Here is a 55,673-nt window from a genome sequence, read left to right on the forward strand (position 1 = left end):
TGGTGACCGTCACCTTGGCGGTGTTTGTTAGTGAATGTGAAGACGTTCAAATCAATAGCAACCAAATCCGTGATGATGGTGCCGCGATTTTCTGTGAGCGCTGTGTGCGTGTTGATGTCACCAACAACCAAATCGCGAATTGTACCCATGGCGGTATTCTCGTGTTCCTTTGTATTGCCCGAGCGGGAATTATTGGAAACCGGCTGAATTATGTCGGCGTATCTGGTGCCAGTATTTTTGCTTCATCGATCATGAGCCTGTTCCACCTCGGAGAGTGTCATATTGAATCCAACGAAGTGCTGAACACGGGTGTGGGTCGAGACGAGGTGGTGAATCAGCAAAGAACCGTCGGCATCGGAGCACTGTATGTGCTTGAAGCCCGCGTGGAAAGCAATCTGGTTTCCTATTCTGATTTGCTGACAAGGGAACGTGTTTTGGAAGACCGCGCCTTGTTAATGCAAGGATTAATGGAAATTTCATTCCCTTTTGGCGACAGACGCGTGGTGTTTCTTGGCTATGCCTGTCAGGTAGCCAACAATAAATTCCTTGGCCGTGGTGCTGACACACTGGTGGAAATCCTCACCCGCAGCCTCAGCGACAATATCAGAATGCGTTTCGAACGTGTTCTTTTCAATAACAACTTCATCGAACACGTCGGTACCAACGACGACAACATAGCCAATGGCGCGACAGTCATCCTTAATGGCAGCCAAGCATCAGTGATGGGTAACCACGTCAAATCCGGTACTTTCTTCCTTCCCTCGTTCAACTTCAACGGCATGGAAGGGCCTTTTATTGGCAATGTCGTCCGCGGCTCAATCATCAATCACCCTGAATTCCCTGCGCCTGAGTCTGGCTTCAACACTCAGGCATAACCAAGGAGCGAAATCATGGCAAAGGCAAGCACAGTATTGAAAAAACACCTTTCGCTCATCAGCGAAATGGAAAAGGCGGGTCAACCGAATAACGTGAAGAATCCGGTAGTGAAAACCCGCAATGCCGCTGCGGCCAAAAAGGCAAAGGTTGAAAGTCGTATCAAAGAACTGGAAGAGCAACGTGCAGCGTTCAATAAAAAAATGGATGAAGCGATAACACAAGAGAAAAAACAGCTCGTTGACATAGAGCGGTTCGAAAAGATGGTCGCGGAGCCAGAACAACCCAAAACCGAAGAAAAGCCGAAACCAAAACCCAAGCCTCGCGCACCAAGAACACCCAAGGTGAATACCGATGCGGTGTTAAAAGCGACGACGAAAAGAAAGGTTTCACCGACTACGCCGAAAAGAAGGCCGACGAAAAAGTAGTTTGAGTTAAGACCTTGTCTTTCGCCCCTCAGAAAAAAGTGACGCCGAGTAGTACGCCCAAAAAAGATGCGAAAAGCGCAAATATTCTTTCACGTCGTGGAAGTGAGTTGTTGTCGTCAAACAAAAAGACAACAGCCGAGAACGCGCTTGCCGTTTCTGAATGTACTGGAAGTTCGTTAAGAGTATTGCCAGGGGGTAATGCAACAAAACCAATGAATATGGCTCGGGTGGTTAGGCAATTCAGCAATGCTAAAACACCTAAGCACACTGCTAAGGTTCCGACATCTGTTGCTTCCAGCGTGAGAGGGTTTGGTCAAGCGCTTCTTGAAGCCGCCCAAGAGACCAAAACTGAAGCTGCAATGGAACCGTCATTTCCCGCTGGCTTTAATACTGCGCCCTTATCTTCAGGTAACCCAATTCCTGAAGCAACCCGTGTGCATTTTGAAAGTGCGTATGGGTACGACTTATCTCCCGTTAGGTTGCATCAGGGAGTAAGAGAGCAAAGCGCGTTGCAGGCACTAAACACCGTCGCATTTACGTTGAACGACCATATTGTAATGGATAGCCGGATCAGTCTGGATAGCCATGCGGGAAGGCATGTTCTCGGGCATGAGCTGGCTCACGCCGTGCAAGGAAGGTTGGGAGGTCAATCAACTCATCATCAACCTCGATTGAGTCAGCCAAATTGGCACTCAGAAAGAGAGGCGGAAAGCGCAACGAAAGCCGCTTTAGCAGGTCGTCGATATGATATTCGTCAGGTTGTTGACGAAGACGTCCATCAGATTGCTCCGTGGTTAATTCTTGCTGGAATTGGCTTGGCAGCAGGGCTGGTGACGTGTGCTGTGTCAGACAGTCCAGAAGAAAACCGTCGGCGTCACGCAGCTGGGGAAGAAGATGATTCCCAAAGCCTTTGGGCCTTGGCGCCGATTTACGGATCTATTCAGCAAATTCGCGAAGCAGAGTCCTACTTTCAACGTGTGCTTGGGGTGGGATTTTTAATGCTTGATATGGCGACATTGGGATCAGCAAGTGTGGCTGCAAGAGCATTAATCCGTGCACCGGCTGCGTTAGTTCGCACAGCCTTGACCCGACAAGGGAGTCGGTTAGTGGTTCGGGAAGGCGGAGAAATTGCGACTGAGGCTATGGCACGGGAAGTCGCAGAAGGGTTTGTCCGTGAGGGAGGCGCTGTATTTGCCTCGCGATCTGCTGCATCGGCAGAAATGATGCAAGCTTTACAACGTGGGGCGATGCTATTGGTGACTGAGGGGGGCCTGAATCATGCTGTCATGTACGCGAAAAACGCCGCAGGCCAACTCATTCGTGTTCATGGTGGCCCATTGCGTGTTCTGTTCCATGAAGCACCGCGTGCTCTAGGGCAAGAAGCTGTTGAGAGTCTGGGTCGAAGAGTGAATGCCTATGTCGTGATTGAGGCGGGTGAAGCGGCCGTCGATATTGAACGTGCGACAGGCATAGTGCAAAACAGTGCGCCTGCGATTGTTCGTTGGTTGAGCGGGAATCCTACCAGTTGCGGCATTTTGCAAGGGGCATTGCTGGAAGCTTCAGAACTGTCAGCGACCGCTTTAAGCCGACTAATGCCAGCAGGTGCAACAAGCAGATTGGTGCCAGTCACTATCATGGATCATATGATTCAAAGTGGTGCCGGACTCCGTTTGGTAGAAGGGGGAATGGCGAATGTCATCCGAGGTACCGCAATTCAGGAGTCAATGTTGGTTGCTGGTGGTGCATTGCCCGCTGTTGTGTCGGGTATGGTGGGCTTTTTCGTACACATGGGAACGTACTCACCTGAGGAACAAGAAGCACTGGGAAGACCAGGGGACCCAAGTGGAATGGAACCTCCGGCACCAGCAGCCCAACCTGTTCCTCAGCAGCAAATCGATACGACTGTTGATGTGTATGTCGATGTACTTTCAAGCGCCGATCGCACCGGTCATCGTCGCGTTGTGTTTACGATTCGTCGCACGCAAAGCGAAATTAGCCCAGGATTTGAAAAACTCTCCGAGCAATCGCCGCTGAGTGAACAAGGCGAATCAATGCGGCCCATCATGGCTATTATGGTCGCCAATATTGCGAATGAACCTATCGGTGAGTACCGGATTATCGCAACACGTAACATGATTGGTTGGGGGCTGGAAAGAGGCGAGTAACAATCGATTTGGCGTATGTTTCAGTATCCAGTCTTCCCGCGACAAAAAAATTTCTCCCAAGAGGCAATAATTTCAGTCAGTGATTCGTTATTGGAGTGAAAACAGGACTTTTTACCTTCAACTAGAGAATCAAAATGAATTCAGAAAATACCTTCTTCAACAAGGCGGCATTGATATTACGCCTTGGTCTAGGCACCGTATTTGTCATCGGTGGGTTATCCAAGCTCAGTCTATTACTCTCAAGCACTCACCAAGCGGCAATGGTTGCCAATTACATGGGAACCACTGGCTATATCAACGAGCTGTTTCAGGACTATTTGTTCAGCAACGGTATTCTTACCCCCTGGTTTTTTCTCACTTCGCTCTCCGCGTTCGAGCTCTTTTCCGGTATTGCTTTGGTTGTGGGGCTGATGGTGAGGCCACTGGCGCTTTTCTATGGCCTGCTGCTGTGGACTTTCGTGTTCTCGTTACCTGTGGATACGGTACCGGGGGCTTCAGTGGGTGTGAAAACTTACACTTCACCCGCTATATTCGTCCAAATCCGTGACATTACTCTGTCAGGCTTAATGTTCGTGCTGTTTAACCTGGGTGCAGGCGCGCGCAGTTTAGATAATAAACGTGGCTATATCGTTGAGCAGTCAGATTGGAATTCGTTGGGGCTACTGCTTCGGTTCTCTCTTGGCTTAACCTTTATCGTCGGTGGTTTCTTTGGCGCTTATGCAAAATTCCGACCTTTGCGACCAGTCAGTTGTTGCTTGCATTGGTAGGAGTCGTACTTGTGTTTGGTCGTCCTAAATTTGTCAAAATCGCTGGCGGTGTTGTCTTGGCTATCATGATTTGGTTTATGTTCACCAAACTCAATGTCGATAAAGGTGTTATCGCAAACTTAAATGGTGTTAAGCGGGAATTTGCATTGGCTGCGGCAGGTCTAGTGTTGATGAAGTTAGGGGGTGGTGAACGCTTCACTTTGATTGACCTAATCAACCGTTCCAAACATGTATTTGGCGTATATAAGCCAGTTTCTTGAAAGAATGATTGAGGAGTGAGCCCACCTGTAGTCAACGGATGTTGAAGTAGGTGGGCCGTTTATCTATGTGGAATTTTTTCAGGAAAAGGGAAAGTGAGACGTTTGATGAGGAGCTTCTCAATCAGCTTTATCGGTACGCGTATTCACTTTGCCAAGATGAGAGTCTGGCGTTTGACTTAGTTCAATCCAGTTGTGAAAAAGCTTTGCGATTGAATAATCTCCGCAAGCGCAAAAAGGCCTATTTGATGACCACGATCCGCAATGCCTTCATCGATCAATATCGGAGAAGGCATCTGGAGTTAGTGGTTGAGGCTAACGAGTTAGATAGCGTAATTCAAAACGATTCGCTGACCATGCGTTCGTTGGAAGAGCTGCAAATTGAAAAAGAGAACGTGAAATTGGTGCTTGAAGAACTGTCGCCACAGGAAAGGGAATTACTGTTTCTGTGGGCGGTAGAAGGAAAGACGTTGCAAGAAATTGCCTCATTGACCGATACGCCAATTGGAACCTTGTTATCGCGAATTAGACGGATGAGAAAGCGGCTAGTCGCGCAGTTTGGTCACTTAAATGAGCAGGTGTTGTGATGAACAAAAACAAGGAAACGTTTAAAGATGCGCTTATAGAAGAGTTCGAACAAAAAAAGCTTTCTGAGGCGCAACTGTCTAAGCTCCAGTCATTGGGTAAACCCAACAAGTCACCAGTTCGCTTACTGTCTTCTTTAGCAGCGGTACTACTACTTTGCACCTCGTTGATCATCTTTACTGGGTGGAGTCAGGGTTATCAGCGGATCGCAGCTGAAATTGCCTATAACCATAACAGCCAGATGCAGATGGAAGTGAAAAGTGATGTCTTTGATGATATTCAACATTATTTGAACAGACTCGATTTTTCGCTGATAGCCTCAGAACAATTGCCGGCAAATGTATGGCGAATTATTGGTGGTAGATATTGCAGCATTGATGGGAAGATCGCGGCGCAACTGAAAGTCGAAAACAAAGAAAACGGTGATGTGTATACGCTATATCAAGCGAAACTACCCGACATGCTCGACTCAGAGAAAGAGTTGGACTCCATTGTGGTTGATGGTGTGGAAGTGAAGCTCTGGAGAGAAAACGGGCTACTCTTGGGACTGGCAAAATAAGGTGGTAAGAAGGCGGCAGTTTCCCCGCCTATTTAATGCTAGTCATCTCCGTCATTCCTTCAGAAATGTTATGAATCGCGTGAGATAACGAATCATCGGGCTCTCTATAAAACAGCCTGACTTCAAAGGGGATATTCCATTTCTCATCGCCTGCCAGTGCAAGCTCTCCACGCACCAATTCATCCTTCACAAATGAATAGGGGAGCCAAGCTAAGCCATAGCCGCCGAGCACCATGGATTTTAGCGTGTGGGCGAAGGGGTTTTCATAGCGTCTGTTCAGGTAACACGCTTCTTTGTCGAGCATTTGGTCGATTGATTTACCAAACAAAGACTGATGGGTGTAAGCCACCAAAGGAATCGGGTTATTGGCTTCACCGGGAAGATGAAACATGGCTTGCATGTTGGTTGCCAGGGAGACTGGAACCAAGGTTTCTTGGCCTATCACTGTGCTTTGAAAACGGTTGTCATCAATAGCGTTTCCAAGCTCGTTGTGGGTATAACAAAGCAGGTAATCAACAGACCCATTTCTAAACATTTCTATGCAATCAGCAAGACGATCAGAGGAAAGCTTTACATAAACAGGGCCGACTTCTTTTTCGATTTCATGCATCCATGACATAAAGACGGTTTGAACGATTGAGTTCTGCGCAGCCACAGAAATTTCATTGGTTCGGGTTTTCTTCAATGCCCGGGCAGACTCTCTGGCGAGATGCAGTCGATTGAGGATCTCTTCCGCTTCAATCACAAAAGCTTTGCCTTGTTCCGTGAGTTCCAGTTGCGGAGAGTCGCGGTTCACGAGATCTGTGCCTACCCATTGCTCTAGGGCTTTGATGCGTCGACTGAACGCGGGTTGGGTGACAAAGCGTTCTCTGGCGGCAGAGGTAAAGCTGCTTGAATGTGCCAGACAAACAAAATCTTCCAATAACTTAAAATCCAATATCCCCTCCAAGCCCTGACTGCATGCCTGATTGCGTGTGTGATCTTCGTTCCTTCGAAAGTACGCTTTTCTAAACCTATCAGAAAGTGACGGGTTGGACGGCTTAAAGATAAGAAAATGGCCTATTCACCACTAAATCTATGGATAAGTGTGAAAAGTTTTTCTTTTCTAGACTAAGCGAAGTCTCGTTGTTTAATGCTATGAATTTATGAGAGTTATTTGGGGGCATAACTTTTCGGTATGTAGGGCAACCGAATTGGCATGATGCAAAATTGGCTCTTCTGACCATGCTTAATTGAGTGTTTTTAGCCGCACGCTACCTCGGCGGCCGAAAACCAATATGGATGAATCGCAGCGAATGTCCAGCGCTGCAAATCATGGAAAATCAGACTAGGGAGAAGTCTCATGAAGTACCGCAACAACGTCAGTTCTTTTCTGAAAAGCGCATTAAGTGTCGCCATTGTCGGTGCCTTACCTTTCACCGCTCAAGCGGCAGAAACCATTCGCCTGTCCACTTATGTCAACGAGTCCGACATTCGCTATCAAGGCTTCCAGAAATTTGCAGAACTTGCGGCAGAGAAAAGTAATGGTGACTTGAAAGTTCAGGTTTTCCCATCCGGCACTTTGCATGGTTGGAGCGAAGGTGTCGATGCTGTTCAAGGTGGCGTATCGGATATCAGCTGGATTCCTGCCGATAAGCGTTTGCCATGTTATCGCGTCACTTCGCTGTATCCCGTAGCGATCAACCTTGAAAAACAAATTGAGCTTGATGCTGATTACGCTGCATTGATTGAAGCGGAAGCGGCGAAAGCTGACCTTATCCCTTTGATCAACTCTAACTATTCCTATGATCAAGAGTGGTGGTTTGAAGAGCCTGTATCAGATATCGGTAAGCTGAACGGGAAGTTGGTTCGCTCAATCGGTCCTCTGGTAAGCCTGATGATCGAAACCTGGGGCGGCAAGCCAGTGTTCGTTGCACCCAAAGAGGTGTTCCAGTCCGCAGAGCGTGGCGTGGTTGATGGCATCAACATGGGCGTCGCGACCTACAGTTCATGGAAACTGTGGTCGGTCATGCCCTATATGGTTAACGCCAACATGTTCTACGGCAACATCATCTACATGATGAACAAAGACAAGTTTGATGGCCTGAGTGCAGACAACCAGAAAGCGCTGAAGGAAGCGGCGAAGGAAGCCGAGGCTTGGTTGAAACCACGCTATGAAACTTGGGTTGATGAGCGTGTCGGCAATGCCGTGATGGCGAACGGCGGTTCTGCGGTTTCCATGTCTGAAGAACGTACCGGTGAGCTACTTGCAGGTATTCAGGAGAAATGGACACCGGAAGTAAATGGTGCCTGTGGCGTGCCACTGGCTGACAAAGTCCGGAGTTTGTTTGCTGCGCACAGCGAATAACTAAAGAGGTGCGCAGTATGAAATCAAACCTGTTAAAGGCTTTGAACTGGCTATCTCTAGCGTTGCTCTACTGCGGTGCCGTAATCGTGCTGATCCAGGCTGTCTGGATCAGCTACGGTGTTGGAGTTCGCTATATCCTCGACTCGCCAGATGGCATGGTGACAGAAGCTACCGCGCTCTTGTTGGTGCCCGTAGCATTTCTCGGTATCTCGTATGCGCTGCTGAATGATGCTTATCCCAAAGTAGGGATCGTGCGCGACAAGCTACCCGCGACCCTGCAATTTTGGGTCGACAAGCTGAACATGTTGGTGATGTTGCTGATTGGCGCTTTCTTCTTTACTGCATCAGCGAAAGCCATGTTCAAGTCGATTGATTCCGGTGCGGCATCCGAAATTCTTCTCTGGCCGCGATTCTATTTCTGGATTCCCGTCGTGTTATCCCTGTTGGTTTTCTGCCTGACAGCAACGTATTTGCTGCTCGCTGGCAGACCACCTCGTAAGCCGCAAGGAAGAGCGGCGACGGATGACGCTGAACTCAGCCAAAACAAACAATAACAAGGAAGTGTTATGGAATGGTACGTAGTTGGGCTAGGTATGCTGGGCTTGTTGATGGGGTTCATCATCATTGGCCTGCCGATCCCCTTTGCGCTTGCCGCTGCATCAATCCCGTTTTTGCTCGATATATTAAGCCTGAAATCCTCTTTGGTCACGGTAGAACTGAAACTGTGGGGCGTGTGGTTTGACTACATTCTTCTGGCGGTTCCGCTGTTCGTTTTCCTTGGTGAATTGATAGGCCGCTCCTCGATTGGTCCCAACCTTTACTGGTTTATGCACAGTAAGCTGCCGCTACGCGGTGCTGCGGCTTACGGAAGCATCGGTGCGTGTGCAGGTTTCGGTGCAGTGTGTGGTTCGAGCATGGTCGGCTCGCTCACTATCGGTGGTGTTGCCCTGCCGCAAATGCTGAAGCTGGGTTATGGGAAACGCCTGTCGAGCGGTGTGTTGGCTGCAGGGGGGACGCTAAGTGTTCTGTTGCCGCCGAGCTTGATCTTGCTTTTCTATGGCATCGTGACAGATCAGTCCATTGGCTCGCTGTTTATTGCGGGTGTGGTACCCGGATTGGTATTGGTGACCATGTTTTTCATCATTGTCGCGGTGTGGGGGAAGGTTGCACCTCAAGATATTCCGGGACAAGAAAGCATTCAGCCGATCCCTTGGCTGGTGGCGCTGTCCGCACTGACGCCCGTGATGATCATCGGCTTAGTCATCACCATCTCAATCTATGCCGCATCGCGACGCCAACAGAAGCGGCGGCGGTTTCTTCGGTTATCACCCTCCTCATGGCATTTTGCTTTGGTGGCCTTCGTTGGGATGGCCTGCTCGAATCCCTCAAGTCTACGATGCAGACCATGGGTTACTTGGGCTTGCTGCTGTCATCAGGAGTGTTATTTGGCTTCGTGATGACCTACCACCAAATCCCACAACAGTTTACCCAGCTGTTCGTTGAAATGGATTTATCACCTTACGCCGTGCTGGCAATGATTGTGGTCTTCTACATCATTCTCGGCATGTTCTTAGAACCTGTCTCCATGACTTTTATCACTCTGCCAACCCTGTTCCCATTGGTGCATGCGGCCGGCTTTGACCTGATTTGGTTTGGGGTGGTTTACACCATCACCATGGAGATAGCAGTACTGACACCGCCTGTCGGGCTCAACCTCTTTGTTATTCAGAGTCTCGCGAGAGATGACGTGACCATTGGGGATGTGATCGTTGGCTGTGTTCCATTTATTTTCGCGCTTGTGATTTTGCTGCTGTTGTTGGTCGGACTGCCTGACACAGCGCTTTGGCTCCCTGAGTTAATGGAATAATAACGATGAATTGTATACGTGTAGGAACCGGACCCACTTTGGTACTGGTTCATGGGTTTCTCAGCAGTTTGACCTATTGGGAAAAACAGATTGAATTGTTTTCAACGCGCTTCGACGTTGTCGCGTTCGATTTGCCAGGCTATGGGGGAAAGGCGAAAGAAACGGGTCTGGACAGCGTTGAAGGCTTTGCAGATTTCGTATTGGGAAAACTGGATGAGCTCGGTATTGACTGTTTTCATCTGATGGGACATTCAATGGGAGGAATGATTGCCCAGGAAGTGGCAATAAAAGCGAAAGACAGGGTGATGGGTTTAGTGCTCTACGCAACCGGTCCGAATGGCCGCTTGCCCGGGCGCTTTGAATCGCTTGAAGACAGCATGGCACGCGCTGAAAAAGAGGGCACAGAGCAAGTAGCTCGGGATACTGTCCGAACCTGGTTTTCTGAAGGGGAAGAAGATCCTGATTTTGTTGGGGGAATGGCTCTTGCTGAACGTGTGTCCACACAAACCTATATTAACGGGCTGCGTGCGATGGCGGGGTGGAAGTCTTTGGGACGCCTCGATCAGATTGAAGCGAAAACGCTGGTGTTGTGGCCAGACAGCGATCGCTCCTACATGTGGGAGCAAACCGAAACACTGTGGCGAGGCATAAAAGATACTAACCTCGCCGTGGTGCCGCTGGCGGCGCACAACACTCACCTTGAAAAAGCGCGGATTTTCAATCTATTGGTGATTGAATTTCTGCAAAGCGAAAAAGTGAAACAACGTCAGTTGGCAGTAACGAGCTAGTCGTGAACCTTCCGGAGTGCATCCAGATAGGCGATGTGCTCCGGAAAAATTGCACAGCATCCTCCCACAATATTTGAACCCGCATCTAACCAGGCACGAACGAATGCTGCGTATTCATCAGCCGATAAGTCACGAACTTTCGTCAGCGAGTCGTTCGCTTCGTGGTCTGAGTGAATAGCGGTGAAACCATTGGCGTAAGCACCGAGAGAAATGTCTTTTCCGGACTCTTCGATAATGTTCTTTGCTACAGCAATAGCATCGAGCATCACTTCGGGCTGTGAACAGTTAAACAACACGCCATCGACGCCTTTTTCACACGCAACGCGAATTGCATCCGCCACAGATTCACCAGAACGTAATCGAGGTTGATCGATTTCAGTGTCCATTAAGCTGAAAGCAAAGTAGGCAGGTTGATTGGTAGTTTTGAGTACGTCGAAAATCGTTTCGAATTCTTCAATCAAGCTAATGGTTTCAGCTATCCAAATATCTGAGTAACCCGCTTGTGCATCAACCAGTGTTTGAATAATGGTACGTGCTTTTTCTGCCGAGAAAAGGTCAGGGCGATAGGAACCCAAAACCGGAGGAATGCAGCCCGCAACGTTGACTTTCTTTTCGCTGTCATCAGCGGCACGACGGGCAATTTGCGCGGCAGACTCTGCCAATTCAAAGCCTTGTTCCTGATATCGCTGCTCGCCCAAGTGGAAAGGGACGCAGGCATAGCTGTTGACTGTGATGACATCGCATCCCGCATCAATAAAATTCTGGTGCGCCTGATAAACACAATCTGGCGCTTCAATCAGCGCTTGAGCGCTCCATAAAGGCTGGGAAAATGGGGCACCGATACGTTGAAGCTCTCGCCCCATGCCGCCATCTAATAAAACAAACATCCGTGATCGCTCTTTCTTGTTGTACCCCAAATAGATTTGGGTATTTCAAAACTTTTGCGAAAGGTCTCACAAAATATTTGCGATGTCTAGACGGGTTAGACGGCTGCTTTGGTGGTGTCTTTTTTCCCCTGAAACATCAAAAGACCAAATACGCCCAGTGCATATAGCATCGACCAGCCAAGACAGACGAAAACAATCACACAAAGTGCCAGCGCGATACCTGCCAGCCATCTCGCCGCACCTTCCAGAAGTTTCAATGCTGCGAGCATCGCCAACAGATAAACCAACACGAACACACTGTTTGCGAGCTTAAGGAAAAACTCCAAATCCAAGCCTGACCAATATCCGATGATGCAGGAAGCTGCCAGCACGCCACCGACACTTAAGGTCGCATTCTGGGGGACGCCACGGCTCGAAACCTGCGCCATTTTTCCTTCTGGCTTGTTCTCTCGAGCTTGCGCCCAAACCATGCGTGAAAAGCTTTGCGTATATAGATTGACACTGGCGAAACAGGCGGAGAAGCCAATCACACTGATCAGCATTTTAAAGTTCGGACCAAACAAGTTTTCACTCAGCCAGGGGATTGAAGCGCTATCAAACTGTGGGGTGCCGTAAGCGCCGAATTTCAGGATGACCACAGACATGGCCCAGTAGGTTGCGCCAGCAATAAAGCAGCCTGCGATAATCGCGATAGGAAAATCCCGTTCCGGGCTTTTAAACTCTTCACCCATGTGGGCGAAAGCCTCAACGCCAACAAAACACCAGAACATCACACCAAGCGCAGCACCAATGGGCCATAAGGATTCCTCACTGATGGAGGGCATGGTCAAATCGGTTATACCAACGCCGCCTTTCCACAGAAAGGCGCCAACCAAGAGAAAGATGCTGATGGCGATAAGCGTTTGCAGCTGCCCTGAAGATTTAGCACCCATCAAATTGACACCCACCAAGAGCGCGACTGTAACAAGTTGAGCCGTCAGAGAGCCATTGACTGGCTCAGGCAAAAGTTGTTGGAGAAAGCCAGCAGCAAGCGCAACGGCCGCTGGAACACCAACGGGAATCACGCTGACAAAGAGCCAAGCGACGCTCCGCTCTAACCTTTTATCGAAAGCTTTGCGGACGAAATAAGCGGTACCGCCTGCATTCGGGTAGCGCTTACCTAACTGGGCGAATGTCAGGGCTATCGGGCAAATAGCGACGAACAGGAAAAGCCATGCCCAGAGGGAAAACTCACCGGCGATACCTGCTGCAATAGCAGGGATCATGAATAGTCCGGTACCCAAAAGGGTGGTAGAAAGTTGGCCGATACCGGACAGTAATGTGATTTCTTTTTTGAGTTGATTCATGGGGCGTCCTAGCCAGTATCCGTGTGTTGATGACTGCTGCCAGATTAAAGCTGATTGATTGAAAAAGCATCGCGCAAAGTGTCTTTGTTCAGCGTCAGATTGACGGTTTTTATTGCTGAGGCTGACAAAGTGACAGTTTTCGCGCAATATTCTGCGAGAGAAGTGATTTACGAAAAGAGAATCGAAAGAAGAACATGGATAAGTTCGACCAACAAATATTGGATATTCTGCGTGTGGATGCACGTCGTTCCGTCAGCGAAATCGCGCGGGACGTCAATTTGTCGCGTTCCGCAGTGACAGCACGAATCAAAAAGCTTGAACAAGACAAAGTTATTCTTGGCTACCACGCCGATGTGGTGGAGAACAAAAGCGCCGAAATGGTCTGCGCGTACCTTGCATTGAAATATGACACTTCATCGAGCCAATACCACTGTGAGGCTTATGCAGAAACCATTCGCCGGATTGAAGGGGTGAAATGGTGTCATGCGATCAGCGGCGAAACTGACATGATGCTGTATGTGGAAGTACCCAGCATGAACCGTATCAATCAAATCCGCGAAGTGATTCAGGCGATTCCAGACATCAAACAGGTAGTGACCCATATCGTGCTGACTGAGTTTTTCAACACGACCAAATGAGCCATTAATCTCGCTTACTCCTGCCCATACAGCTCCATCAAATAATGCCAGAACTGCTCCGCCTCGGGTTTAGAGCCGTGGCGGTTTCGGTAAAGCAAAATCCGAAGATCCAAGGTTGGAAAGGGTGCGTTTAGTATCACCAACTGTTGGTTGGCAAGCTCCTCTTTAATCAGGCTAGATGGCAGCCAGGTGGCGCCAAAACCCTGCTTCGCCATCGCTTTCAAACCCTCTGCCATTTCATTTTCACAAACGATATCGAAACGGTATTGGCTCGGAATATTGGCAATGGCAGATTGCTTAATCAGGTTTCCCAGATAGGTTTCTTCAGGAAAGGCCAACAAACGGCAGGGCTTCCCTTCTTCAAAGCTGTGTATGGGGTAACCCTGGTCGTTGGGTGCAGAAACAGGCACTAAGGTATCCGTTCCCACTTGAATGCACTGGCTGTTACGTTTGATTTGCGGGCTATCTAAGGCCTGTGAACCAAAAGTCAGCATAAAATCGCCAGAGCCCGCGAGAAACGATTCATTCAACGCATGGATATTGCCCGGTACCAGCTTTACCAACATATCGCCAATCAAAGGGCTAAGTGTATGGATCCATGCTGGGAAGAAAGAAACTGCGGTGGAGTGCTGCGCCAGAAAGACCAATGAGCGACCGCTTTTTTGGGTTTGCAATCGGGTACGAATGTCTTCCATTTCATGGCACAAACGCTGCGCCTCCTCAACAAAGCTCCTTCCTTCATCCGTCAGTGTGGTGGGCAAACTGTCTCGATTTACCAAGGCAACACCAAGCCAATTTTCTAGTGACCGGATACGTCTGCTGAATGCTGGCTGAGTCACAAAACGAGCCTCTGCAGCCTTCGAGAAACTCCCATAATCGTTGAGCGCAATAAAGTCCTTTAACCACTTTAATTCCATAGATACAGCCTCTTAGCTTCCTGCTAAATCGGTTATGCCGAAAAGTAACCGGTCACGCTTCAATATAGGTATTGGCGCAAGTCAAAAACGTCTCACAGTCTGAAATGGCAACACATTTTTTATTTTTTCCGATTTATTAGGGACAACGACATGCACCTTTCACGCTTTCCACGTTTGCGCTTTGCGCATCTACCTACACCGCTTGAGCCAATGAAGCGCCTTTCTGAAGCTTTGGGTGGGCCAACAATCTGGATTAAACGCGACGATTGTACTGGTCTGGCTGGCGGTGGTAATAAAACCCGCAAACTTGAATTCCTGATGGCAGATGCGCTTGAACAAGGCGCTGACACCATCATCACCCAAGGCGCGACCCAAACTAACCATGGTCGTCAGACAGCAGCAATTGCAGCGAAATGCGGTTTGGAGTGCCACATCTTGTTGGAAGATCGCACCGCGTCTGAAAACCCGGATTACGTACTCAACGGCAACGTGATGCTTGACCAACTGTTTGGGGCGTCACTCAGCAAATATCCAGGCGGCACAGACATGAATGCTGCGATGGAAGATGTTGCTGCGACACTGCGTGCCGAAGGCAAAAAACCTTACATCATCCCTGGCGGTGGCTCGAATGCGATTGGCGCATTGGGTTACGCCAATTGTGCGTTGGAGCTGGTCAACCAAGCCAATGAGATGGGCCTAAGAATCGACCACCTTGTTCATGCGACGGGCTCTGCCGGCACTCAGGCAGGCTTAGTCACTGGTCTTATCGCCACCAACAGCCAAATCCCTTTGCTTGGTGTTGGCGTTCGTGTTCCTCAACCACAGCAAGAAGGGAATGTTTTCAAGCTGGCAGAAAAGACCTGCGATTTATTAGGTATCTCCGGTGCGGTTAAACGTGAAGACGTGCGCGCGAACTGTGATTACGTCGGAGATGGTTACGGCATTCCTGCTGAAAGCACCATGGAAGCGATAGAAATGTTTGCCCGTTACGAAGGCATTTTGCTGGACCCTGTTTATTCCGGCAAAGGCGCGGCGGGACTTATCGACCTTATTCGCAAAGGCGAATTCAAAGACTGCGACAACATTGTGTTCCTGCATACAGGCGGCGCTCAGGCACTGCCGGGCTATCGCGATGCCTTTGACTTTGAAAGCTATTGCTAAACCCGCCTAAGGAAGGGAGATAACGACATGGAATACCTCAAACGCGCCGAGCGGGAATCAGAAGTGCAAACGGAAGATGAACGTATTCAGCAAGTGGTGAAGGAAATCCTTGCCCACATACGCAGAGATGGCACTGCAGCCGTGGAGGAATATGCCAAGCAATTCGACAACTGGCAGGGTGATTTCATCCTGTCTGACAAAAAGAAAGCAGCGCTGATCGCGTCAGTTCCGCAACAGGTGAAAGATGATATTGATTTCGCTCATCGTCAGGTGCGTCGTTTTGCTGAAGCGCAACGTGCCAGTTTGACGGAATTCGAAATCGAAACCGAGTCAGGCGTGAAACTGAGCCAGCGCATTATTCCTGTCGATTGCGCAGGTTGTTACGTCCCCGGTGGACGTTATGCCCATGCCGCCTCCGCACTGATGAGTATTGCTACCGCGAAAGCGGCAGGTGTTCCAACCGTTATCGCTTGCTCTCCGCCGCGCGGGGACAGCATCAATCCGGCTGTGGTGTATGCCATGGATCTTGCTGGTGCAGACATCATCCTCGAAATGGGCGGTGTTCATGCTATCGCGACCATGGCATTTGGCCTATTCACCGGAAAACAGGCCGATATCCTCGTTGGTCCGGGAAATGCTTATGTCGCAGAGGCGAAGCGCTTGTTGTTCGGTGAAGTCGGGATTGATGTCTTTGCTGGCCCAACCGAATCGGCGGTGATTGCAGATGAATCGGCAGACCCAATGACGATTGCGGTGGATTTGGTTTCACAAGCTGAACATGGGCCTAATTCGCCAGTTTGGTTGTTTACCACCAGTAAAACGCTGGGCGAAAAGGTCATTGAACTCATGCCCAGTGTGATTGCAGATATGCCGAATGCCGATGTCTGTGAATCCGCTTGGCGTGATTACGGTGTGGTGATTACCTGTGACGATCGAGAAGAAGCCGCGCAAGTGAGTGATGAATGGGCATGTGAACACGTTCAGGTTCAGGCGGAGGATCTTGCCTGGTGGAAAGGGCGGCTTTGCAACTATGGTTCGCTGTTTCTTGGCGAAGGCAGCACAGTCACGCACGGCGACAAGTGCTCTGGCACCAACCATATCCTGCCAACCAAGAAAGCAGCGAGATACAGCGGCGGCCTGAATGTGCAGAAATTCCTCAAAATCCTGACAACACAGGAATTGGATCGCGATGCCAGTCTGACGTTCAGCACGGCAGGTTCGCGCATTTCCAGAACAGAAGGGATGGAAGGACACGCCCGCGCCTGTGACTGGCGGCTGACCAAGTATTTCCCTGATACGGACTGGGATTTCGAAGTCTACGACCAGAAGCGTTACGACTGATTGTCAGACACTCACACGGATTGTGAAGGAACGTACAATGAAGCGTTTTACCAAGCCCTTTACCCAGCAGTTACCCATTCCCGAATCTGCTATTTCAAGCGCAGTGGAAGTGATGCAAACAGGCCGTCTACATCGCTACAACACGCTGGATGGAGAGCGGAGTGAAGCAGATTTACTGGATATGCAGTTTGCCCAATACCTCGACATGAAGTATTGCCTGAGCTGCGCATCCGGTGGTTATGCCCTCTATGTTGCGCTGTTGTGTGCGGGAGTGAAATCCGGTGATGCGGTGCTTTGCAATGCCTTCACTTTGGCTCCTGTGCCTGGGGCAATTAATAACGCTGGCGGTAAACCAGTGTTGGTGGAAACGACTGATGACTTAACGATTGATATGGCAGACCTCGCTGATAAAGCTGCCATATCAGGCGCTCGTTTTCTCTTGCTATCACACATGCGGGGGCATTTGGTCGACATGGATGCCTTAATGGCATTGTGTGATGAAAAAGGCATTGTGGTTATCGAAGACTGCGCCCACACCATGGGGGCAAGTTGGAATGGCAAGAAGAGCGGAACATTTGGATTGGTTTCCTGCTTCAGCACTCAAACCTACAAACACATTAATTCCGGTGAGGGTGGCTTTCTGGTCACCAATGATGACGAGGTGATGGCAAAAGCGATTATCTATTCCGGCTCTTACATGCTCTTCGATCGTCATCCCACCTTACCGCCCATTGAAACCTTCAAAACGATTGCGACTGCTACACCCAATTACAGCGGAAGAATGGATAATCTCCGCGCTGCCATTCTTCGCCCACAACTTTCGTCTCTGGACAAACAGTGCGAACGATGGAATGCACTTTATGGCGCTTTCGAGTCCGCGCTGGCTGTGCTTCCCGGTATTCGCTTACCTGTTCGTCCTGAGGCGGAACACTTCGTCGGCAGCTCCATTCAGTTTGCGTTCCCGCAGCTGACAAATGCCGATTTCCCAACGCTGATTCAGGAATGTGAGAAACGCGGCGTGACCATGAAATGGCTCGGCGATACATCACCTTCCGGATACAGCAGCAAGTATGACCATTGGGCTTATCTCGATTCGCCTGGTCAACTTTCCCAAACCGAACGAGTGTTGGGTGCGCTTTTGGACATGCGCATTCCACTCACGTTTGAAGAGTCTGATAGCACCTTAATCGCTGCAGTTATTTCAGAGGTGCTGGAAGAGCTCGGCTATCCCCAAAAAAGCGCGTAGGCGCCAACTATTCACGGATGTAATCCAACAAAGAGGTAGAAGGATATGAAGTTCAACCAATTGGCAAAATATCTGGCGATTTCCTGTTTAGCACTGCCAGTGCTGGCGAGTGCAAAAACCATGAAAGTCGGGATTGGTGACCCGATTGAGTCTGACCAGGGGGCTTACGCGACACGTTTTAAAGAGCTGGTTGAGTACTACTCAAATGGCGATATTAAAGTCAAACTCTATCCGGGCGGTGCACTGGGCAGTGAAACCGAGATGGTGCAAAACGCGCGTCTCGGTTCGCTGGATATGGCGCTTGTCGGAATTGGTAACGTCACACCATTTTCGAAAAAGCTGGGTGCGTTAACTATGCCTTACCTCATCACCAACTCTTCCGATGCGGTGAAAATCACCACCGGAGAGCTGGGGGATTACTGGAACTCTTTGGCGAAAGATGAAGCGGGGATGAACATTCTGGGATGGACCTATTCCAACTTCCGCCACCTGACCAATTCCAAGCGCCCTGTGAAAAACATGGAGGACGTGAAAGGGCTGAAAATCCGTGTGCCGCAAAACTCCATCATGCTCAAGTCTTGGGAAACCTTTGGTGCAAACCCTATCGCGATGGCTTGGACAGAGACCTTCACCGCGCTGCAACAGAAAGTGGTGGATGGTCAGGACAACCCTTACATCGTGAACAACACCATGAAGTTTTACGAAGTTCAGCCTTATCTGACGGAAGTGCACCACCAATACTCCTTGCAGCCATTACTGATTGGTAACCGCACCATGGGCAAACTGAATGAGGAGCAACAGGAAATTCTGCGCCGAGCAGGGTTGGAAGCGCAGCAATACGCACTTGTGTTCCAAATGACGGAAGCGGAAAACGCCAAGCAGAACATGATTGCTAACGGCGTAGAAGTCTTCACGCTGGAAGATGAAGACCAATGGATCAAACTGGCGAAAGAGAAAGTCTGGCCAGAGTTCTATGAAGATATCGGTGGCAAAGCAAGCTTCGATAACGTACTGAGCAAAATGCAGTAACGCTGAGTGTTGACGCCTCGGTGCACAGCGCGCCGAGTCGTCAACCCTTCTCACGCGCCTTTGGCGTGTACCGCTCAACAGAAGGATCTCAGTATGCGAAGTTTCCTGTTAAAGCTCGATAAGTTCGAAAGCTATGCCTGTCAGGCGTTGCTTTGTCTGTTTGTCACCTTGCTGTTTATTCAGGTGATCCTGCGCGTGGTATTCAACTACGGCATTCCATGGAGCGAAGAGTTATCGCGTTTTGCGTTCGTTTGGTTTGTGTTTCTTGGCGCGTCTTACGCAGCCAGGCTTTCTGCGCACAACCGTGTGACCTTTCATCTCAAACTGCTGCCGGAAAAGGTAAGAAATGGCATTGAACTCATTGCCGATGTGCTCTGGATAGCGTTCAACACTTTGATGACGGTAAAAAGCATCGAAGTAATAGAAAGCTTAATGGAATTCCCTTTCCTTTCTCCTGCGCTGGATTGGTCGATGGCCTTTCTGTACCTCATCTTTCCTATCTCATTCACGCTTACCTCTATCCGAATTGTGCAGGTGAATTACCTCAAATTGGTAAAAGGCGTGAAGTTCAAAGATGTTGATGACATTGAGATGGAAGAAACCAAGATATAAGCGACACGGAGTGTTGCTTCAAACGAAAAGGAGCGTGCCATGGCGGCATCCCTCGTATTGTTCAGCTCGTTCTTTGGTCTTCTGCTGATTGGTGCGCCGATTGTTATCGCACTCGGCGGCTCAGCCATGCTGGTTTATCTGCTCTCCGGCGATGATTATGTTTCTCTGGTGCAGACTGCATGGAACGCAGTGGACTCCTTTCCAATTATGGCGCTGCCGGCATTCATTCTTTCTGGCGCGCTCATGCAGGCTTCCGGTATTTCACGCCGATTGGTTCACATCGCGGAGCTGTTGGCTGGGCCAATGGCGGGTGGTTTAGGGTTTTCAGCCATTCTTGCCAGTATGTTTTTTGGCGCGATCTCTGGCTCGGGTCCTGCAACGACGGCGGCTGTGGGTATGTTGATGATCCCGGCGCTTGCAGATAAAGGCTACAACAAAGGCTACGCAGCTGCGTTGACGGCTTCGTCCGGCGGATTAGGCGTGGTGATCCCTCCCAGTATTCCCATGGTGATTTATGGTGTGACAGCCAGTGAGTCGATAGGCGCACTGTTCATTGCAGGGGTGATCCCCGGCATGATGCTCGCAGGCGGTTTGATGATCGCCAACTACGTCATCAGTAAGAAAAACGGCTACGTAGGTGGCGACGACCATGAGCCAGGAGAGTTGCGGAAAGCCTGCATTGACGGCATCTGGTCAATCATGGCGCCACTGGTGATTCTGGGGGGGATTTACTCCGGCCTGTTTACGCCAACCGAAGCGGCAGTAGTTTCCGTGTTTTATACCTTATTCGTGGGTAAGTTCATCCACAAAGAGCTGACGCTGGATGGTCTGAAAGAATCACTGAGTTCGACCACCTGGCTGACAGGTCGCGTACTGATCATCATGTTTGCCGCTACCGCCTTTGGCCGCATTTTGGTGGAAAACGACACGCCAACCATGATTGCCAATGCACTGCTGTCAATGACTGACAGCCTCGCCTTAATTTGGCTAATCGTGATCCTGTTTCTCATTTTGATTGGCATGTTCATGGAAACGTTGGCGACCATAATGATCGTCACGCCAGTGCTGTTGCCCGTCATGGTGCAGCTCGGTGTTGACCCGATTCATTTCGGTGTAGTGTTGGTTTGTTGCTGCGAGATTGGATTCTCCACACCACCACTTGGTGAGAACATGTTTATCAGCTCAAGTATCGCCAAGGTGACGATAGAGGAAATATCCGTTAAAGCATTGCCCTTTGTGTTCATCGAAATTCTGGTGGTCTTTCTGATGAGTTACTTCCCTGAAACTGTGCTTTGGTTACCGCGTTTAATGGGGTATTAACGGATGAATCAAAACGAGTTAACAGTAGGTATTCTCGGTGGTATGGGACCTGAAGCCACAGTGGATTTGATGTACCGTGTGATAGCAGTAACGCCCGCCAATGATGATGCTGACCATATTAGAATGCTGGTGGATAACGACCCGAAAGTTCCTTCCCGCATTAAAGCACTTATAGAAGGAACAGGGGAAAGTCCGGGCCCGTATATGGCGAAAATGGCGCAAGGGTTGGAAAGGGGAGGAGCCGACTTTTTGGTGATCCCTTGTAACACGGCCCACAGGTTTTACTCGGATGTGGAAAGTGCGGTGTCAGTTCCCGTGTTGAATCTGCTGGAGCTCGCCGCAGCCAAAATTCACCAGAGTTATCCTGAGATCGAGAGAGTGGGGCTGTTGGCGTCTACTGCTGTTCAGTTGACGAACCTGTATGCTACAGCCATGGGCAAGCAGGGGATTAAGCCCATTTTTCCTGATGATGATTTCCAACAGAATGTGATGACACTGATTAAAGCGGTAAAAGCAAAAAATCAGACTGAACATATGATTGCTCAATTCAACGAAGCTGCTGAAAACCTCGAAGACCAAGGAGCAGGGTGTTTGCTGATCGCCTGCACCGAGCTCTCGGTTATTGCAGACTCCCTGAAATCCCACTTACCAATTTTTGATGCCGCCCAGATATTGGCCGACGAAATCGTTCTTCGGGTGAAAGGCTAAGAGCAGAAGTTAGAACCTGTAACAATCACCATTTCTTCACGCAGCACTTCGCTGCGTTTTTTATTCAAACTCTAAATTCGCAAATGTTGCAAAACATGATTAAATGTTATGTTATAACATTTCAAAATGACGCATCACTGAAACATCGCAGATTTGGAAAGAGGTAAATTCTGATGGCTAAACTCCCTGTGACTGTGCTCTCGGGCTTTCTAGGTGCCGGAAAAACAACGGTGCTTAGCCATATTCTCAATAACCGTGAAGGGAAGAAGGTTGCGGTGATTGTGAATGACATGAGTGAAATCAACATTGATGCTTCCATGGTGAAGAATGAAGTTTCACTAAGTCATCAGGAAGAGAAGTTGGTGGAAATGAGCAATGGCTGCATTTGCTGCACCCTCCGCGAAGACCTACTGCTGGAAGTGAACAAGCTGTCCCAGGATGGAAAGTTTGATTATCTGGTGATTGAATCGACAGGGATTTCAGAACCCTTGCCCGTCGCAGAAACCTTTACCTTTGCCGATGAAGACGGCGTGTCTCTTTCCGATGTTGCGACCTTAGATACCATGGTCACTGTCGTCGATGCAGTGAACTTCCTTAAAGATTATGACGAAGCAAAATACCTGATTGAAACTGGCGAGTCGCTCGGAGAAGAGGATGAGCGCAGCGTGGCTGATTTGCTGATTGATCAGGTGGAATTCTCTGATGTCATCTTGATAAGCAAAACGGACCTCGCTGAGCCCGCCGATATTGAAAGGCTGACGGCCATCCTCAAAACCCTTAATACCCGCGCCCGAATCATTCCTATCTCACATGGACAAGTGAATGTTGATGATGTGTTGAATACCGGACTGTTCGACTTTGAACATGCACAGCAAGCACCTGGTTGGCTTCAGGAAATGCGCGGTGAGCATGTACCTGAAACTGAGGAATACGGTATCGGCAGTTTTAGCTATGTTGCGCGCCGACCGTTCAACCCAGAGAAGTTTTTTGAGTTTCTACACAACACACGAGACTTTGGAAAACTTATCCGTTCGAAAGGATATTTCTGGTTGGCTTCCCGTCCTGAATTTGCTGGGCAGTGGAGTCAGGCTGGTGGCATTGCGCACTATGGTTTTGCCGGTTTGTTTTGGAAAGCTGTTCCTGAGGCTCATTGGCCGATTGAAGAAGAATATCTTGCGGCAATCCGCCAAAACTGGGTGGAGCCATTTGGCGATATGCGTCAAGAGCTGGTGTTTATTGGACAAGGACTCAATCAGGATGCGATGACACAGGCGCTGGATGACTGCCTGTTATCTGAAGAAGAAATGCTGAGAGGTAAAGATTATTGGAAGAGCTTGAATGACCCATTCCCACAATGGGAAGCAACAGGTTGATACCTGTGTGGGTTGAAGCCTTCTTGGACAGGGGATAAAACGCTATGAATACAAAAACAAAAATACTCACAGAAGAAGAGATTCTGAAACAACCGGAATCGAAGTACATGGACGACGCTCAGTTGGCTTTCTTTAAGCAAAGATTGATCGACCTGCATGACAGCACACTTGAAAGGATCAAATCGGCGAAAGAACAAATGGTCAGCCCGATGGATTTCAGCGACCCCAGTGACCGTGCTACTTGTGAGGAGCAGTCTGCATTGGCATTGCGAATTGTTGATAGAGAACAAAAGCTGCTTCCTAAAATCAAATTGTCGCTGGAACGTATTCGCTTGGAAACTTATGGATATTGTTTACAGACTGGAGAGCCGATTGGCATTCCTCGCTTACTTATTCGACCGACGGCGGAATACTGTGCAGATGTCAAAGCGATTCTTGAAATGAAAGAAACGCAATTTAAGGACTGATTATTACATAGAGGAAATAATCTGTTTCGGATTTGGTGGATTATCAAAGCTCAGCTTGAAATCTATACTCACTTCATCACTGAAAGAGGAGGTGAGTTATGGATGAGCAACGTGCCATCAATCTTTATTATTTCCTCAGATCCCAGAATGCACCGCAGTCTCAGATCAATGAGGTCGTGGAACGAATCAACCAGTCTTACGGTATCAACCTAAGAAGCTTAGACACCCAGTACCGTAAGCAAAGAGGTTATTCACCCAATCGATATGATATCAACACCTATGGAACGGCAGGTTCGAGAACCATGAATCAAACCCGCCAAATGCAAAAGCCAGCACATTAATGCTGGCTTTATTATTTATTCAGCTACTTTATATAAAGTGCTGCTATCAGTGTGCGAAAAGTCGCTACCGTAAATATTTAGTGCGGTATTCTGAGAATATGTCAACTTATCGTCTTCGATATTAATCGTCATCGTAAAGTCAGTCGTGGTAGCGTTTTGCGTCATATAGTTTGATTCTGCGATACCGCGGTTTGATGCTTTCAATGTCATTGTTTTACCCGCTACGCCTTCTGCAGTTACGCAAGTCGTGCGTGGAACACAAAAAGAGTTATAAACGATTTGGTTTTCCTGATCGTAAATAAAGTAGCCACGTTGGTCGTGGAACTTAGAGTCATCTGATTTACGGAAAACTTCCTGCTTATAGTAAAGAGCAACTAGACTTTGATCGCTCGCGTTAACGGCGTCGGCTGCCACCTCAAAAGTGATGGTTTCATAGAATGGCGTAACAGCAGGAGCGCCTTTACCTTGTTCGGTGCCTTCCTGAGCGGGTGCCACATCAACACCACCTGTTTCGACACTTTTCCAAGTACCGACAAGAGAGGCTAGAGGACCAAAGTCCATACCGTCGATAACATTGTGGTCGGCAAATGCTGGCATTGCGACAGCAGAGGCAAGGATAAGCGTGCTCAATTTTTTCATTCTTACTTCCTTTTCTAAGTTGGCTTTGGAAAAGGAATATAGGTATGTATCGCAAACTATTTTTGAGCTGGATCATTTTTAATCAGAAACTGAGAGCTTGAATGTATGAAAAGGTAAATTAGGTGAGAAATATTATTTTAGTGTAATGATATATTAATATTCCGGGAGTGATTGTCTTATCACTAATTTCTCTGGTGATATTACCATGTATAGTGATTGAAATTATATATATTTATCTTCGATAATCGCTATTTGTATATTTTAAGTGGTCAATAAAAAAGCGCTGCCTAGCAGCGCCTTTTTTTAAAACTGATAGCGAGTCTATTTCTGGTAGTGGCTAAGGAATATTGCAGCTGTGTTTTCCGCCAAAGCCTTGCCTTCTGTTTCACTCAATGGTTGGCATGCACCAATCAACTGCGGCCAGAATGCAGACCCTTTGATCAGATTGTGTAACTGAGTCCGTGCAAGCTCTACATTTTCCATTCTCAATGTGCCGATTTTGTATTGCTCAACCAGCCAAGCATGCAAGGCGGTATCTTCTTTCGACATACTCTTCATTTGCTCCTGCAGGGCTTCTGGCTGGAACAGGAAGTGACCAAAAGCCACTTTTGCCATGTCGAGGTATTCAGGTTGGGCAATGACAGCTATCTCTTGATAGAGCAGAGTAGAAAGCTGTTCAAACAGTGGCAGTTTAGAAAGTTCTTCAAGGCACTCTGGCGTGATGGAGCTTTTCCAAAGCACTGAGAGGAGCTCCATGACCAGTGCTTCTTTAGACGGGAAATGATTGTAGACGGTTCGCTTGGAGACATTGGCGAGCGCAGCAAGCTTATCCATGCTGGTATTTTGCACGCCAAACTCCTGAAATGCCTGACGCGCGGCTTCCAGAATGGCTTCACGTTTTATTTCGCTTCTGGTTTTTTTCTTCACTGTCATTGGGTTAGATGCCAACTCAAAAAGTAACGGTGACTATATTACACTAAGCGGTTTACTTTTCATTGTTCTTTTGTAAACTACACCGAGTAGTTTACATTAAATTTCATCAATCAACACGTGGTCGCTATGGACAGAACCCTTTTAAAACGCACCTTACTGACGACACTAGGAGTGATTGCGATGAGTTCAACAATGCTGTCTTGTTCCAGTACTGATGGGCCAGAAGCGGATTATCCAGACAAATTTGTAAATAGCGATCCGGCGTTCGAAAGGCAAAGCAACCCTTTTGAAATCCTTATGGCTTTCATTAAAGCAGAGGAGAGAACGCCCAAACCGACGTTTGATTTTCCAATACATAGCATTACGACCGAGCTGCTGATCGATGAGCGTGAAGATGTGGTTTATCGTCTCGGCCACTCGAGTATGTTGATGAAATTGAATGGTAGCCTCGTGATGACTGATCCGGTATTCAGTGACCGCGCTTCACCAGTGCAATTTATGGGCCCTAAGCGCTTCCATCCTGCGCCGATTTCAATAGAAGATTTGCCTGAAATCGATGTGGTTGTGATCAGTCATGATCATTATGACCACTTGGATAAAATGTCGGTGAAAGCGTTAGCCGACAAAACAGGCCTGTTTTTAGTGCCATTGAAGATTGGTGCAATCCTAAAGGATTGGGGTGTGCCGGCAGAGAAAGTCGTAGAGTTGAAATGGTGGGAGTCGCGGGTGGTCAATGGCATTGATTTTACCCTGACACCAACGCAACACTTCTCAGGCCGAGGCCTAACCGATCGCGATTCTACACTTTGGGGAAGTTGGGTAATGCTCTCCCCTGAAAAACGGGTGTATTTTAGCGGTGACTCAGGCTACTTCGATGGTTTTAAGGAAATAGGTGAGAAGTATGGCCCATTCGACCTCACCATGATTGAAACTGGTGCCTATAACTCTCTATGGGCGAACATTCATATGTTCCCGGAGCAAAGCGTGCAAGCACACATTGACCTCAAAGGTAGTGTGATGTTGCCCATTCACAACAGTACCTTCGATCTGGCGATGCATGACTGGAAAGAGCCTATGAAAAAGGCGCTGGAAATCAGCAATGAGCGTGGCGTGACCATGGTTAGCCCAGAGATTGGTCAGCGTTTGGCTATCGGTGAGGCGTTGCCAGTGGTTGAATGGTGGAATCAGGAATGATGAAGAAATTAGGACTTGCGGCGGCATTGGCTGCCGCTGCCTTAGTCAGTATCCCAGCTTCCGCATCGGTAAAAAACGATGTGGAATACCTCATCGCGCAGATGAAAAGCTCGGATTGTACCTTTATACGCAATGGTTCTGAATACGACAATCTGCAGGCGGCCGAACATCTTCAGAATAAGTGGGAATACGCCGAAGATAGGGTCACTTCGACCGAGATTTTTATTAACGAAGTGGCGTCCAAAAGCTGGTTTACTGGCCGTGCGTATCAGGTGAAATGTGGCGAAGAAACCCAAACCAGCCAACAGTGGCTAACCGAGCAGTTGGCTGAAAAAGAAAAGTCAGATTAGTGCCTGTTTCCACCGAAAAGCTCAGAAAGATAAGCAGAAATCACGCTGCTGAAAATCCCGATAATCACTGCGACAGCAATAACCACCAAAAAGGTAATGACGGCAATAAAAATAGAGCCGATAAAAAGGCCGACTAACGGAAGAATCACAAAGAAAACAAAAGCAATAACCAATGCGGCAACGATTAATGCGCCAGCCTGAAGCGCCAAGATGGCAACCGGGTTTGAGATTTCTTTCCCGTTAATAACCACTCTTCTGTTCATCTTTCCCCTCCTCAATGTAATGCCCACAGAATAGCATTTCGTTTCGCCCAGTTTTCCAGATGACTTAACAAACTTTGGTTGAATTTGGGCATATAGGAGAGATAAAGCCTGACGATGTTATATCGTCAGGCTTTTTTGATCAGAAGTGATAGGCGACTGTCGCACCAACCAGCCATTGGTGTTTGCTGTCAACGATAGGGGAGTCAGCAACGTCGCTGTCTAATTCTGTGTATTGGGTAGATTGGGTCAGGTTCCAGTTCTCGCTGATAGGATAAATCAGCTTATAACCTACTTCATAAGCGACAGAGCTTTTGCCCGTGTATTCAGGTCGGTTGGCACGGGCTTCTTTTGGCTGCACGCCGAAGTAGTAGTCCACAAAGTCTTTACTCTGGAACATCACCCCTGCGAAGGAAACCAAATCCGCATCGCCAATGGGAAAGATGTCGAAGTACCTCACGCCCGCCAGATAGCCTTTGTAAGTGCCAGATATATCATGTTGGAAGTAGGTGGAAATCACGCCTGTACCAACTTGGAAGTCAGCATTCAATCCGAGGTCGACACTGATGTCCCTGTCATCCATACCTTTCAGGAAATCCGAGGTATCGTCATCATAACCGATCCCCGCGCTGGTGAGATGAACACCAAGATTGACCAGATCGCCGTCGGTTCCATAAAAGCGGTAGTTTGCACCACTGAAGTCGATGTTGAAATCTTCACCGTGGTAGCCAAAGTTAAGGAGTGGAACGACTGAGTGATCTTGCTCTTTATATAGGTCGCTGGTGGCAGCTACGCCTGCTTCTGCTATCCAACTGCTTTGCTTGCTATAGATGTTGCCGTTAAGAATATAAGTTTGATTCGCCGCCTGTACCGCAGGTGCAGCGGCGAGAATGGAAAAGAGTAATGCAGATTTATTCATGATTCTGTCCTTGTTTGTGCGCTTGATGAACACCGTACAAAACTCGGCTAACTGACAATAGAATCAATTTGTCATGGGTTTGTCAGCGATTGTCAGGGTCTTTGGTTTGGAATGGTCAAAATGAGTTTGGCTCCTCCTTTTGCGCTTTCTTCGATCACGGCATGCCCGTCGTGCTTTTCCACGATAAGTTTAACGATGGCAAGACCCAATCCATGGCCCATATTGGCTTTGTTCCGGGAAGGATCGACACTGAAAAACGGCTCAAAAACGGATTCGCGATATTCTTCAGGGATCCCGGGGCCATCGTCTTCAACAATGATCTGAGATGATCTTCCGTTTTGTTGGCAAATGACATTGACGGTTGATTCCGCATACCGCACTGCATTCGTTAATATGTTTTCTATAGCGCGTTTCAACAAGGGTTTATCAGCCAGAAGTGAGATATCAGGCTCAATAATCACTTCTATTTCACGGTTTTGACGATTGGGCAGCCGTTCAACCAAATGTTGGATAAAGGGCTCGGCAGGGAAGGTTTCTTTCGTCAGTGATCTGTCCTGACGACCTATTTTGGCGAAGTAGAGCAGTTCATTCACGAGTTGCTCCATTTCTTCTGTGTCTTCAACAATGCTGGCGACTTTCTCCTTGAGGTGCGGAGACGTGACTTCTTCTTTGATGATCTCTGCTTGCCACTGAATGCGAAAAATAGGTGTGCGAAGGTCATGCGCAACAGCCTGAGTTAATGAGCGGTTGCTGGTGATCAACTGAGAAATCTTGTCTGCCATCTCATTGAAGCTTTCGTTTAGCTTGCCGACTTTACTACCGCTATTGGTTGGTGCTCTGGCGTTTAGGTCACCTTTGGCAAAGTCTGCGGTTACGCGCTGTAAAACCCTAACCCGTCTGCTGAGAAACCAAATTAACCAACTCGAATAAATCAGGAATCCGCCACCAATAAACACAAAAAAGAGTGAATCGCTAAACTCGATATTCTGTCTGACTACGTCATCAGTATTTGGCTCAAAGTGGTAGTAGTTCGTTGAATCCGGCAGTGTCACCCAAAGCCCCCGATCTTCATCGTGAAAGGAATAGGAATGGGGGATATCGCTTCCTGAAAAGTAACGCTTTACTTCTTCGGGTGCATCATTCATTGGCACTAGGTTCAGATTGTTCGCGGTGGATTGCGCGTAGTTAGCAAGCAATTGCCAGAGTGCTTCATCATCTTGATGTTCAGATAAGGTCGCCATCAAATCCTGTACTGCGGCCGCTTGCATGTCCTCAAGGACATAGTCGTAATCTGTATTGAGCTGATAAACGAACAAGTCAAACGCGAAAAGGCTGACAATAAAAAGAACAAACAGTCCGATAAAGGATTCGATATAGATACGCCACATAGTTAACCTGGTCTTGTTATTCCTTCCATGCGTCCGGCACAAAGAGATAGCCTTTCCCTCTCACTGTCAGTATCCGATGAGGTGATGAGGGGTTATCTCCCAGTTTTTTTCGAAGGCTGACGACCTTGTTATCGACAGTACGATCCAGACCATCATATTCAATGCCACGAACAGCGAGGGTCAGTGTTTCTCGTGACAAAACTTCGTCTGCAGAGGCTGCAAGCAGCCACAAAAGGTCGAACTCACTGTCTGAGAGAGCAATGTGTTCACCAGACCATTCACACCATTTTCTTGCGTTGTTGAGAGACAAATTCCCAAACGTTAATACGCTGACAGATTCAGGCTTTGACGTTTCCGGCATTTCACTACTTGAACCCTCCCTGCGCAGTAACGCACGCAATCTAGCGAGCAGTACGCGGGGTTTAATCGGTTTGGTGACAAAGTCATCGGCTCCAATTTCCAGTGCGGCGACATGGTCAAAGTCGTCATCACTTGCCGTGAGCATTAACACCTTACCGGAGAACTGCGGGCGAATCTGTCGGCAAATTGTCAGGCCATCGATATCCGGCAGCATCAGGTCGAGCATAACGATGTTGGGCTGTTCTGAAAGGATCGCACCAATCGCACTTTCTCCGTGATCAAACTCCTTTACGTCAAAATCCTGCTCACGGAAGTAGGAAGAAAGAAGTTGTCGAAGCTTGGTGTCATCTTCAACGATAAATAGAAGAGGTTTGGGTGACATTGAAAATCCTCATACCTTAATGTAATACCAATCACAGTAGGTAGCTGATCAGAAATAGCGCAGGAAAAATGCTCGAGAACAAGGCGGGAAATTTCGATAAGTAGTTATTCTACAGCCAAATTTTTCAACGCAGTTATCGAGCATTTTAACAAGCTAGGATGAGCAGATATTTACTACGATTGGTATAAGTTCTATCAACGGGATAGCACGCTAAAACTGGTTTGTCACCGCTTTAGCGTGAGAGTTGAGGGCTTTGTACGAGAGTGGTTCAAAAAGGATAAAGTGGGCCTGACGAAGCCAGTGGAAGGTAGGTGCTACGGAAGCCTTTATTCCACTCATGCAACATATAGCCGCCTGGGTCTTGTGTAAAACCGACGGGCGCGTCACTTCTATGATCCGTCAAAAAGGAACTCGCTGTTGCAGGAGAGGACAAGACCGTGGCTCCACCTATTGTGCTAACAATGCTGTTATGAAGATGGCCGCAGATAATCCGCACTTCACGGGGCGATTTCTCCAGAATCTCTGCCATTTCATCTGCGCCTTCCAGACCAATGGTATCCATAAACTGAATACCCGAAGCAAAGGGAGGATGATGCATGGCAATCAAAGCGGGTTTATCTGGGTGACGTGTCAATGCATGTTCGAGAAAAGCCAAAGCAGCGGGAGATAAACGACCACCGCCTTGACCCGGAATTACGGTATCCAGACCGATGATGTCGAGGTCAGGGAAGTGTTTCACCCAGTTGATTTCTTCACTGGTCGCGGGTGTCAGATTCTCAAAGCAGTGATGCATAGAAGAGCGAAGATCATGATTGCCGGGTATCACGAAATAGGGAATACCCAAACGCCTTATTACAGACTTGAAGGCTTCGTAGCTCTCGACGTCGCCGTGGTCGGTGATATCGCCAGTCACGATGATGGCATCGACGTGTCCAAGCTTCTCTAAATCCTGCTCAATCTTAGTGATGGCATCATCGCACGCGCTAGAGCTACACGTTGACGCTGCCCACCGGAAAGTTCGCCCGGTTTGCGCTCTTCATAGCCAAGGAGACCCGTAATACGCAGGGCGTTCTCAAGCTTCTTCAATCGTTCATCTTTGGGCACCTTGCGCACCTTCATGCCGAACATGACGTTCTCTGCGACAGACAGGTGCGGGAAGAGTGCATAAGACTGGAATACCATGGAGAGATTTCGCGCTGAAGGTGCCATTTCAGTCACGTCAGTGCCTTCGATTCGAATGGCTCCTTCATCGGGTATCTCCAAGCCTGCCAGCAATCGCAACATGGTAGATTTGCCGCAGCCAGAAGGCCCCAGCAGGGCAAAAAATGCGCTTTCTGGGATATCGATAGAAATGTTTTCAACACCAAGTTGTCCGTTCCATCTTTTTGCAATGTTGTCGAACGAAACAAAGGGTTCTGTGTTCATGAAGCGTCGCCTCCCACTAACTTCAAACGGTCTCCGACACGGTCACTCAGCGCTGAAAAGTCATCGCCGGGGTGTTGGTCCATGATGATCAAATCCACGTCGAAAATACTCCCGCCAATAGCAGGGGCTGTTCGCGTCAACTTAGTACTGTCCATGACTAGAATGGACGTTTTGCAATGGGTGCGAATGGCTTCGCGAACCCTCACTTCAGAGGCATGGAAATCCAACATGCCTCCGTCTTCCGATATGCCAGCTACGCCAAAAATGCCGTACTCAGCGCGATAACTGTTAAAAAACTCAAGCACGCCGTCACCGAGTACATCCCGGTCAGGCATGCGCACTTCTCCGCCCGGAATGATGATGCGGTTACTTGGCTCATTACTCAGAACCATGGCGGCATTGAGGTTATTAGTCATCACCGTCAGCCCAGATTTCGCAGTCAGCGCTTCGGCCACAATTGCCGGTGTCGAACCAATAGAAATAAACACCGTGGCACCGTCAGGAATGACATCAGCCACTGCTTTAGCAATAGCGCGTTTCTCAAGGTAATTCGTTTCCGCACGCTGCTGATAGGGCGCATTTAGCTGTTGTTCGAAGCTCTCAACACCACCATGTTTTCTACGAAGCAGGTTTTCACTGCACAGCTGATTAATATCTCTTCGTATGGTCTGGGCTGATACCCCAAGCAACTCGGCCAACATTTCGACAGATACATGTCCCTGTTCTGTTGTCTTGTCGAGGATCAGTTCTCTTCTGATCTCGGTTTTCGATTTTGCTCTAGCCTCATTGCTCATATCTTTCCTCCGCGTTCACTTCAATCTAGTCCCGCTGTTTACATTTGATCAACATTAAAGTGAGCGAATGAAAATACTATTGTGGTCAAAATGATTAAATGCTCATTTTTGATAATCAGATTTCATTTTTGTGTTTAATAATGAAGTCGGTTTCTACGAGAAAATGAGCAAGTGAACACTTTTTTAATTGAGTGTATTGTTAGCTAATGAATGTGAAATCTACGTTTCATCGAGATGAACAATTGATGCCAGTGTGACAATATGACGCGTTAAAGAGGGTTAACGCGGATGTTTTGGAAGAAAAAAGATGACAGTTTTCAAGAATACTTACTTCATCATGCGCCATGGACAGAGTGAAGCAAATGTGGCTGATATCGTGGTGAGCGATCCTGCTATTGGTTGTGCCAACTATGGGTTATCTCCGCTTGGTCAAACGCAGGCCAAAGCATCGGCGCAAGCTTTTCGTGACAAGGGGATAGAGATTATCGTCTGTTCCGATTTCAAACGTACCAAGGAAACGGCAGCCATTGTTGCTGAGGAACTCTCCCTGCAACCGGCAGTTGAAGATACCCGACTGCGAGAGCGTTTTTTTGGTGAATGGGAAGGGCAATCGTCTTCTGCGTATGAAAACGTGTGGGCTAAAGATTTGCAGGATTCAAACCAAAGTTTTAATAACGTTGAAAGCACCGTGAGTGTCCGCGATCGTTCTGTCAGCTTGATTCAAGATTTAGAAAACCAACATGAAGACAAAGTCATCCTGTTGGTTGCTCACGGCGATATCTTACAGATCATGAAATCGGCTTTTCACGACATTGAGCCGGGTCAACATCGCACTTTGCCTCACCATGAAACCGGTGAAATTAAACTACTGGTGTCTAAAGGCGATAACATTCACTTGCCGATCTAACGTTAATAATAACGAAAACTGTTGAAAACTCAGGGTGGTACGTTGTGTTTCTCTGGCGAGAAAGCGTACCACTTTCTGTAGTCATCTCTTCTTTCCTGCCTTCCTTTGATCGCTGACCTTATACTCAAATCATCGTTGTGTTAAAGAAATGTTATGCGTGAGCATGTTGAAACATCGAAGGAGTGATGTTTAAAACTCCTCATACAAATACGATCATTTCGAGGGTTTCCCCATGAAGGAAAATGGACAATCAAAATCAATTCAAATCATCGGCGTTCCTGTGGATCTCGGCGCTTCCCGGCGCGGAACAGATGGTGGCGTTTCAGCGGTTCGCATAGCAGGGCTTGGCGAGAAGCTGACAAAGATGGGTTATACAGTGACGGACGAAGTGGACGTTGCCGTTCCCTCTAAGGAGTCTAGACCCAAAGAGACCACAGGCAATATGCGTTTCCGCAGCGAAATTCTGCAGGTGTGTCAGGATCTCGCCGTCGTGACAAAAGAGGCACTGAACAAAGGGAATCTCCCTCTGGTCATCGGTGGAGACCATTCCCTCGCAATTGGTTCGATTTCCGGCATCGCGGACTATTTTCAGGAGAAGGGCGGCGAGCTAGGCCTTGTTTGGTTTGATGCTCATGCAGATATGAATATTCCGGGTATTTCACCATCGGGCAATATTCACGGAATGCCGCTGTCCCATCTGCTTGGCTACGGCGACAAGGAATTCACAGGTATTCTCAGCGCCAACCCAAAAATAAAGCCTGAAAATGTGGTGCTGGTGGGTGTAAGGGATATTGATGAGAAAGAAAAAGAGCTGATCAAGCAATCCGGCATCAAGGTTTACAGCATGCGAGATATCGATGAACTTGGTATGAACCGCGTAAGCGACGAGATCCTGGAAATTGTGACCAAAGGAACAGTGGGTTTCCATGTGAGCTTTGACGTGGACGGTTGCGACCCCGAAGTGATGCCGGGTTCAGGAACTTTGGTTCCGGGCGGGGTGACATATCGTGAAGCGCATTTGTTGTTAGAAAAATGCGCGGAAACCGGATTGATGACTTCCATGGATTTGGTGGAATTGAACCCATTTCTGGATAAAGGAAACATCTCCGCCGAACGTGCCGTGTCGCTGGTACTCAGCGCCTTTGGGCAAAGCGTCCTTTAATAACGCCAACCTTAAGCTGCCGTATCATCGCGGCAGCCAATCTAATCTTCTTCTCATTTCGGCACATCACACACTTCAACGTCTTTTGACGTGAGATACGTTTATCTTACTGATAAATTGGATTTTTAATAAGCCGTTCAGGAAATTCTTATGCTTCCAAAATCCGCTACGTTACGTATCGCCCGCCCGACAGATAACCTAAAAGCTATCGCCGACATGTACATTAAAGGGCTGGGGTTCGAGTTACTGGGTAGTTTTGAGGACCACAATGGTTTCGATGGCGCAATCATCGGCCACCGAGCACACAATTATCATTTCGAATTTACCCATCACCGTGGGATTAAAGTAGGAAAAGCGCCAACTCAGGATAATCTGATTGTGTTCTATTTCGAAGATGACGAAACGTGGGAAACTAATTGTAAGAGCATGCTGAAGGCGGGTTTTAAACAGGTGGCTTCTTACAACGATTACTGGGACGTTTCGGGCAGAACATTTGAAGATCTGGACGGGTATCGTGTGGTGCTACAAAATCGCGAATGGTCTGTATAACAACTGCCATTTTCGCCTGATACTCTCCTGAAAATACGCTATGTTGATGACTTGGAAGAAAAAGTAGGGGAGTAAGACATGGAATCCAGAAACATTCGGCATGTTGTGTTTGATGTAGGCAATGTGATTGTGCGTTGGTCGCCACTAGAAATCGTCAGGCTGACTTTCGGAGACAATGTAGAACAGGAAACCATCGCCAGAGATATATTTCAAAATGACATCTGGATGGACTTAAACAAAGGCTTGATGACGGAAGATGAGGCCAAAAAACGCTACCAAACCGAAATGGGTTTCTCACCAGATATCACAAATCAGCTCTTTTACTATGTGAAGCAATCTCTTATCCCCCTATTTGGTTCGTATGAGCTCATCCAACACGTGAAACAGGCTGGCTATGGCGTATACGCTTTAACCGATAATGTGCACGAAATCGTTGCTTTCCTCAAAGAAACCCAAGACTTCTGGCCATTGTTTGACGGGGAAATTGTGTCGGCAGAGGTGGGCTTACTCAAACCTCAACCTGAAATCTATCAGGCGCTTTTGACCCGCTATGATTTGAATGCAGCAGAGACAGTTTTCCTTGATGATATGCCTCATAACGTTAAAGGCGCTCAAGACGTTGGCATCGCAGCGATTCAATTTGAGAATGCAGAACAAGCAGAATCCGAGTTGAAGCAGCTAGGGTTGCTGTTTTAACGCATTCTATTCGGCGGACTTGTGTTGAAAAAGCCAGCGTCATCGCTGGCTCATGAAATGGCCCTAACCTTTCAGTTCCTTCGAAATACTTTTGATGCCATGCTCTGCACAGATATCGTCATATTCTATACCCTCATCATTTTCTCCTGGTGCGCCAGCGACACCAATAGCACCGATGACTTGCCCTTTGTAATAGATTGGAATGCCACCACTTAGCGTAATCAATCCTATTTCGTTAAAGACAGCTCCGAGCTGAGGCTCATGTTCATTTTCCGCTTCGATGATGGATGTTGCCTCGCGGCGGGATGCCGCTGTGAGTGCCTTTCGGTAGCTGGTTTCCACAGCATGAGGGAAAGCACCGTCGCTGTTTAGTTGAACTTTCATTTGACCACGTTGATCAACGACCGTGGTTGTCGGTTTAAAACCATCTTTCAAACAGCGGTCATTGGCGGCTTTAGCGGCTTTTAACGCCATGTCCAAAGAGATAGTTGGCTCATTGATGACGTTGGCAAATGAATTTCCCGAGACAAATGCCATGCAGGTAAGAAGGGAGAGCATGGACAGAGTTTGATAGCGTTTTTTCATTGGCAAAATCCCTATACTTGGTGGGATACGTTGAGAACTCCCACGATCACTGGATAACTGAAAGTTAAAACCCAGAACCTCACTACTGTTCAGGTTCCTAGTCATCATGTGCCGTATATGGTGAAAAAAATGTCAAGAGAAAATGGAATGTCGAACATGCCAGATACCTTTAATGTAAGACGCGCCTCGACAGAAGATCTCCCAACACTGGTGAAGTTCACTGCCGAAGAAGCAAGAGAAGCCGAAGGTTCATCCTTAACACCTGAAACTTTGAGAAAAGGCATAGAAGCTGCACTCAATGACACGTCGTTGGCGATGTATTGGGTGATGTTTGATGAAAAAGCCAAAGTTATTGGCAGCGTCTCTGCGATACGAGAATGGAGTGATTGGAATGCTGGCTTTTATTGGTGGATTCAGAGCATGTATTTGCTACCGGAAGCCAGAGGAAAGGGCCTGATGGGTAAGCTTATCGAAACTGTTAACGAAGAAATGAAGATACATGGAGGATTGGAGCTCAGGCTATATGTACATGCTGACAACATCGTTGCGAGTAAAGCATACGAAAAAGTTGGATTCGAATATTCTTCCTACCAAATCATGACTCTCCAACAATAATTTACTGAGTTAGCAACATTGAACAATTTTATCGTATTCACCGACGGTCCAGCTTCAAGCAAAACGACGGTTATTGAAGCCCTAACAAAGCAAGAGTAGAGATGAACTAGACAAAATCATCAAAGAAGACCCGTTTTATATTGAAGGTGCCGCTGATTACGAAGCCATTGAGTTTGTTCCGACTATGGCTGCCGAAGAGTTTAGTGCTTTGAAAAATTGCATATAGCAAGGCCTCCATAACGAAACACAACTGCCTGTTTGGTTGAGGCAGCCTGCACAATGGAAACAAAAAGGGCTGGTAAACCAGCCCTCGCTTTATCGCCTAGTCGTCTTCGCGTTCAATCTCGCGAGCGACGTAATCACCATTGATAATTACGCCTTCAACTTCTACATATTCGCCTTCCAGGAAATCGAAGTCTAAGCCGTCATCAAACTCTGTGTTTGCATCAGTAAATATCTTCTGCCCACGAACTTCGAATGACTGCTCCACGTCGTTGGTATTTTCAATGATCCCTTTGCGTTCGAATTCAAACTTGTCCCAGTCGAAATCAAAATCAAAGTCATCTTCAAATTCGATTTCTTTGGCGATGGTGCGTTTGGCTTGGTTGATGTATTCCACTTCAACTTCTGCACCAAGACGTAGATCTGCTTTTGAACCATCATCAAACTTGGTAGAAGGGTCGATATCGAAAATACCTCGATAGTTAAGTTCGAAGCGGCTTTGATCATTCGCTACCCAGGTAATTACACCTTCAGTTTCACCTCGGCCAAGTACACCGCTAAAGCTTTTGAGTTTTAGCGTTTCTGCAGTTAGCTCACCTTCGAATTCGTTGTATGTGCCGAACACTTCCACCCACGCTCCATTTCGAAGCTTACCGTTTTGTAAGAGCTGTGAGTCGAACAACACAGTCAGTGAGTTGCCAACCTTAAACGTATTATTGTTAACGTTGAGGTTTGAAATACGGCCCTCGGCTTCGACCATGCCATCAGCATCGTACTCGAACTGAATAACGCTCAGTACTTTGTAACCCGCGTTGGCGGTTGGCAGTGTGGAAACCATCACCCAATCGCCTTCTGAAATTTTATTCGACAGACGATCAAACTGAAGCTCTACACCATTTACTTTGAAGCTCTTGCCATTGATATCAGTAATTTTGCCAGTGAAGGTCGGATCGAGCTGAACATTCGCACTGGTTGCACGTGATGAGGTGTTCAACAACACCATCATATTGGCCTCAAGCGCTTCATTGCTGAAGCTATGACCAGCATATTCCAGTTGCGCTACATGATACGGACGATTGTTGACGGTAATGGTTGAGCCATTCACGTTCTGGATTTTGCCTTCTACAGCACTTGGTGTTGGGGTAGCGGACGTCTCGCTGCTTTCTCCACCGCTGCCGCCGCACGCTGTTATAGCCAAAGATAGAAGAGGAAAAAGCGCGTAACGTTTCATTAAGTGAGCCTTGAATAAGTGTGGGTATTTGACGGCGCGGAATGTATCACTGCGTATGTCCGAGGATTTCTGGGGGAATTGTCAGGGTTCTGTCAGCGAGAACTCGATTGATGATTGTTTGTTCATGTCGTTACTTTTTCAGTCAGTGGTTTATAAGAAAACGTTTCAACATGAATAGGTTGTAATGCACTGCTGTATAAAATTTGAGAATGCGATACGCGGCTGAGACAGAGAAATACTCTGACTGAAGGCAGGTTGAATTTTTGGCGGTCTCTTTATAAAAGAAATAATGAGATAGCGTATTTTCGCTGTGTATTAACACACTGCAGAGCTACCAATCATGAAAATTCAGCCATATGAAAATATCGAAGACGCAACCATTGTGGCAGAGACTAAATTGGTAAATGGCGTCTATGTCATGGATCGACGCGATCGTGGAGACCGACGTAAAAAGCGAGGCAAATACCATGGGTATGATCGCCGTGTGAGCGCTGACCGTCGTGGTTCAACAGGCGTTGATGAATTTATCTAGTCCAAAGTGTCTTCCTGTGTTTTAAAAGCGGCGACTTGTCCAGGTCGCCGTTCGCTTTTTTCCTATCTAAAAATCCAGCCTTGTTCTCCATTTATAATTTGTTACCGCTCGAAGTAATTCGGTAAAAAACCATAACAAAATCATGGCATTTGCGATGGAAAACATAAGATCTATCTCAAACTATTGGTCACGTGTATCAATAGTTGGGCGTGCAATTGAGCCAGATCAAAGTCTCGCACACTGGCGGGGTGTTACAAAATTCAGGTACGAAAGAGGTAGGACAAGCCTATCTTCGTGCACCCTACATATTCGAATAACAACCCCAGGAGAATCGCAATGACGAGCGCATTTTTTATCCCAACCGTTAACCTGATGGGCGCAGGTTGCCTTGTAGATGCTGCTGATGCCATTAAGTCTCACGGCTTCAGAAATGGTCTTATCGTGACCGACAAGGTGCTGAATGAAATCGGCGTTGTAGAAAAAGTTGCGGCTCTTCTGGCTGAGCGTGATGTGCAAACTGCCGTGTTTGATGGTACACAGCCAAACCCGACCATTGGTAACGTTGAAGCGGGTCTAGCAATTCTGAAAGAAAACGGCTGTGACTTTGTGATTTCTCTTGGTGGCGGCTCTCCGCATGACTGTGCAAAAGGTATTGCGCTGGTAGCAACCAACGGCGGCAACATTGGCGACTACGAAGGTGTCGACCAATCTGCGAAAGCCCAGTTGCCATTGATTGCGATTAACACCACGGCGGGGACGGCGTCTGAAATGACCCGTTTCTGCATCATTACTGACGAAGCGCGTCACATCAAAATGGCGATTGTGGATAAGAACACCACGCCGCTGATTTCAGTGAATGATCCTGAGCTGATGCTGGCAAAACCTGCATCACTGACAGCTGCGACTGGTATGGATGCGCTGACTCATGCAGTAGAAGCGTATGTTTCAACTGCAGCATCTCCAATTACTGATGCGGTTGCGATTAAAGCGATTGAACTTATTCAGGCAAACCTACGCACCGCTGTGAACGATGGTCAAAATCTAGCTGCACGCGAGCAAATGGCGTATGCACAATTTATGGCGGGCATGGCGTTTAACAACGCTTCTCTCGGTTATGTACATGCCATGGCACACCAGTTAGGTGGTTTCTACGACCTTCCACACGGGGTATGTAACGCCATTCTTCTACCACATGTGCAGCGCTACAATGCACAGGTTTGTCCAAGCCGTTTGCGTGATGTTGCCAAGGCGATGGGTGTGAACGTCGATGCTTTATCACCAGAAGAAGGTGCAGAAGCAGCACTTAACGCCATTCAAGAACTGTCAAAAGATGTGGGTATTCCAGCGGGTCTGGAAGTGTTAGGTGCGAAAGCAGATGACATCCCAGTATTGGCGGATAATGCCCTGAAAGATGCTTGTGGTTTCACTAACCCGAAACAAGCCACTCATGAAGAGATTTGCGAGATTTTCCGCAACGCAATGTAATCTCATCAGCATAACTAAAAAGCCGCTTTTCGAAGCGGCTTTTTTGAACCATAAAGCAAAGCCTCCCGTAACTTTTTGTTGATCACAGGAGGACGCCATGAAAACACCACTCACCAAGCTCGAAAAATACTTCGTTATCGACAAGTTGATCATCCATTCACTGGATCTGTGCTTGTATCAAGCGTCTGTCATTATTGAAGGGGAAGAGCACTTTGTGTGTTATGACGATGGAAACTTCCTCCGAACCCATTCGCTGATCGAAATTCAAAAGTGCTGTAAAAATCTGAAAGCGAAAGAAACGGTTCTCCGTCAGGAAAGCGCGTATGACGAAATGGTTGGGGCACCAGCCAAAGGCGAAACAAACGCACTGGAAGTGCCTTTGAAGGACTGCGGACTTTACTGACCCCTGTATCAAAACTGCCTCACCGGAAGTGAGATCTGACTGATACGCTCAAACATCAGCAGAGGGAGTTCGGTAGATGTTAGATCATGGTGTTCGCAAGTACGTTACTGACAAGTTGACACAAATGGGGTTCGACAGCGACCCCTACGGTGCAGAGCCAACCTTAGTATTCATCCTGGCTGCCGTCGGCATTGCGGGCATCAGCTATCTTCTCGTCCATCGCGTTATCGTTCGCTACGTGAATCTCGCCATCAGTAAAAACAAGCAATCTTGGGCTAACAGCTTAACCAAGCATGAAGTATTGGAAAAACTCGCTGCGCTTGTGCCAGTGATGATTCTTGATGTCTTGGTACCACCTATTCTGACCCATCATCCTTTGCTTGCGACCATGTCAGACCGATGCCTTGGCATCGCTGTTATCGTGATGTTTATCTGGATGCTGTTTGCGCTTCTTGATGCCCTCCATGATATTGCCTACCTAAAAGGCATCAGCCGCCGGATGCCAATCAAAAGCTTTGTTCAGCTCATCAAGCTATTCACTTTCTTTGTCGGCATCGTGATCTGTATTTCCATTCTGGCGAACGAATCACCCATCATTTTCCTCAGTGGATTAGGCGTGGCGACAGGCCTTGTCATGTTGGTGTTCAAAGACACCATCTTGGGTTTTGTGGCGGGCATTCAGCTTTCCGCCAACCGTATGGTTAGCCTGAATGACTGGATCCAAATGGATGAATACGGAGCAAGCGGCACAGTAGAGGAGATCTCTCTGACAACGGTGAAAGTGCGCAACTTTGATAACACCATCAGTATGCTACCCGCCTACGCGTTAGTACAGAGCGCATTTATCAACTGGCAGGGGATGTCCGATTCGGGTGGCCGTCGTATTAAACGTTCAGTGCATGTTGACCTGACTTCCATTCGCTTTCTGACTGAAGAAGAAATTGAATCGTTGAAAGAAATACGAATCCTGCGCGAATTTTTGTTTGAGCGGGTGAAAGAGATCAAAGAATTCAACGAGAGCTTTGAAGATGTCCATCACGCTGCGAACCTGCGTCAAATGACTAACGTTGGAGTATTTCGCGCGTATCTTGCTGTTTACCTTCGCGCACACAAGGATATTCATAATTACATGACGTGTATGGTGCGCCAATTGGAACCCACCGCGGAAGGTTTGCCGCTTCAGGTTTATGCTTTTGTGAACAACACGGACTGGGTGTTTTATGAAGGGGTGCAGGCAGACATCTTCGACCATATCTACGCCATCATGCCGATGTTTGGTTTACGACCCTTTCAGTCATTTGGTGGCCATGATGCAGTCAATATCGGGTTGGGTAGTCAGCAGAATAATGCCGCGCCGATTGGTGACCAGATAGGACGATAGCTTTCCAGCCACATGCTCTGCTATGCCGTGGTAAGGTGTTGGTAAATCTTGATTTGGGAAACCGAAATGGAAATTCGACACATCAGTTGGCAGGAAACCATCGACATTCGCCACAGAGTGCTTTGGCCAGACAACCCCCCTGAGTTTTGTAAAGCGGAAGGGGACGATGAAGCCCTTCATCTGGGGGCTTACGTCAATGAGGAGCTGATTTGTGTAGCCTCGTTGTTTTTCGACGGTGATGTGGTGCGCTTGCGAAAATTTGCAGCTTTACCGGTCTATCAAGGCCAAGGTATTGGATCTTCGGTACTGAGTGCAGCGTTTAAAGAAATGAAGGCACGTGATGTTTCAGTGTTTTGGTGTGATGCACGTGAAGCTGCCATGGGGATATACCGAAAATTTGGGATGAAACCATCAGGAGAACGCTTTTATAAAGGCGACATTCCTTACTTTAAAATGTCGATAAACTTCGCAGATTTTCCCTAACTATGTGCCATGTCCCACGGCTAGAGAATGAGCGTTTGAATCTAATTCCGTACGGTATATTCTTTAATCTCAGCGTTTGAAACATACAAATCTTCAGTGGTTTAGTTGAAGGATAGCCAAATACGATGGGTACATTTTGGGGTAAAGTGAATGACTCTCTCGCCGACACACTCAATGACTTTTTTGAGTATCGCGGGCGAGTGTGGATTGTGAGCATTCGCGAGAATCAATTGTTGAATGACTCTTTGATTGTTTCCGAAGATTCTTTCCGTGAACCTATGGACTGGATGGTTGACCAAGGCTACCCCGATGATGTCCTCGAAGAGCTGGAATACCTCAAGCTCTCTCAATCGATCAGCGTTAAAGTCGGCGATATAGAACACTGCATCATGCGCGTGAAGTAACGCAGCCAAACAACGAAAACCCCTCCAAAATCAAAGTGCAAAGTCGGTGCATCTTCTGCACCGACGATGATCATATCTTTTCACCATACAAACCCATTTCAATACTAATCAATTATAAATCATACAGTTAAAAAGTTGGCAAGATGGTTGCTATTAAGAGTATGGCGTGCGCATGCAGAGCTTCTGCAGACGTTACGTTTACTCCTTGCTGTCGTTGTTGGTTTCTCTGTCCTATCGATCCTCCGTTGATTGGACAGGGAAACATTTTTTTATCGGCATCCTACAACTTCGTATTTTTACCCACCGCGAGTTTCATCCGAGTTAATTTAAATGTGGTTTGTTTATCCTGTGATTTCCGAAGGTCGACAGATCCTTGTGTGGATCAAAACAGTGCAATTCTGCACTCAATCTGTTCGGTTTCTTAAGGCAGAAAATTAAAAAAGAAAGTAAATATTATTAAATACAACGACATAAAAAATTGGCAAGCCCATTGCTTATAACATCATCAGTAACGCACCAAAGATGTATCGTTCGAAAGCGTTCCGACAATTTGAAAATAGACAACTAGGGTTCCGATGCTGACAAGGAAAAGCATGCCTGGTCCGAGAGTTGTCAACCTCACCTAAATCAGCGAGATGCTGACTAAGAGGTCACACGGAGGGATAAAAGCCCGGGAGATTCGTTTGATATCTCTTTGGTGCCGTCGATTCGTGAAAACTCAAGGTAGAGGTAGTTATGAAGTTGTATTCTTCCGTTCTTCGCAAAATTTCCACTCGTCTGGCGCTTGCCGCCACATTATGTCTCACTCTGATCTCAAGCCCTGTGCTTGCAGCAGACAAGCCGACTTTCCGTTTGGCTTGGTCAATCTATGTTGGCTGGGTGCCGTGGGATTACGGTAACAGTGAAGGCATTATCAACAAATGGGCTGACAAGTACGGAATAGAAATCGAAGTCGTTCAGGTCAATGACTACATCGAGTCGATCAACCAGTACACCGCAGGTGCGTTCGATGCAACTGTGATGACCAATATGGATGCTTTGACCATTCCTGCGGCGAGCGGTGTTGATTCGACTGCACTTATCGTTGGTGACTTCTCAAACGGTAACGACGGCATCGTGCTGAAAGATGCCGCTGAGCTGGCCGACATCAAAGGCCAACGCGTCAATCTGGTAGAGCTGAGTGTCTCGCACTATCTGTTGGCACGAGCCCTTGAAAGCGTCGGCATGTCTGAGCGCGACGTGACTGTGGTAAACACCGCTGATGCGGACTTGGTGTCGGCGTTTGCCACAAAAGACGTGACCTCCGTAACCACGTGGAACCCGCTGCTGGCAGAGATTGTATCTATGCCAAACGCATCAAAAGTCTTCGATTCTTCTCAAATCCCCGGTGAAATCATCGACCTTCTGGTCGTAAACAGCGACACCCTGGCGCAGAACCCAGAATTGGGTAAAGCCTTGACGGGAGCTTGGTATGAAATCATGAGCCAGATGCAGATGGACGACGAAGTTGGCACCAAAGCGCTGGAGTTTATGGCGGCATCTTCTGGTACTGATTTGGCCGGTTACAAAGCCCAGTTGGATTCAACCAAAATGTTCTACCAGCCAGCGGATGCAGTGAGCTTCACCGAATCGGCAACGCTGAAAGACACCATGGGTAAAGTGGCCGAGTTTTCATTCAAGCATGGATTGCTGGGTGAAGGTGCACCGGATGCAGGCTTCATCGGCATCGAAACCCCTGCGGGTGTTTTTGGTGACAGCAGCAATGTCCTGCTTCGATTCAACCCAACCTTCATGGCAATGGCTGCGAAAGGCGAGCTGTAAGGCGGGCTTATGACGCGAATTATTAACCTAAAGCCGTCGCCTTTTGGTCGCTCGGTTCTAGCTTGCCTGCCGTTTGTGCTTCTGATCGCCGCCTATTTGGTGGCATCAGATGCCCGTTTGGCGGAAAACCCTAACGATAAACTGCTCCCTTCATTTGCCAGCATTGCGGATGGTATGGAGCGTATGGCGTTTGAACCCAGCCGTCGAACCGGAGAGTTTCTCCTATGGGTCGACACCTGGGCGAGCTTGGAACGTTTATGCCTCGGTGTGGGTATCAGTGCACTGTTGGCGCTGGTGGTGGGTGTTGCGAACGGCATGATCCCTTATGTGCGCGCGCCGCTGTCTCCGATGGTCAGAGCAATGTCTCTGATCCCTCCGATGGCAATTCTTCCCATTCTGTTTATTGCGCTTGGTTTAGGGGAGCTTTCTAAAGTCGTGCTTATTGTCATTGGTATTACTCCAATGATGATCCGCGATTTGCAGCTCCGAACAGAAAGCCTTCCGAGTGAGCAAATCATCAAGGCGCAAACACTGGGGGCGAATTCATGGACCTTGCTGGTTCGGGTCGTGTTACCTCAGGTAATGCCTCGCCTTATCGAGGCAGTGCGGTTAACGCTTGGCAGTGCGTGGCTATTCCTGATTGCCGCAGAGGCGATTGCTTCCACCGAAGGTCTTGGCTATCGCATCTTCCTTATTCGCCGCTATCTGGCGATGGATGTGATTCTGCCTTACGTCGTCTGGATAACCATTCTTGCCTTCCTGATGGATTGGCTGCTGCAAAAACTCTCCGCTAAATGCTACCCGTGGTTCAACGCGACTCAGGGAGGGAAATGATTATGGACAACTCAAATACACCCATTATCGAAGCCAAAAATGTCTGGAAAGAATATGGCGACCATGTGGTGCTGGAACGTCTGAACCTGAAAGTGATGCAGGGGGATTTCATCAGCATCCTTGGTACTTCGGGTTGTGGTAAATCCACCTTCCTGAACATGTTGCTCGGCACACAGGCACCTTCACGCGGTGAGCTGCTTTTGGATGGCAAGCCTCTGAGTTCGGAACCAGGCCCTGAACGCGGGATTGTGTTCCAGAAATACTCAGTGTTTCCGCATATGACGGCTTTGCAAAACGTCATGGTGGCTGATGAATTCGAATTGTCGAAAGTACTCGGAAAAGTGTGGGGAAGCAGCAAGGGCGAGTTGAAAGATCGCGCCATGGCACAGTTAGAAAGGCTGGGTCTGACACAGGCTGCCAACAAGTATCCGGCAGAAATGTCAGGCGGCATGCAGCAGCGCTTGGCAATTGCGCAAGCGTTAATGAAAAAGCCGCGCATTCTGCTGTTGGATGAACCTTTCGGGGCGCTTGATCCGGGTATTCGGAAAGATATGCATGTGCTGATCAATGACATTTGGCAGGAGCAAAACCTGACCATCTTTATGATCACCCATGACCTTCATGAAGGCTTCAAGCTGGGTTCACGTCTTTGGGTATTCGATAAGCCAAGATTCGACCCGCAAGAGCCAGATCGTTATGGATCGCAGGTGACGTTTGATATTCCCCTGAATGCTTCAGGTCAGGAGGACATCATCGCCTCTCTGCAGGCGAAAGAACAAAAGGAAGTGGCATAAGCCACCGGAAACCAGCTTCGACAGCAAAGGAGAAAGTAATGACACTGAATAGCTTGTTCAAGCACAGTTACCAAGGCGGGCAACATGGCTCGCTGGAAGTACCCGCTGGTTACAGCTTACGGTTTACCGCGAAAGACAGCGGCGCAAACCTAAGTTTGCTGATGTACAACCCGCGTAATACGTCAGAGCGAATCAATCTGCCGGACACGCTGAAATGCCAGCACACGTTTAAGCTCACCGCTGGCAACTGTGTGTATTCCGACATGGGGCGTATTTTCTGCTCCATTGTCCGTGATGACACAGGATGGATCGATAGCATTGGCGGGCTCAGCAACAGCCAACATGTCACCACAAAATGGGGCGCACGCGATTATCAGCATCACCGTAATCTGTGGATGCAAAACGGCCACGATGCCATGTTGGTGGAAATGGCGAAGTTTGGATTGGGGTTACGTGATGTCGCCGCACCGATGAACCTCTTCAGCAAAGTCTCCACGACCGATGACGGTGTGCTGGCATTTGATAGCGAAAATACCCGTGCGGGTGATGTGATTGAGCTGCGTTTTGAAATGGACACGGTTGTGCTGTTGAGCACCTGTCCACATCCGATGAATCCGTCTTCTACTTATCCGAGAACGGGCGTTGACGTCGAAATGGTGCGTGCTGAACCCCTCGCCGAAGATGATGCTTGTTTGAATCACTGCGATGAAAACCGCCGTGGATTCGTCAACACCCGCCAATATCAACCTCAACTGATGGGATAAGGAGCCAGTCATGATTGTTGAGAGCCAACTTTGCACTCAGGAAGCCAAATTGAAAGAGGTTGTGGATGCTGGAGATTACTACTTCAAAGTCATGAAGCAGGGAGAGCGCATGCGCATTACCGATCTTGAAGGTAATCAGGCCGCGGACACCTTGTTTTATAACGCTAACAACACCGAAGAACGTTATTCGGCGATGGATACACTTCGCGAGCAAGGCAATGCTTACCTGACAGCGGGCTCAATGTTGTTATCAAACCTGAACAACCCGATGCTGGAAATTGTCGCGGATACCTGTGGTCGCCATGACACCTTGGGTGGCGCTTGTTCAACCGAGAGCAACACTGTGCGTTACGCGCATGAAAAGCGCTGCATGCACGCTTGTCGTGACTCCTGGTTGCTGGCAGTCACAGAAAACCCAGAGTATGGCCTGACCAAAAGAGATATCAGCCACAACGTCAACTTTTTTATGAATGTGCCAGTGACAGCGGAAGGCGGACTGACCTTCGCGGACGGCATTAGCGCGCCGGGTAAATATGTGGAGCTTGAAGCCAAAATGGACGTGATCGTGCTGATCTCTAACTGTCCACAGCTCAACAACCCGTGTAATGCCTACAACCCAACGCCGATTGAAGTGGCAGTGTGGGATGCCGCTTAACGCTGAGCATTGAGCACTAAGTAATAGTAATACTCGCGACAACAAGGTTACCAAGGAGAGGTAAGGGACGACCCTTCACGCAGGAAATGCACCTCAGGTCTTTGTCCGGGACGACCCGGATAGAAGAAGACAACGCTATGTTCAAAAAAATTCTTATCGCCAATCGTGGCGCCATCGCTTGCAGAATAATTCGAACGCTTGATGCCATGGGCATCGCAAGTGTGGCGGTTTACCACGAAGACGATGCAGGCAGCCTGCATACTCTTAACGCTTCAGAGGCCCACAGCTTAGGCGAAGGCAGTGCCGCCGAAACTTATCTCGATATCGACAAAATTCTTACCATCGCCAAACAAACGGGTGCCGAAGCGATTCATCCCGGCTATGGCTTTTTAAGTGAAAACCCAGAATTTGTGGCGGCCTGTGAACGTGAAAATATCGCCTTTCTTGGCCCAACCAGCGAGCAAATCAATCTCTTTGGTTTGAAACACACTGCCCGTGAACTGGCAGAGAAAGCCAATGTCCCTTTGCTGCCGGGTACGGGGTTGCTAGAAAGCGTGGAAGAAGCGCTTACCAAAGCAAAAGAAATGGGTTACCCGGTCATGCTCAAAAGCACGGCTGGTGGTGGCGGCATCGGCATGCGCCTTTGTGAAAATGCCGAACAGCTTCAGGATGCCTTTGAGGCAGTAAAACGTCTGGGTGAAGCCAACTTCAGCCATAGCGGTTTGTTCATGGAGAAGTTCATTACCTCAGCCCGCCACATCGAAGTTCAGGTGATTGGTGACGGCGAAGGGAGCGTGATTGCGTTGGGGGAGCGGGATTGTTCTGCACAACGTCGCAACCAGAAAGTGATGGAAGAGACGCCGGCTCCCAATCTGAATGAAGAGACCCGCCAAGAGTTACAACAAACAGCTATTCGTCTTGCCGCGTCGGTGAACTACCGAAATGCGGGTACAGTTGAATTTATCCTCAACCAATCTACCCAACGGTTTTACTTCCTGGAGGTGAATACGCGCCTTCAGGTTGAGCACGGTGTCACTGAGCTGATCTTTGGTGTGGATATTGTTCGTCTTATGGTAGAAATCGGCTGTGGCGAACACGCTGATCATTGGCAAGAGGCTCTTGAAGCCAAACCTACAGGACATGCCATTCAATTCCGTCTTTATGCAGAAGATCCAAACAAACAGTTTCTGCCATCAACCGGCTTAATCACTCAGTTAGATTTCCCAGAAGGTGTTCAGGGTAATGCGGTGAGTCAGGACGAAAATGGCAGTACGGTGCGCATTGATACCTGGGTGGAAGCGGGTGTGGAAGTCAGCCCATTTTTCGACCCGATGATTGCCAAAGTCATGATGCATGAACCTTCAAGAGAACAAGCACTGGATAGCATCGCCAGCTTGCTGGAAAACACTGCTCTTTACGGCATAGAAACCAACCTTGATTACCTTGCACAACTTTCCCGCGATCCTCTGGTGAAGCAGGGAGAAGTGCTGACATCGAGTCTGGCTTCATTTGATTATCAGCCTCATTCTATCGATGTATTAAACAGCGGTACCCAAACCACCATTCAGGATTACCCCGGCCGCAGTGGCTATTGGCATGTTGGTATCCCGCCATCTGGCCCCATGGATAACCTGAGCTTCCGTCTAGGCAACCAGTTGTTGAACAACGATGAAACCGCTTCTGGTTTGGAGGTCATTGCTAACGGACCCACTCTCAAGTTCAACGCTGACACCCAGCTGGTGGTGACGGGTGCCGAATTGCCCGTCACGATTAATGGCGTTGAAGCGCCGATGTTTACCGTGTTGGCAATATCGAAAGGCGATACCGTCGCGCTTGGCGCGGTTCAAAACAAAGGGGCGAGGGCGTATCTATCAATCAAAGGTGGATTTGATTGCCCCGAATACCTTGGCAGTCGCTCGACCTTTACTTTGGGCAAATTTGGCGGGCATGCAGGCCGTGCACTGATGGCAGGAGACGTACTGCACCTCAATAAAACTCAATTGGATAAAAAGCGCGTTGGTGAAACATTGCCAGCACCGGACCTTTCCATGACGCATACTTTGCGCGTGATCTATGGTCCGCACGGTGCGCCGGACTTCTTCACGAATGACGATATCCAATCGTTTTTTGATGCTGAATGGGAAGTTCACTTCAACTCAAGCCGCACGGGTGTGCGTTTAATTGGACCAAAACCCGAATGGGCGAGACCAGACGGGGGTGAAGCAGGGCTCCATCCTTCCAATATTCACGACAATGCTTACGCCGTTGGCACGGTGGACTTTACCGGTGACATGCCTGTGATTCTGGGGCCAGATGGCCCGAGTCTGGGCGGCTTTGTTTGTCCTGCCACAGTGATAAAAGCCGATCTTTGGAAGCTCGGACAATTGAAAGCGGGAGATAAAATCCGTTTTCAGGCGGTGTCTTTGGAACATGCCGAACGTGCGGAGCGTCATCAGTTAGCAGCCATTGGTATGTTGTCTTCGAAGGAGTTGGCATTGCCAAGTGCTTCAACCCGAATTTCTCCGGTATTGAAGGAAATCCCAGCGGATAAATATGGCGAGCAGGTGGTGTATCGCCCGAGTGGAGAAGATTTTCTGCTGGTGGAATATGGCCCACAAATGCTCGATGTGAAACTGCGTTTTCGTGTTCATGCGTTGATGTTGGCGTTGGAAAAAATGGCGATTCCCGCCATTAAAGAGCTGACCCCTGGTATTCGTTCGCTTCAGGTGCACTTCGATAATCTGCAAATGAGCAGTGAAGCAATGCTTTCGCTGCTTGAAAAAGCAGAGGCGACTCTCGGTGACATCAGCACATTGGAAGTGCCTTCCCGGGTGGTTCACTTGCCGCTTTCCTGGGATGATCCTTCCATCCAGTTAGCAATGAAAAAGTACGATGAAGTGGTGCGTAAAGACGCGCCTTGGAGCCCAGACAATATTGAGTTTATTCGTCGCATCAATGGATTGGAAAGCAGAGATGCGGTGCAGGATATCGTGTTTGATGCGAGTTATCTGGTGATGGGCTTGGGTGATGTTTATCTGGGCGCACCTGTCGCGACTCCGATGGACCCTCGCCACCGACTGGTGACAACGAAATACAACCCAGCGCGCACCTGGACGCCTGAAAATGCGGTGGGTATCGGTGGTGCTTACATGTGTGTATATGGCATGGAAGGGCCGGGCGGTTACCAGTTAATGGGGCGCACACTCCAGATGTGGAACCGATACAACCAGACTGAGGCATTTACTCAGCCTTGGTTATTACGCTTTTTCGACCAGATTCGCTTCTATCCTGTCTCGCCTGAAGAACTCACTCAAATCCGCCGTGATTTTCCTCGTGGCAAGTTTGATGTTCGCATTGAAGAAACCCGTTTCAGCCTCGCTGAATACGAGGCCATGTTGGCGAAAGAAAGTGAGTCCATCAGCGCGTTTAAAACTCAACAGCAAGCTGCGTTTGACGCTGAGCGTCAGCGTTGGGAAGAGACCGGAAAGGCGAACTTTGTTGCCGAAGTCGTGGACAGTGCAGAAACAAGCCTCGAAGTGCTCGAAAGCGGCCAGTTCCCCGTGACCGCTCAGTTAGCAGGGAATGTGTGGCAACTACTGGCTAAACCCGGCGATACCATCGAAGTGGGGCAGCCACTGCTTATCGTTGAATCAATGAAAATGGAAATTGAAGTGACAGCGTCACAATCAGGACGCGTGGTCCGAATGTCTAAAAGCGAAGGTGAGCAAATTCGCGCCGGACAAACACTGTTAATCATGGAGCAAATCTAAATGGAATTTACGTCAATTCAACAACTGTTGGCGGCTTATCAGTCAGGTGACACCACGCCGGCAGATTATCTCTATTCCCAGTGGAAAAAAGCGCAAAACGATCAGCATAATTGCTGGATTAGCATGATCAGCGAAGCGCAATTGGATGGCTACCTGAAAGCGTTGAGAAACCACAAACCGGAAAATAAGCCGCTTTATGGTGTACCGTTTGCCATTAAAGACAACATCGATCTGGCGGGATTGCAAACGACAGCAGCCTGCAAAGAATTTGCCTACACACCGGGTCAATCTGCGTTTGTGGTGCAGGCTTTAATCGAGGCGGGCGCGGTGCCTTTGGGTAAAACCAACCTCGACCAGTTCGCTACAGGGTTAAATGGCACACGCAGTCCATTCGGAGCCTGTAAGAACAGTATTGACCCAGCATACGTTTCTGGTGGTTCAAGCTCTGGCAGCGCAGTTTCCGTTGCTCTGGGTCAGGTCATGTTTTCTTTGGGCACGGACACGGCGGGCTCAGGTCGGATACCGGCAGCTTTTAACCGATTGGTGGGGATGAAAGCCAGCATTGGGCGGATCAGCTGCCGTGGCGTGGTGCCAGCGTGCAGAACGCTTGATTGCGTGACTTTGTTTGCACACAGCGTTGAAGACATTGAATACCTGCTGCCTATCGCTGGCCAGTATGATGCGGGTGACGCTTACGCCCGTGACTTTTCTGAGTCCGATGCCGACATCGTTTATCTTTCTGATGCAGTCAGGATTGGTGTACCGAAGACAGAGAACCTAGAGTTTTTTGGTAATGCTGACTTTGAGCGCCGGTTTGAGTTGAGTAAAGAAAAGCTCGCTGCAAATGGTGCCGAGCTGGTGGAGATGGACATTCAGGATTTCCTGGATGCCGCGATCTTGCTTTATCAGGGGCCTTGGGTGGCAGAGCGTTATGCCGCCATAGAAGGCTTTTTTGATGAGCATGAAACGCAGTGTGAACCGACGATTCAGGCGATCCTAGGTGGTGCAGCTAACTTCTCAGCGGTGGATGCGTTCAATGCTCAGTATCAATTGAAAACACTGAAAAAGCGCTGTGATGCCAAGCTGAAAACCGTTGATGCAGTTATCGTTCCGACGTCTGGGACGATTTACACCATCGAAGAAATGCTTGATGACCCCATCCAGAAAAATACCGACTTTGGTTATTACACCAACTTCATGAACCTTCTGGATTATGCCGCGATTGCGATTCCCGCGGATGACGAAACGGAGCAGATGCCGTTTGGTATTACGCTGTTTTCTGACCAAGGCAGTGAATCCAAGTTGCTGGACCTTGCCAAAGCTTATACTGCCAACGAAGCCGTTTCGGTGGGCGAGTCGATTGATGAAACCATGGTCATTGCCGTTTGCGGTGCTCACATGGAAGGTTTGCCACTCAATCACCAGTTGAAAGATCGCCATGCGAGCTTTATCGATAAACGCCGGAGTGCGCCGAGTTACCGTTTCTATGCGCTGGCAGGGGAAGGGCCCAAACGCCCCGGCATGGTGCGCGTGAACGAAGCTGGCGTCAGCATTGAAATGGAGCTTTGGGAAGTGCCGACATCCAGCGTGGGTGATTTTCTCGCTGGCATTCCCAGCCCGTTGGGCCTGGGCAAAGTGGAGTTGGATGATGGTACCTGGGTGACTGGGTTTATCTGTCAGGCATCTGCAATTGAAGGTGCGAAAGATATTTCATCCTATGGTAGTTGGCGTTTGTATCTGACTAACAATAGCTAGCGGTTTTGGTGTTGAAAAAGCGGGCAATTAAAGCCTGCTTTTTTTGTTTGCTTTTGGTTCGTTGGGCGATACACTCCGCGCCCTTGAACTTTGAGAGATTCATTCTGAATGAAAAAGGTAATGCTGAGTGTGGCGCTGGTTTCAGCGACACTGCTTTCAGGTTGTGTAACGTTCCCAACGCCACAATCTGAACAAGTTAAAGTCATCTGGGACGATGTAAATGCCATTCAGGGATGTGAACACAAAGGCACAGTGATCGGCTCTGAAGGCCATTTTTACGACTATTGGCTGCATGCTGACAAAGACATGGTTTGGGGAACCCTAAATCAAATGCGTATTAAAGCGGCAGACAAAGGCGCGAACGTCTTGTACTTGTATCAGCCATTTGGTTTCTCTTCTTCAGTAACCATGTTCGGTAATGCCTACGCATGTGAAAATGCCGCTGCTATCGAGGATACGATGGCTGATTTAGAAGCTGTTGAAGTCGAAGTAAACAGCGAAATCGAAGCGTCTGAAACGCCGTAATTCGGTCTTTCTTCAGAGGAGTTTTAAAAGGCTGCGGATACTCATCGCGGCCTTTTTTATCCTCGTTTTTGCGTACCTCTCTGAAAACACATGCACCATTCTTTTTGCAAATGATAATGATTAGTATTTGACTCAATGAATTTAAATGTTATGTTATAACGTAGCAATCATGAGTTGGAGGGCATTATCATGAAACCAGGTATCCATCCGGAATACAGAACTGTGGCGTTCCACGACACAGGCGCAAACGAATACATTCTTGTCGGTTCGACAGTGCAAACCAAACGCACGGTGGAATTGGATGGCAAAACCTATCCCTATGTGACGCTGGATGTTTCATCGCATTCGCATCCTTTCTATACCGGTAAGCAAAAATGGCGAAGCAAGATGGTCGCGTGGCGCGATTCAATCAACGCTTTGGTGGCAAGAATCTGAAAGCAGGGAAGTAAACGATGCAAGTATTGAGTTCACTGAAAAGTGCAAAGAACCGAAGCAAAGATTGTCAGGTGGTGAAACGCCGCGGACGTCTCTATGTGATTTGCAAATCCAATCCGCGTTTCAAAGCGGTTCAGGGAAAAGTGAAGAAGAAAAAGTAGTGCAATCAAATGTACGTTGGTTGGCTCAGAAAAGCCTGAATCCAGGGGCTGTTGACCTTTGGTGATGATTTTTGCAGCAGTTTGTGGGGATTTTATGCAAGGCAGAGGCTTCGATGTGTAGCTGGCCTACATGAGAAGCCGATAACGCAGCAGAAATTCCCCACAAACGCTGCCCGAAGGGTTCGACTGCGCGTCCCGTACTCTAAGCGTTTTATGCTTTGTTGAGGTGTATTTGCTTAGAATGACTAGGCTACACACACCTCGCCGCGCCTAAAACGCTTATAGCGAGAACAAAATTTAACCACCAAAGGTCAACAGCCCCTAGAAAGGGTTCAGGCTTTTCTATTTTTTGCAGCTAAGTTATGACGATCAAATTGCTTTGGCTAGCCCGCTTGCTAAGCGACTTACCGCTTCAGCTAATTCTGTTGGTGTCGCGTTAGTGAAGTTCAGGCGAAGCGCCGCTTTTGCAGCTTCAGGTTGCGGATAGAAAACTGGGCTTGGAACCACAGCAACGCCATCTTTCAGCAGCTCTTTCGCCAATTTGAAGGTGTCACAGCTTGGCAGGGTGACCCAAACAAACATACCACCATCGACTGGCTTAATTTCACAACCTTCCGGCAACTTATCTTGCAATTCTGAATACAATGTCTCGTAGCGCGATTTGTAAAGCGTACGAATAGTATCAATGTGGTAGTCAAAGTTGTCGTGCTTTAGTAGACCCAGCAAAAGCGCCTGCATTGGCACGCTTGAGTGCAGATCTGCACCTTGTTTGATTTTGATAAGGGGTTCCAGGTAGCTGCGTTTGCCGCTAACGATCCCCACGCGTAGACCAGGCGAC

General features: G+C 48.3%; 60 protein-coding genes, 2 pseudogenes and 1 riboswitch (2 of these 63 running past the window's edge). Of the genes and pseudogenes, 46 read left to right on the forward strand and 16 right to left on the reverse strand.

The window, feature by feature from the left end; all coding sequences use genetic code 11:
• The 7 genes from G5S52_RS01005 to G5S52_RS01030 form a co-directional block, all read left to right on the forward strand.
• Positions 1-875, forward strand: the end of a protein-coding gene (locus G5S52_RS01005; RefSeq protein ID WP_165011411.1) for a DUF6519 domain-containing protein. Its footprint begins 2,461 nt before the window's first position; the window shows 875 of its 3,336 coding nt (coding positions 2,462-3,336); its start codon lies beyond the left edge, outside the window; the stop codon is at positions 873-875.
• A gap of 15 nt (positions 876-890) precedes the next feature.
• Entirely contained in the window at positions 891-1,301 is a 411-nt protein-coding gene (locus G5S52_RS01010; protein ID WP_165011412.1) for a hypothetical protein, read from the forward strand.
• A 212-nt stretch (positions 1,302-1,513) separates the two neighbouring features.
• Positions 1,514-3,466 (forward strand): eCIS core domain-containing protein, encoded by a 1,953-nt coding sequence (locus G5S52_RS01015; RefSeq protein ID WP_165011413.1) that lies wholly within the window; start codon positions 1,514-1,516, stop codon positions 3,464-3,466.
• Between the two features lie 134 nt (positions 3,467-3,600).
• Positions 3,601-4,233: a DoxX family protein gene (locus G5S52_RS01020; protein ID WP_205743727.1), complete on the forward strand. Its 633-nt coding sequence runs from the start codon at positions 3,601-3,603 to the stop codon at positions 4,231-4,233.
• An 11-nt stretch (positions 4,234-4,244) separates the two neighbouring features.
• The gene (locus G5S52_RS23610; protein WP_205743728.1) at positions 4,245-4,493 is read left to right on the forward strand and encodes a hypothetical protein; all 249 of its coding nucleotides are present in this window, start codon (positions 4,245-4,247) and stop codon (positions 4,491-4,493) included.
• A gap of 50 nt (positions 4,494-4,543) precedes the next feature.
• Positions 4,544-5,077: an RNA polymerase sigma factor gene (locus G5S52_RS01025; protein WP_368737435.1), complete on the forward strand. Its 534-nt coding sequence runs from the start codon at positions 4,544-4,546 to the stop codon at positions 5,075-5,077.
• The gene (locus G5S52_RS01030; RefSeq protein WP_165011414.1) at positions 5,077-5,634 is read left to right on the forward strand and encodes a hypothetical protein; all 558 of its coding nucleotides are present in this window, start codon (positions 5,077-5,079) and stop codon (positions 5,632-5,634) included. Before G5S52_RS01025 ends, G5S52_RS01030 begins: the two co-directional genes overlap by 1 nt.
• 28 nt (positions 5,635-5,662) lie before the next feature.
• Here the strand turns inward: G5S52_RS01030 and G5S52_RS01035 are convergent, their stop codons facing one another.
• The gene (locus G5S52_RS01035) at positions 5,663-6,571 is read right to left on the reverse strand and encodes a LysR family transcriptional regulator (protein ID WP_165011415.1); all 909 of its coding nucleotides are present in this window, start codon (positions 6,569-6,571) and stop codon (positions 5,663-5,665) included.
• Positions 6,572-6,976: 405 nt separating this feature from the next.
• Between G5S52_RS01035 and dctP the strand changes: the two genes are divergently transcribed.
• The 5 genes and pseudogenes from dctP (at position 6,977) to G5S52_RS01055 (ending at position 10,636) form a co-directional block, all read left to right on the forward strand.
• Positions 6,977-7,981, forward strand: a complete 1,005-nt coding sequence (gene dctP, locus G5S52_RS01040) for a TRAP transporter substrate-binding protein DctP (RefSeq protein ID WP_002538840.1) — start codon at positions 6,977-6,979, stop codon at positions 7,979-7,981.
• Between the two features lie 17 nt (positions 7,982-7,998).
• Positions 7,999-8,535 (forward strand): TRAP transporter small permease, encoded by a 537-nt coding sequence (locus tag G5S52_RS01045; RefSeq protein ID WP_165011416.1) that lies wholly within the window; start codon positions 7,999-8,001, stop codon positions 8,533-8,535.
• 54 nt (positions 8,536-8,589) lie between these two features.
• Positions 8,590-9,198: pseudogene (locus G5S52_RS24135) on the forward strand (TRAP transporter large permease subunit); the annotation flags it as partial.
• Between the two features lie 119 nt (positions 9,199-9,317).
• Positions 9,318-9,848 carry a TRAP transporter large permease subunit gene (locus G5S52_RS24140; protein ID WP_268895495.1) on the forward strand — a complete coding sequence of 177 codons (531 nt, stop codon included), beginning with the start codon at positions 9,318-9,320 and terminating at the stop codon, positions 9,846-9,848.
• 5 nt (positions 9,849-9,853) lie between these two features.
• Positions 9,854-10,636 carry an alpha/beta fold hydrolase gene (locus G5S52_RS01055; RefSeq protein ID WP_165011417.1) on the forward strand — a complete coding sequence of 261 codons (783 nt, stop codon included), beginning with the start codon at positions 9,854-9,856 and terminating at the stop codon, positions 10,634-10,636.
• Here G5S52_RS01055 and G5S52_RS01060 read toward each other — a convergent pair.
• Both G5S52_RS01060 and yjeH read right to left on the reverse strand, forming a co-directional pair.
• Positions 10,633-11,523, reverse strand: coding sequence for a homocysteine S-methyltransferase family protein (locus G5S52_RS01060; protein ID WP_165011418.1), 891 nt, complete (start codon positions 11,521-11,523; stop codon positions 10,633-10,635). The two genes, G5S52_RS01055 and G5S52_RS01060, sit on opposite strands and share 4 nt — an antisense overlap.
• Positions 11,524-11,618: 95 nt before the next feature.
• Positions 11,619-12,869, reverse strand: a complete 1,251-nt coding sequence (gene yjeH / locus G5S52_RS01065; RefSeq protein WP_165011419.1) for an L-methionine/branched-chain amino acid transporter — start codon at positions 12,867-12,869, stop codon at positions 11,619-11,621.
• A 194-nt stretch (positions 12,870-13,063) separates the two neighbouring features.
• Between yjeH and G5S52_RS01070 the strand changes: the two genes are divergently transcribed.
• Complete coding sequence (locus tag G5S52_RS01070) at positions 13,064-13,507, forward strand: Lrp/AsnC family transcriptional regulator (RefSeq protein WP_165011420.1); 444 nt, start codon at positions 13,064-13,066, stop codon at positions 13,505-13,507.
• A gap of 14 nt (positions 13,508-13,521) precedes the next feature.
• Here G5S52_RS01070 and G5S52_RS01075 read toward each other — a convergent pair whose 3' ends face one another.
• Complete coding sequence (locus G5S52_RS01075) at positions 13,522-14,424, reverse strand: LysR family transcriptional regulator (RefSeq protein WP_165011421.1); 903 nt, start codon at positions 14,422-14,424, stop codon at positions 13,522-13,524.
• 150 nt (positions 14,425-14,574) lie between these two features.
• Here G5S52_RS01075 and cuyA point away from each other — a divergent pair, with 150 nt between their 5' ends.
• From cuyA to G5S52_RS01125, 10 genes are all read left to right on the forward strand, one after another.
• Positions 14,575-15,585 (forward strand): D-cysteate sulfo-lyase, encoded by a 1,011-nt coding sequence (gene cuyA / locus G5S52_RS01080; RefSeq protein WP_165011422.1) that lies wholly within the window; start codon positions 14,575-14,577, stop codon positions 15,583-15,585.
• Between the two features lie 27 nt (positions 15,586-15,612).
• Positions 15,613-16,926: a histidinol dehydrogenase gene (gene hisD / locus G5S52_RS01085; RefSeq protein WP_165011423.1), complete on the forward strand. Its 1,314-nt coding sequence runs from the start codon at positions 15,613-15,615 to the stop codon at positions 16,924-16,926.
• Positions 16,927-16,963: 37 nt separating this feature from the next.
• Positions 16,964-18,172, forward strand: a complete 1,209-nt coding sequence (locus tag G5S52_RS01090) for a DegT/DnrJ/EryC1/StrS family aminotransferase (protein WP_165011424.1) — start codon at positions 16,964-16,966, stop codon at positions 18,170-18,172.
• A gap of 45 nt (positions 18,173-18,217) precedes the next feature.
• Complete coding sequence (locus G5S52_RS01095) at positions 18,218-19,201, forward strand: TRAP transporter substrate-binding protein (protein ID WP_165011425.1); 984 nt, start codon at positions 18,218-18,220, stop codon at positions 19,199-19,201.
• Between the two features lie 93 nt (positions 19,202-19,294).
• Complete coding sequence (locus tag G5S52_RS01100; RefSeq protein WP_165011426.1) at positions 19,295-19,813, forward strand: TRAP transporter small permease; 519 nt, start codon at positions 19,295-19,297, stop codon at positions 19,811-19,813.
• Between the two features lie 39 nt (positions 19,814-19,852).
• Positions 19,853-21,133 (forward strand): TRAP transporter large permease, encoded by a 1,281-nt coding sequence (locus tag G5S52_RS01105; protein ID WP_062663949.1) that lies wholly within the window; start codon positions 19,853-19,855, stop codon positions 21,131-21,133.
• A gap of 3 nt (positions 21,134-21,136) precedes the next feature.
• Positions 21,137-21,841: a cysteate racemase gene (gene cuyB / locus G5S52_RS01110; protein WP_165011427.1), complete on the forward strand. Its 705-nt coding sequence runs from the start codon at positions 21,137-21,139 to the stop codon at positions 21,839-21,841.
• 173 nt (positions 21,842-22,014) lie between these two features.
• On the forward strand, positions 22,015-23,214 hold the full coding sequence (zigA, locus tag G5S52_RS01115) for a zinc metallochaperone GTPase ZigA (protein ID WP_165011428.1): 1,200 nt from the start codon (positions 22,015-22,017) through the stop codon (positions 23,212-23,214).
• Positions 23,215-23,258: 44 nt separating this feature from the next.
• Entirely contained in the window at positions 23,259-23,681 is a 423-nt protein-coding gene (locus G5S52_RS01120; protein WP_165011429.1) for a TraR/DksA family transcriptional regulator, read from the forward strand.
• Positions 23,682-23,779: 98 nt separating this feature from the next.
• The gene (locus G5S52_RS01125) at positions 23,780-24,022 is read left to right on the forward strand and encodes a hypothetical protein (RefSeq protein WP_002538849.1); all 243 of its coding nucleotides are present in this window, start codon (positions 23,780-23,782) and stop codon (positions 24,020-24,022) included.
• A 15-nt stretch (positions 24,023-24,037) separates the two neighbouring features.
• Here G5S52_RS01125 and G5S52_RS01130 read toward each other — a convergent pair whose 3' ends face one another.
• Together G5S52_RS01130 and G5S52_RS01135 are read right to left on the reverse strand one after the other, a co-directional pair.
• Entirely contained in the window at positions 24,038-24,661 is a 624-nt protein-coding gene (locus G5S52_RS01130; protein ID WP_165011430.1) for a heme-binding beta-barrel domain-containing protein, read from the reverse strand.
• A gap of 321 nt (positions 24,662-24,982) precedes the next feature.
• The gene (locus G5S52_RS01135; protein ID WP_165011431.1) at positions 24,983-25,594 is read right to left on the reverse strand and encodes a TetR/AcrR family transcriptional regulator; all 612 of its coding nucleotides are present in this window, start codon (positions 25,592-25,594) and stop codon (positions 24,983-24,985) included.
• A gap of 180 nt (positions 25,595-25,774) precedes the next feature.
• Between G5S52_RS01135 and G5S52_RS01140 the strand changes: the two genes are divergently transcribed.
• Both G5S52_RS01140 and G5S52_RS01145 read left to right on the forward strand, forming a co-directional pair.
• Positions 25,775-26,788 carry an MBL fold metallo-hydrolase gene (locus G5S52_RS01140; RefSeq protein ID WP_165011432.1) on the forward strand — a complete coding sequence of 338 codons (1,014 nt, stop codon included), beginning with the start codon at positions 25,775-25,777 and terminating at the stop codon, positions 26,786-26,788.
• Positions 26,785-27,138, forward strand: coding sequence for a DUF5329 family protein (locus G5S52_RS01145; RefSeq protein WP_205743729.1), 354 nt, complete (start codon positions 26,785-26,787; stop codon positions 27,136-27,138). Before G5S52_RS01140 ends, G5S52_RS01145 begins: the two co-directional genes overlap by 4 nt.
• On the opposite strand, the gene G5S52_RS01150 is transcribed toward G5S52_RS01145, so the two are convergent.
• The 7 genes from G5S52_RS01150 to G5S52_RS01180 form a co-directional block, all read right to left on the reverse strand.
• Complete coding sequence (locus G5S52_RS01150) at positions 27,135-27,401, reverse strand: hypothetical protein (RefSeq protein ID WP_165011434.1); 267 nt, start codon at positions 27,399-27,401, stop codon at positions 27,135-27,137. The genes G5S52_RS01145 and G5S52_RS01150 overlap by 4 nt on opposite strands.
• Positions 27,402-27,540: 139 nt before the next feature.
• Positions 27,541-28,317 (reverse strand): outer membrane protein OmpV, encoded by a 777-nt coding sequence (gene ompV, locus G5S52_RS01155; protein ID WP_165011435.1) that lies wholly within the window; start codon positions 28,315-28,317, stop codon positions 27,541-27,543.
• A 92-nt stretch (positions 28,318-28,409) separates the two neighbouring features.
• Positions 28,410-29,705, reverse strand: a complete 1,296-nt coding sequence (locus tag G5S52_RS01160; RefSeq protein ID WP_165011436.1) for an ATP-binding protein — start codon at positions 29,703-29,705, stop codon at positions 28,410-28,412.
• A gap of 16 nt (positions 29,706-29,721) precedes the next feature.
• Positions 29,722-30,447 carry a response regulator gene (locus G5S52_RS01165; RefSeq protein WP_165011437.1) on the reverse strand — a complete coding sequence of 242 codons (726 nt, stop codon included), beginning with the start codon at positions 30,445-30,447 and terminating at the stop codon, positions 29,722-29,724.
• A gap of 268 nt (positions 30,448-30,715) precedes the next feature.
• On the reverse strand, positions 30,716-31,414 hold the full coding sequence (locus G5S52_RS01170; RefSeq protein ID WP_165011705.1) for a phosphodiesterase: 699 nt from the start codon (positions 31,412-31,414) through the stop codon (positions 30,716-30,718).
• Positions 31,390-31,872, reverse strand: coding sequence for an ABC transporter ATP-binding protein (locus tag G5S52_RS01175; protein WP_235956035.1), 483 nt, complete (start codon positions 31,870-31,872; stop codon positions 31,390-31,392). The genes G5S52_RS01170 and G5S52_RS01175 overlap by 25 nt, the downstream gene beginning before the upstream one ends.
• The gene (locus G5S52_RS01180; protein ID WP_165011438.1) at positions 31,869-32,666 is read right to left on the reverse strand and encodes a DeoR/GlpR family DNA-binding transcription regulator; all 798 of its coding nucleotides are present in this window, start codon (positions 32,664-32,666) and stop codon (positions 31,869-31,871) included. Before G5S52_RS01180 ends, G5S52_RS01175 begins: the two co-directional genes overlap by 4 nt.
• A gap of 307 nt (positions 32,667-32,973) precedes the next feature.
• Between G5S52_RS01180 and G5S52_RS01185 the strand changes: the two genes are divergently transcribed.
• The 4 genes from G5S52_RS01185 (at position 32,974) to G5S52_RS01200 (ending at position 35,980) form a co-directional block, all read left to right on the forward strand.
• Positions 32,974-33,573 carry a histidine phosphatase family protein gene (locus tag G5S52_RS01185; protein ID WP_165011439.1) on the forward strand — a complete coding sequence of 200 codons (600 nt, stop codon included), beginning with the start codon at positions 32,974-32,976 and terminating at the stop codon, positions 33,571-33,573.
• Positions 33,574-33,805: 232 nt separating this feature from the next.
• Positions 33,806-34,735 (forward strand): arginase, encoded by a 930-nt coding sequence (gene rocF / locus G5S52_RS01190; RefSeq protein ID WP_165011440.1) that lies wholly within the window; start codon positions 33,806-33,808, stop codon positions 34,733-34,735.
• Positions 34,736-34,885: 150 nt separating this feature from the next.
• Positions 34,886-35,284, forward strand: coding sequence for a VOC family protein (locus G5S52_RS01195; RefSeq protein ID WP_165011441.1), 399 nt, complete (start codon positions 34,886-34,888; stop codon positions 35,282-35,284).
• A gap of 78 nt (positions 35,285-35,362) precedes the next feature.
• Complete coding sequence (locus tag G5S52_RS01200; RefSeq protein ID WP_165011442.1) at positions 35,363-35,980, forward strand: HAD family hydrolase; 618 nt, start codon at positions 35,363-35,365, stop codon at positions 35,978-35,980.
• A gap of 63 nt (positions 35,981-36,043) precedes the next feature.
• On the opposite strand, the gene G5S52_RS01205 is transcribed toward G5S52_RS01200, so the two are convergent.
• Positions 36,044-36,565, reverse strand: coding sequence for a GlcG/HbpS family heme-binding protein (locus tag G5S52_RS01205; protein ID WP_165011443.1), 522 nt, complete (start codon positions 36,563-36,565; stop codon positions 36,044-36,046).
• Positions 36,566-36,694: 129 nt separating this feature from the next.
• Here G5S52_RS01205 and G5S52_RS01210 point away from each other — a divergent pair, with 129 nt between their 5' ends.
• The gene (locus G5S52_RS01210) at positions 36,695-37,180 is read left to right on the forward strand and encodes a GNAT family N-acetyltransferase (protein WP_235956036.1); all 486 of its coding nucleotides are present in this window, start codon (positions 36,695-36,697) and stop codon (positions 37,178-37,180) included.
• Between the two features lie 322 nt (positions 37,181-37,502).
• Here the strand turns inward: G5S52_RS01210 and G5S52_RS01215 are convergent, their stop codons facing one another.
• The gene (locus tag G5S52_RS01215) at positions 37,503-38,633 is read right to left on the reverse strand and encodes a DUF5666 domain-containing protein (protein ID WP_165011444.1); all 1,131 of its coding nucleotides are present in this window, start codon (positions 38,631-38,633) and stop codon (positions 37,503-37,505) included.
• A gap of 340 nt (positions 38,634-38,973) precedes the next feature.
• Here G5S52_RS01215 and G5S52_RS01220 point away from each other — a divergent pair, with 340 nt between their 5' ends.
• The 16 genes and pseudogenes from G5S52_RS01220 to ykgO all read left to right on the forward strand — a co-directional run bounded on the left by G5S52_RS01220 (position 38,974) and on the right by ykgO (position 54,835).
• Positions 38,974-39,165 (forward strand): hypothetical protein, encoded by a 192-nt coding sequence (locus G5S52_RS01220; protein ID WP_062664009.1) that lies wholly within the window; start codon positions 38,974-38,976, stop codon positions 39,163-39,165.
• A gap of 336 nt (positions 39,166-39,501) precedes the next feature.
• Positions 39,502-40,650: an L-threonine dehydrogenase gene (gene yiaY / locus G5S52_RS01225; RefSeq protein ID WP_165011445.1), complete on the forward strand. Its 1,149-nt coding sequence runs from the start codon at positions 39,502-39,504 to the stop codon at positions 40,648-40,650.
• 97 nt (positions 40,651-40,747) lie between these two features.
• On the forward strand, positions 40,748-41,053 hold the full coding sequence (locus G5S52_RS01230; protein WP_165011446.1) for a DUF6482 family protein: 306 nt from the start codon (positions 40,748-40,750) through the stop codon (positions 41,051-41,053).
• A gap of 76 nt (positions 41,054-41,129) precedes the next feature.
• Positions 41,130-42,434 (forward strand): mechanosensitive ion channel family protein, encoded by a 1,305-nt coding sequence (locus G5S52_RS01235; RefSeq protein ID WP_165011447.1) that lies wholly within the window; start codon positions 41,130-41,132, stop codon positions 42,432-42,434.
• Positions 42,435-42,500: 66 nt separating this feature from the next.
• Complete coding sequence (locus tag G5S52_RS01240) at positions 42,501-42,917, forward strand: GNAT family N-acetyltransferase (RefSeq protein ID WP_165011448.1); 417 nt, start codon at positions 42,501-42,503, stop codon at positions 42,915-42,917.
• 125 nt (positions 42,918-43,042) lie between these two features.
• Positions 43,043-43,321, forward strand: a complete 279-nt coding sequence (locus tag G5S52_RS01245; RefSeq protein ID WP_002542472.1) for a hypothetical protein — start codon at positions 43,043-43,045, stop codon at positions 43,319-43,321.
• A 553-nt stretch (positions 43,322-43,874) separates the two neighbouring features.
• Positions 43,875-44,000, forward strand: a riboswitch (guanidine-I (ykkC/yxkD leader).
• Between the two features lie 56 nt (positions 44,001-44,056).
• Positions 44,057-45,142, forward strand: a complete 1,086-nt coding sequence (locus tag G5S52_RS01250; RefSeq protein WP_165011449.1) for a putative urea ABC transporter substrate-binding protein — start codon at positions 44,057-44,059, stop codon at positions 45,140-45,142.
• Between the two features lie 9 nt (positions 45,143-45,151).
• Entirely contained in the window at positions 45,152-45,976 is an 825-nt protein-coding gene (locus tag G5S52_RS01255; protein ID WP_165011450.1) for an ABC transporter permease, read from the forward strand.
• Between the two features lie 2 nt (positions 45,977-45,978).
• Entirely contained in the window at positions 45,979-46,770 is a 792-nt protein-coding gene (locus G5S52_RS01260) for an ABC transporter ATP-binding protein (protein WP_165011451.1), read from the forward strand.
• A gap of 38 nt (positions 46,771-46,808) precedes the next feature.
• On the forward strand, positions 46,809-47,534 hold the full coding sequence (locus G5S52_RS01265; RefSeq protein ID WP_165011452.1) for an urea amidolyase associated protein UAAP1: 726 nt from the start codon (positions 46,809-46,811) through the stop codon (positions 47,532-47,534).
• A gap of 10 nt (positions 47,535-47,544) precedes the next feature.
• Positions 47,545-48,189, forward strand: coding sequence for an urea amidolyase associated protein UAAP2 (locus G5S52_RS01270; protein WP_002542466.1), 645 nt, complete (start codon positions 47,545-47,547; stop codon positions 48,187-48,189).
• 137 nt (positions 48,190-48,326) lie between these two features.
• Positions 48,327-51,959 carry an urea carboxylase gene (gene uca, locus G5S52_RS01275; protein WP_165011453.1) on the forward strand — a complete coding sequence of 1,211 codons (3,633 nt, stop codon included), beginning with the start codon at positions 48,327-48,329 and terminating at the stop codon, positions 51,957-51,959.
• Complete coding sequence (gene atzF / locus G5S52_RS01280; protein WP_165011454.1) at positions 51,960-53,714, forward strand: allophanate hydrolase; 1,755 nt, start codon at positions 51,960-51,962, stop codon at positions 53,712-53,714.
• Positions 53,715-53,822: 108 nt separating this feature from the next.
• Positions 53,823-54,239, forward strand: coding sequence for a DUF4156 domain-containing protein (locus tag G5S52_RS01285; RefSeq protein WP_165011455.1), 417 nt, complete (start codon positions 53,823-53,825; stop codon positions 54,237-54,239).
• A 189-nt stretch (positions 54,240-54,428) separates the two neighbouring features.
• Positions 54,429-54,688 (forward strand): annotated as a pseudogene (locus G5S52_RS01290) (type B 50S ribosomal protein L31).
• Between the two features lie 3 nt (positions 54,689-54,691).
• Complete coding sequence (ykgO, locus tag G5S52_RS01295; protein WP_002542461.1) at positions 54,692-54,835, forward strand: type B 50S ribosomal protein L36; 144 nt, start codon at positions 54,692-54,694, stop codon at positions 54,833-54,835.
• Positions 54,836-55,204: 369 nt separating this feature from the next.
• On the opposite strand, the gene G5S52_RS01300 is transcribed toward ykgO, so the two are convergent.
• On the reverse strand, positions 55,205-55,673 hold the 3' portion of the coding sequence (locus G5S52_RS01300) for an aminotransferase-like domain-containing protein (RefSeq protein WP_062664036.1). It continues 683 nt past the right edge of the window; 469 of the gene's 1,152 nt are visible here — the last part of the coding sequence; the start codon falls outside the window, past its right edge; its stop codon occupies positions 55,205-55,207.

Source organism: Grimontia sedimenti (genome assembly GCF_011045095.1).
Classification (GTDB): domain Bacteria; phylum Pseudomonadota; class Gammaproteobacteria; order Enterobacterales; family Vibrionaceae; genus Enterovibrio; species Enterovibrio sedimenti.

What these genes read in the sequence shown, in the direction of transcription:
- G5S52_RS01010 (WP_165011412.1), top strand. Translation starts at nt 891, where the DNA reads ATGGCAAAGGCAAGCACAGTATTGAAAAAACACCTTTCGCTCATCAGC.
- G5S52_RS01015 (WP_165011413.1), top strand. Translation starts at nt 1,514, where the DNA reads ATGAATATGGCTCGGGTGGTTAGGCAATTCAGCAATGCTAAAACACCT.
- G5S52_RS01020 (WP_205743727.1), top strand. Translation starts at nt 3,601, where the DNA reads ATGAATTCAGAAAATACCTTCTTCAACAAGGCGGCATTGATATTACGC.
- G5S52_RS01030 (WP_165011414.1), top strand. Translation starts at nt 5,077, where the DNA reads ATGAACAAAAACAAGGAAACGTTTAAAGATGCGCTTATAGAAGAGTTC.
- dctP (WP_002538840.1), top strand. Translation starts at nt 6,977, where the DNA reads ATGAAGTACCGCAACAACGTCAGTTCTTTTCTGAAAAGCGCATTAAGT.
- G5S52_RS01045 (WP_165011416.1), top strand. Translation starts at nt 7,999, where the DNA reads ATGAAATCAAACCTGTTAAAGGCTTTGAACTGGCTATCTCTAGCGTTG.
- G5S52_RS24140 (WP_268895495.1), top strand. Translation starts at nt 9,318, where the DNA reads ATGGCATTTTGCTTTGGTGGCCTTCGTTGGGATGGCCTGCTCGAATCC.
- G5S52_RS01055 (WP_165011417.1), top strand. Translation starts at nt 9,854, where the DNA reads ATGAATTGTATACGTGTAGGAACCGGACCCACTTTGGTACTGGTTCAT.
- G5S52_RS01060 (WP_165011418.1), bottom strand. Translation starts at nt 11,523, where the DNA reads ATGTTTGTTTTATTAGATGGCGGCATGGGGCGAGAGCTTCAACGTATC.
- yjeH (WP_165011419.1), bottom strand. Translation starts at nt 12,869, where the DNA reads ATGAATCAACTCAAAAAAGAAATCACATTACTGTCCGGTATCGGCCAA.
- G5S52_RS01070 (WP_165011420.1), top strand. Translation starts at nt 13,064, where the DNA reads ATGGATAAGTTCGACCAACAAATATTGGATATTCTGCGTGTGGATGCA.
- G5S52_RS01075 (WP_165011421.1), bottom strand. Translation starts at nt 14,424, where the DNA reads ATGGAATTAAAGTGGTTAAAGGACTTTATTGCGCTCAACGATTATGGG.
- cuyA (WP_165011422.1), top strand. Translation starts at nt 14,575, where the DNA reads ATGCACCTTTCACGCTTTCCACGTTTGCGCTTTGCGCATCTACCTACA.
- hisD (WP_165011423.1), top strand. Translation starts at nt 15,613, where the DNA reads ATGGAATACCTCAAACGCGCCGAGCGGGAATCAGAAGTGCAAACGGAA.
- G5S52_RS01090 (WP_165011424.1), top strand. Translation starts at nt 16,964, where the DNA reads ATGAAGCGTTTTACCAAGCCCTTTACCCAGCAGTTACCCATTCCCGAA.
- G5S52_RS01095 (WP_165011425.1), top strand. Translation starts at nt 18,218, where the DNA reads ATGAAGTTCAACCAATTGGCAAAATATCTGGCGATTTCCTGTTTAGCA.
- G5S52_RS01100 (WP_165011426.1), top strand. Translation starts at nt 19,295, where the DNA reads ATGCGAAGTTTCCTGTTAAAGCTCGATAAGTTCGAAAGCTATGCCTGT.
- G5S52_RS01105 (WP_062663949.1), top strand. Translation starts at nt 19,853, where the DNA reads ATGGCGGCATCCCTCGTATTGTTCAGCTCGTTCTTTGGTCTTCTGCTG.
- cuyB (WP_165011427.1), top strand. Translation starts at nt 21,137, where the DNA reads ATGAATCAAAACGAGTTAACAGTAGGTATTCTCGGTGGTATGGGACCT.
- zigA (WP_165011428.1), top strand. Translation starts at nt 22,015, where the DNA reads ATGGCTAAACTCCCTGTGACTGTGCTCTCGGGCTTTCTAGGTGCCGGA.
- G5S52_RS01120 (WP_165011429.1), top strand. Translation starts at nt 23,259, where the DNA reads ATGAATACAAAAACAAAAATACTCACAGAAGAAGAGATTCTGAAACAA.
- G5S52_RS01125 (WP_002538849.1), top strand. Translation starts at nt 23,780, where the DNA reads ATGGATGAGCAACGTGCCATCAATCTTTATTATTTCCTCAGATCCCAG.
- G5S52_RS01130 (WP_165011430.1), bottom strand. Translation starts at nt 24,661, where the DNA reads ATGAAAAAATTGAGCACGCTTATCCTTGCCTCTGCTGTCGCAATGCCA.
- G5S52_RS01135 (WP_165011431.1), bottom strand. Translation starts at nt 25,594, where the DNA reads ATGACAGTGAAGAAAAAAACCAGAAGCGAAATAAAACGTGAAGCCATT.
- G5S52_RS01140 (WP_165011432.1), top strand. Translation starts at nt 25,775, where the DNA reads ATGAGTTCAACAATGCTGTCTTGTTCCAGTACTGATGGGCCAGAAGCG.
- G5S52_RS01145 (WP_205743729.1), top strand. Translation starts at nt 26,785, where the DNA reads ATGATGAAGAAATTAGGACTTGCGGCGGCATTGGCTGCCGCTGCCTTA.
- G5S52_RS01150 (WP_165011434.1), bottom strand. Translation starts at nt 27,401, where the DNA reads ATGAACAGAAGAGTGGTTATTAACGGGAAAGAAATCTCAAACCCGGTT.
- ompV (WP_165011435.1), bottom strand. Translation starts at nt 28,317, where the DNA reads ATGAATAAATCTGCATTACTCTTTTCCATTCTCGCCGCTGCACCTGCG.
- G5S52_RS01160 (WP_165011436.1), bottom strand. Translation starts at nt 29,705, where the DNA reads ATGTGGCGTATCTATATCGAATCCTTTATCGGACTGTTTGTTCTTTTT.
- G5S52_RS01165 (WP_165011437.1), bottom strand. Translation starts at nt 30,447, where the DNA reads ATGTCACCCAAACCTCTTCTATTTATCGTTGAAGATGACACCAAGCTT.
- G5S52_RS01175 (WP_235956035.1), bottom strand. Translation starts at nt 31,872, where the DNA reads ATGAACACAGAACCCTTTGTTTCGTTCGACAACATTGCAAAAAGATGG.
- G5S52_RS01180 (WP_165011438.1), bottom strand. Translation starts at nt 32,666, where the DNA reads ATGAGCAATGAGGCTAGAGCAAAATCGAAAACCGAGATCAGAAGAGAA.
- G5S52_RS01185 (WP_165011439.1), top strand. Translation starts at nt 32,974, where the DNA reads ATGACAGTTTTCAAGAATACTTACTTCATCATGCGCCATGGACAGAGT.
- rocF (WP_165011440.1), top strand. Translation starts at nt 33,806, where the DNA reads ATGAAGGAAAATGGACAATCAAAATCAATTCAAATCATCGGCGTTCCT.
- G5S52_RS01195 (WP_165011441.1), top strand. Translation starts at nt 34,886, where the DNA reads ATGCTTCCAAAATCCGCTACGTTACGTATCGCCCGCCCGACAGATAAC.
- G5S52_RS01200 (WP_165011442.1), top strand. Translation starts at nt 35,363, where the DNA reads ATGGAATCCAGAAACATTCGGCATGTTGTGTTTGATGTAGGCAATGTG.
- G5S52_RS01205 (WP_165011443.1), bottom strand. Translation starts at nt 36,565, where the DNA reads ATGAAAAAACGCTATCAAACTCTGTCCATGCTCTCCCTTCTTACCTGC.
- G5S52_RS01210 (WP_235956036.1), top strand. Translation starts at nt 36,695, where the DNA reads ATGTCAAGAGAAAATGGAATGTCGAACATGCCAGATACCTTTAATGTA.
- G5S52_RS01215 (WP_165011444.1), bottom strand. Translation starts at nt 38,633, where the DNA reads ATGAAACGTTACGCGCTTTTTCCTCTTCTATCTTTGGCTATAACAGCG.
- G5S52_RS01220 (WP_062664009.1), top strand. Translation starts at nt 38,974, where the DNA reads ATGAAAATTCAGCCATATGAAAATATCGAAGACGCAACCATTGTGGCA.
- yiaY (WP_165011445.1), top strand. Translation starts at nt 39,502, where the DNA reads ATGACGAGCGCATTTTTTATCCCAACCGTTAACCTGATGGGCGCAGGT.
- G5S52_RS01230 (WP_165011446.1), top strand. Translation starts at nt 40,748, where the DNA reads ATGAAAACACCACTCACCAAGCTCGAAAAATACTTCGTTATCGACAAG.
- G5S52_RS01235 (WP_165011447.1), top strand. Translation starts at nt 41,130, where the DNA reads ATGTTAGATCATGGTGTTCGCAAGTACGTTACTGACAAGTTGACACAA.
- G5S52_RS01240 (WP_165011448.1), top strand. Translation starts at nt 42,501, where the DNA reads ATGGAAATTCGACACATCAGTTGGCAGGAAACCATCGACATTCGCCAC.
- G5S52_RS01245 (WP_002542472.1), top strand. Translation starts at nt 43,043, where the DNA reads ATGGGTACATTTTGGGGTAAAGTGAATGACTCTCTCGCCGACACACTC.
- G5S52_RS01250 (WP_165011449.1), top strand. Translation starts at nt 44,057, where the DNA reads ATGAAGTTGTATTCTTCCGTTCTTCGCAAAATTTCCACTCGTCTGGCG.
- G5S52_RS01255 (WP_165011450.1), top strand. Translation starts at nt 45,152, where the DNA reads ATGACGCGAATTATTAACCTAAAGCCGTCGCCTTTTGGTCGCTCGGTT.
- G5S52_RS01260 (WP_165011451.1), top strand. Translation starts at nt 45,979, where the DNA reads ATGGACAACTCAAATACACCCATTATCGAAGCCAAAAATGTCTGGAAA.
- G5S52_RS01265 (WP_165011452.1), top strand. Translation starts at nt 46,809, where the DNA reads ATGACACTGAATAGCTTGTTCAAGCACAGTTACCAAGGCGGGCAACAT.
- G5S52_RS01270 (WP_002542466.1), top strand. Translation starts at nt 47,545, where the DNA reads ATGATTGTTGAGAGCCAACTTTGCACTCAGGAAGCCAAATTGAAAGAG.
- uca (WP_165011453.1), top strand. Translation starts at nt 48,327, where the DNA reads ATGTTCAAAAAAATTCTTATCGCCAATCGTGGCGCCATCGCTTGCAGA.
- atzF (WP_165011454.1), top strand. Translation starts at nt 51,960, where the DNA reads ATGGAATTTACGTCAATTCAACAACTGTTGGCGGCTTATCAGTCAGGT.
- G5S52_RS01285 (WP_165011455.1), top strand. Translation starts at nt 53,823, where the DNA reads ATGAAAAAGGTAATGCTGAGTGTGGCGCTGGTTTCAGCGACACTGCTT.
- ykgO (WP_002542461.1), top strand. Translation starts at nt 54,692, where the DNA reads ATGCAAGTATTGAGTTCACTGAAAAGTGCAAAGAACCGAAGCAAAGAT.